The organism is Pseudomonas sp. zbq_18 (genome assembly GCF_043102245.1).
Classification (GTDB): Bacteria; Pseudomonadota; Gammaproteobacteria; order Pseudomonadales; family Pseudomonadaceae; genus Aquipseudomonas.
In genome coordinates this window covers 167975-222847 of the sequence record NZ_JBICIT010000022.1, presented here as the reverse complement: position 1 = coordinate 222847, position 54873 = coordinate 167975, and the positions used below count along the sequence as shown (strand labels likewise).

The window sequence follows — 54873 nt, the reverse complement described above, 5'->3', positions numbered from 1 at the left end:
GTTCGCCGGGGCCTGGAACCACTTCCCGGCGGCCATGTGGGACGCCGTGCCGCAATCGACTGTGCCGGCGCGCAGCCTCAACACGGCGACCGCGCAGACGGTGGCCTGGGCGGTGGAAAACACCCCGCTGCCGCAGTCCGACCCGCATGCCGCGCATCATGGCCACGCCATGTCCAGCGCGCCGGTGGCGCCCGAGCGCATCGGCCTGCAGCAGGTGGTCGACACGGCCAGCCGTCTTGGCGTGCAGCCGGGCTACAGCATCAGCTTTCCCGGCGACGAGAAAGGCGTGTTCACCGTCGCCCTGTTCGCCGACGACCCGCGTAACGACGCCACCCTGCACCTGGACCAGTACAGCGGTCAGGTGCTGGCGGACGTACGTTGGGCCGACTACGGCCTGGTGGCGCGCACGGTGGAAACCGGTGTGATGCTGCACGAGGGCAAGCTGTTCGGCCTGGCCAACCAGCTGATCATGCTGCTGGTGTGTCTGCTGATCCTGCTGGGTTCGGTCAGTGGCCTGGTGATGTGGTGGAAGCGCCGTCCGGCGGGCCGTTTCGGTGTGCCGCCGCTGCGCCACGATATGCCGCTGTGGAAGGGCGGGGTGGCGATCATGTTCGGCCTTGGCCTGCTGTTCCCGCTGGTCGGCGCGTCGCTGCTGTTGATGCTGGCGCTGGACTGGCTCGGCCAGCGCCTGACCCGGCGTAGGGCCGAGCCAGTCGCGGGCTGAGCCTTAGATCTCGGCGTCGAGGGACTGGTAGCGGCGCACCAGTTCCTCGCGGATTTCCCGACGGCGCTGGGCCTGGCGGAAGCGTCGCTGCTCGTCCGGCGTCTGCGGTTGCAACGGTGGCACCGGGATCGGCTGGCGCTGGTCGTCCATCGCCACCATGGTGAAGAAGCAGCTGTTGGTGTGGCGTACCGAGCGTTCACGGATGTTCTCGGTGACCACCTTGATGCCGATCTCCATCGAGGTGCGCCCGGTGTAGTTGACCGAGGCGAGGAAGGTGACCAGCTCGCCGACATGCACCGGCTCGCGGAAGATCACCTGGTCCACCGACAGGGTGACCACGTAGCAGCCGGCGTAGCGCGCCGCGCAGGCATAGGCCACCTCGTCGAGGTACTTGAGCAGCGTGCCGCCGTGCACATTGCCAGCGAAGTTGGCCATGTCCGGGGTCATCAGGACGGTCATCGACAGGGTGTTGTTGGCAAATTCCATGGTTGTCTCATAGGCAGTTTTCAGGGCGCTGGCGTTGCAGTTCCTGCGGGGTCTGCTTGTTGTTATAGGTGCTGCCTGTTTACTTCGCGTTGCCAGCGGCAAACACCATGCAAATTCGCGACCGGGCGAACAGCCGGTGCTCGGGAGGGTATTGACCTTGCCTGCGCCCTGTTTCGGCACGTATTGCAGGCGTGTGCGTCAGGACGAAGCAGGGAAGGCTGCGTGGCGAGGGATGAGCGCAGGGCGGCTCAGAATGGCAGCCGGAAGGATGCAGCGGGGCAGGATGGGCAAGGGCGTGGCCTTACCCACCTTTGCTGCGGATCAGGCGTGGGTCAGGTACCAGCGCCAGTCCTGCTCGCCGACTTCGCCGACGAACTGGCGGAATTCTTCCCACTTGATGGCCAGGAAGATCTTCAGGAAATCCTCGCCCAGCGCTTCCTTGGCCCAGCTCGACTGCTCCAGGTTGCGTAGCGCGGTCAGCCAGTCGGTCGGCAGGGTTTCGCGCGCCTGCTCGTAACCGTTGCCGATGATTTCCTCGCCCGGGTCGATCTGCTCGCGAATGCCCTTGTGGATACCGGCGAGGATCGCGGCGGCGGCCAGGTAGGGGTTGGCGTCGGCGCCGCAGATGCGGTGCTCGACGTGGCGGCTCTTGGCCGGGCCACCGGGCACGCGGAACGACACGGTGCGGTTGTTCACGCCCCAGCTCTTGGCCAGCGGCGCGTAGCTGTTGGCCTGGAAGCGGCGGTAGGAGTTGGCGTTGGGGCAGAAGATCGCCAGCGCGTCGTTGAGCGTGGCCATCATGCCGCCGATGGCGTGCTTGAGCAGCGGGGTGCCGTGCGGGTCTTCGCTGGCCATCAGGTTGTTGCCTTCGGCGTCCGCCAGGCTGACGTGCATGTGCAGGCCGCTGCCGGCCAGGTCACCAAACGGCTTGGCCATGAAGCAGGCGATCAGCCCGTGCTTGTTGGCCACGCCCTTGACCAGGCGCTTGTAGCGGATGCCTTCGTCGACCGCCTGCAGGGCGTCGAAGCGGTGCTCCAGGGTCAGCTCCAGCTGGCCGGGGGCGTACTCGGAGATGGCGGTGCGCACCGGCAGTCCCTGGGCCTCGCAGGCGCTGTACAGGTCGTCGAGGAAGGCCTGCTGCTGTTCCAGCTCCAGCACGCCGTACACCTGCGGCGCCTGTGGGCGCACGCCGTTGGCCTGCACGGCCGGCTGCGGACGACCGTTGGCGTCGCGGTGTTTATCCAGCAGGTAGAACTCCAGTTCCACCGCCATCACCGGGTGGTAGCCGTCGGCCTTGAGGCGGTCGATGGCGCGCGCCAGCACATGGCGCGGGTCACCGGCGGCGGCCGGTGCGCCCTGGGTCGGGTGCATGCTCACCTGCACCTGGCCGGTGGGGGTGGCGCGCCAGGGCTGCAGGGTCAGGCTGCCGGGCAGCGGGTAGGTCCAGCAGTCGGCATCGGCGACTTCCCAGACCAGGCCGCTTTCTTCGACGTCCTCGCCCTGGATGGTCAGCGAGAGGATCGAGCTGGGCAGCGGGCGGCCGTTCTCGAAGATCGGCAGCAGCTCGTCGCGGTGCAGCAGCTTGCCGCGCGGGATGCCGTTGGCGTCGATCAGCATCAGCTCGATCAGGCGCACCTCGGGGTGCTGGGCGAGGAAGTCGCGGGCTTCCTGGGGATTGGCGAATTGCATGGTGGTGTCCTTTGCTGTTCTCCCCTCTCCCACTGGTGGGAGAGGGGCCGGGGGAGAGGGAAGGGGCCGTTGCCCTCTCCCCAGCTCTCTCCCGCTCTTTATTTGTGAAGCCGAGGGAGAGGGAGTTAAAGGCGCGCGCCGGGGATGGCCAGCAGTTCGCCGATGGCCTGGTCGAGCATGGCGATCAGCTTGTCCACATCGGCCTCGGTGGTGCTCGGGCAGCACAGGGTCATGTTGTGGAAAGGGGTGATCAGGATGCCGCGGTTGATCAGGTACAAGTGGATGGCCATCTGCAGTTCGTCGTGGAAGGCCGCCTCGGCCTCGGCACCGGTCTTCGGCGACACCGGGCAGAACTGGAACTCGCTGCGCGCGCCCAGTTCGGTCACCGACCACTTCAGGTCGTGCTTGCTGATCAGGCGGCGGAAACCATCGGCCAGGCGCTTGGCCAGCGGCAGCATGTGGTCGTAGGCGGCCGGGGTCATCACCTGTTCCAGGTTGGCGCGCATGCAGTGCATGGCCAGGGCGTTGGCCGACAGGGTGGTGCCCATGCCGCTATGGCCGTGGCCATGGCTGTTCTCGCTGGCGCGTTTACGCGCCGCGCTCATGGCCTCGGCCATCGCCGCGCTGCAGCCGAAGATGCCGCAGGGCACGCCGCCGGCGATCGGCTTGCCGACCACGAAGAAGTCCGGGTCGAGGTTCCACAGTTTGGTGCAGCCGCCGATGTCGGTGGAGATGGTGTGGGTCTCGTCGATGATCAGCAACGAACCATATTTACGTGTGAGTTCCCGGCACTTCTGCATAAAGCCCGGCTCGGGCAGGACCATGCCGATGTTGGTCATCGCCGGCTCGCACAGCAGGGCGCAGACGTCGCCCTGGGCCAGCGCCGCTTCCAACGCTTCAACATCGTTGAACGGGATCGAGCGGCTGTACTGGGTCAGGTCGTAGGCCTGGCCGACCAGGCCGGAGCGCGGCACGGTCTCGCCGTCGCGGTAGCGCACCATCACGTCGTCGACGGTGCCGTGGTAGCAGCCGTCGAACACCAGCAGGGTCTTGCGCTGGGTGATCTCGCGCGCCCAGCGCAGCACGTAGCGGTTCGAATCCGTGGCGGTGGCGGTGACCTGCCAGAACGGCAGGCCGAAGCGTGCGGCCAGCAGCTCGCCGCAGACCACGGCGTCCTCGCCCGGCAGCATGGTGGTCAGGCCGTTGTTACCCTGTTCGGCGATGGCCTTGGCGATCGGGTCCGGCGAGTGGCCGAACATGGTGCCGGTGTCGCCCAGGCAGAAGTCGATGTACTCGTGGCCGTCGACGTCATAGAAGCGTGCACCCTTGGCGCGTTCGACGAACAGCGGCACCGGGGTCGACCAGTCGGCCATCCAGTGCATCGGCACGCCGCCGTACAGGGAGTTGCGCGCGCGCTCGGCGAGCGCCACGGACTTCGGATTACGGGCCAGGAACAGTTCGCGCTCGCGGGCGAAGAAGGTTTCCACGGCGGATGGGCTGATACCACTGGCTGTCATGTTGCACACCTCGTTCGAATTTATGCACATGCTATTTTGTGATCACAAAAATGGCAACATATGCATTAATTGGTGATTGGTATTAAATTTAAATCAATTTTGTGATCACAAGGATCGGCCGGATGCAGTTCAACGAACAGGTGGCACTGATCAGCGGCGCGGGCAGCGAGAGCGGCATCGGCATGGCCATCGCCCGGCGCCTGGGCCAGGCCGGTGCTCGCGTGCTGGTCACGGCCAGCAGTGCGCGTATCGAACAGCGGGTCGCCGAACTCTGCGCTGCAGGTATTGAAGCACGGGGTTACGCCGCCGACCTGACCGATGAGCACCAGGTCGCCGCGCTGGTGGCCTGGGCCCAGGCCCAGTGGGGGCGCATCGACATTCTGGTGAACAACGCCGGCATGGCCATGCAGGGCAGCCCGGAGCCGTTCGCCGAGCTGGCGGACATGGACCTGGCGACCTGGAACCTGTCCATCGCGCGCAACCTGGGCACGGCCTTCCTGCTCACCCGTGGCGTGCTGCCGGGCATGCGTGCGCGGGGCTACGGGCGCATCGTCAATATCAGCTCCACCACCGGCACGCGTGGCAGCAATCCGGGCGAGGCGGCCTACAGCGCGGCCAAGGCCGGCATGCTCGGCATGAGCATGGGCCTGGCGCTGGAAGTGGCCAGGCAGGGCATCACGGTCAACAGCGTGGCGCCGGGCTGGATCGCCACCGGCTCCTCCACCGAGGAAGAGAAGCATGCCGCCGAGTACACGCCGCTCGGCCGCGCCGGGCGTCCGCAAGAAGTGGCTGCCGCCGCTGCCTTCCTCGCCTCGCCCGAGGCCAGCTATATCACCGGCGAGATCCTCGTCGTGGATGGCGGTAATTGCCTGATAGAGAACAAGACGCCGTGAGTCATTAGAATCCCCCTGCGCCGCTCTGGAGCGGCCTTCTTAAGCCAAAGGAATTCTTCATGCGCAACTGCTCGCTGACCCTCGCTCAACTTCCTGCACCACCGGCGCGTGGGTGACTGACGATGGCCGACAATCTGCAGGAACAGCTCTACCAACGTATTCGTGAAGGCCTGCTGGCCGGGCGTTTCCAGCCTGGCCAGCGGCTGAAGATCCGCGACCTCGCCGCCGAGTGGGGGACCAGCCCGATGCCCGTGCGCGCCGCGCTGCAGCGCCTGGTCGCCGAGGGCGCGCTGGAAGGCGAGCCGCAACGCTCGGTGCGGGTGCCGGCGATGACCCGCGAGCGCTACCAGAACATCTTCCAGGTGCGCCTGGGTCTGGAGGGCCTGGCCGTGGAGCTGGCCACGCCCAACCTGAAAGCCGCCGACCTGGCCGAGTTGCGCGACTGCGTGGCGCGCATGGACGAGGCCATCGAGCAGCGTGACGTGCAGACCTATCTGGACGCCAACAGCCAGTTCCACCTGCAGTTGTATGGCGCCTGCGGCAACCCGGTGCTGCTGCGCAGTATCGAGTCGCTGTGGCTGCAGATCGGCCCGTTCTTCAATCGCCTGTTCACCGGCGCCGACCTGTCGCTCAGGCTCAACGACTTCCACGAGGAAGCCTTCGCCGCCATCGAGGCCGGTGACGCCAAGGCCGCGCGTCAGGCCATGGAGCAGGACCTGCTCTACTTCGCCCGTTTCCTGCTCAACCTGCTGGAGCTGGAAAGCGCGCCGGGGCGGCGGGCGCAGCCGGTGCTCAGTCCGCCGGCCTAGTGGGCTGCCGGTGCGAAGGTTTTTCCTGGCATACACTGAAACGACTTTTCGCATCCGGGGCATTCGATGCAGGATTACAGCCAGCAGCGCTTTCTGGTCGTCGACGACTTCAACGACTTCCTCAGCTCGGTCAAGGCCATGCTGCGCGAGATGGGCGCGCGTGACGTGGACACCGCCAACCGTGGCGAGGAAGCCATCGCCCTGTGCCGGCAGAAGCGCTACGACATCATCCTCCACGACTACAACCTGGGCACCGGCAAGAACGGCCAGCAGGTGCTGGAGGAGTTGCTCACCCTGCGCCTGATCAGCCATCAGTGCATCTTCGTCATGGTCACCGCCGAGAGCAGCCAGGCCATGGTGCTCAGTGCCCTGGAGCATGAACCGGATGCCTACCTGACCAAGCCCTTCAACCGCGCCAGCCTGGCCCAGCGCCTGGACAAGCTGATGGAGCGCAAGAACCTGCTCAGGCCGGTGTTGCAGGCGCTGGACAAGCGCATTCCCGCCGAGGTGCTGAATGCCTGCGAGCGCCTGGCGCAGCAGGACAAGCGCCTGCTGCCACTGTGCCAGCGCTACAAGGCCGGCGCCTTGCGTGAGCTGGGCCGTGACGAAGAGCTGGAGCGCCTGCTCAATGCCGTGCTTGCCGAGCGGGCGATTCCCTGGGCCTACCAGGCGCTCGGTGGCCTGCTGCTGCGCCGCGGCGAGCACGAGCACGCCCGCCAGTTGTACGAGAAGGCGCTGCAGGCCTTTCCCATGCAACCGGGGCTGTATGACGGCCTGGCCGCCGTGCTGGCTGCCCAGGGCGAGGGCAAACGCGCGCAGGGCGTGCTGGAGGATGCGGTACGCCTGTCGCCGTTGGCCATCCGCCGGCAGGCGCAGTTGGGCAAGCTGGCCATGGACAACCAGGACTTCCAGAGCGCCAGCAAGGCCTATCGCAGCGCGGTGGAGCAGGGTCGCAACTCGCGCTTCAAGAGCCCGGACAGCTACCTCGGCCTGAGCCAGGCGCTGCTGTCCGAGTCCGGCGACGAGCCGCTGGACAAGCGCGCCCAGGCCGAGATCAACCAGGCCCTGGCCGAGCTGGACAGCCACTACGCCGAGGATCGCGCGGTGCGGGTGCGCAGCCGTCTGATGCAGGCCAACACGGCGCAGAAGAACGGCGACAACGCACGCGCCGCCGAGCTGGCCGGGCAGGCCGCGGCGGAGCTGGACAGCCTGGGCGAATTCTTTTCCGCCGAAGCCGCGCTGAGCGTGGCCGCGCAGCTGCAGACGCTCGGTCAGCAGGCCGCCAGCCAGCAACTGCTGAAGAGCTGTGTGGAAATCTATGGCGACGATGCCAACGTGCTGCGCGGGGTGGCCCGGCTGACCGACGATCCGGCCATTCTCGGCGGCGCCAAGGAGGCCGTGGAGCTCAATCGCCAGGGCGTGCGTGCCTATCAGCTGGGGCGCGCCGCCGATGCCCTGGAGCTGTTCCGCCGGGCCCTGGCCCTGCAGCCGAAGAACATCAGCATCGCCCTCAATGTCGCTCAGGCCCTGCTGCGCCTGGGCGAGCCGATGGCCGACGACGCCCGTGCCGAGTGCCGCGCCTGCCTCGATGCGGTGCAGATGATTCCCGCCAGCGACCCGCGCTACGAGCGCTACCAGCAACTGCGCCAGCGAGCGTTCGGCGCATGAGCGGGCTGGATATCGCCACCGTCATCGCCTCCACCGTGCACGACATGAAGAACTCCCTGGCCCTGCTCGGCCAGTCCCATGCGCGCTGGCTGGCGCAGCTGCCGGCGGAGCTTCAGGGTGGCGCCGAGCGCGGGGTGATCGAGTACGAGTTCGCCCGCCTCAACGGCATGCTGGTGCAGCTGCTCGGCCTGTACAAGCTGGGGGTCAACCAGCTGCCGCTGCACCCGGACCACCACGAGCTGGACGACTTCATCGGCGCCCAACTGGCACGCCACCAGGACGTGCTCGACAGCCGTGGCATCCGTGCCCGCGGCGAGGTGGAGCGCTTCGACCTGATGGGTTTCTTCGACCAGGAGCTGATCGGCTCGGTGCTGGCCAACGTCATCGCCAACTCCATCCGCTACGCCCGCAGCGCCCTGCTGATCAGCGCGCGCGAGGAGGGCGGCGAACTGCTGCTGTGCGTCAACGACGATGGTGCCGGCTACCCGCAGGCGATGATCGAGCAGCAGGGCGACTACGTCCTCGGCCTCAACCAGAGCAGCGGCAGTACCGGCCTGGGGCTGTACTTCGCCGCGCGCATCGCCGAGCTGCATCGCCGCGGCGAGCGCTGCGGGCGCATCGAGCTGGGCAATGGCGGGCCGCTGGGCGGCGGCGAGTTCCGCATCTACCTGCCCTGATCGGCTGGCCTAGAAGTGGCCGCGTGTAACAAGCCCCGCCCTACGCACTGCTCTTTTTGTGGGAGCGGCTTTAGCCGCGAAACAGCCGGGGAGCGCCCCAGGCTGCGGCGTACCCATGCGCGCGACGTGCGCCTACTCGCCCAGCCAGACGTCGCGCACCCAGTGCCAGACCGAGTCCCAGCTCTCGTCGGTCAGCTCGCCCTCGTCGCCGTCCCACAACACCACCTGGCCTTCCACATCCACGGCGTAGTAGTCGCGACCGTCCTGGCACAGCGGCACCAGATCGCGGGGCAGGCCCAGGTCCCAGGCCACCGAGGCGACTTCCGGCAGGTAGGTGTGTGATTGCGGGTCCGTGGCGGTCACCGGCTCCAGGCGGCCGTAGACCACGTCGCTGACCTTGAGCAGGAATTCGCGCAGTTCAAAGGGCAGGTGGATGAGGATCTGCTCCTGGATTTCCACCAGGGTTTCCTCGTCCGGCAGCTCCAGCGGCACCGGTACCGGCTCGTTGAGTTCGCGCAGTTGTTCGATGACTTCTTCCACGGGTGGCTCCTGGCAGGCTGATCACGGCTGAGAGGGTAGCCGAGGGAGGCGCTTTTTACCCTGTCGCGGCGCGTCGCTCAACCGAAGGTGTTGCAACGCTGTACCTTGGCTCGCGTCAGCACCTGGCCGGCGGCGTCGTACAGCCAGCCCTGGGCCTTGTACTGCAGGGGGCGGGCCTCGATGCGGTAACGCTGGCCGGCGGCAAAATCGGCGTAACTGAAGCGCAGGTGACAGGTCATGGTGACCGGTTCGCTGCTGAAATCACTGCCGCCGCCGGCGACCTCGAACTGGAAGCGGACGTCGAGGTCATGGGCGCCGGGGCTGACCTGGAAGTAGCGGCCATCATCCCAGCGCTGGTTGTCCAGGCGATGGGCCATCAGGGTGTAGCCGGCGCGAATCTGCAGGTCGACCCAGGCCTGTTGTGGGTCGGGTTGCGGCAGCGGACTGGCACAGGCACCAAGGGCGAGCGTGGCGATCAGCAGTGGTAGGCGCATGAGGACGTTCCTCCGGGCAGAGTGGCCAGCATAGCGCCGATCAGACATCGCCGCAGCGCCCTTCACGGGCGGTGGCCAGGGTGTAGCCGTGCTGGTCGCGCAGCTTGGCCCAGGGGCGGAAGCCATGGCTGCCGGTCTCCAGGCGGTAGCGCTGGCCGGCGGCGAAACCGGCGTACTGCAGGTTCAGCAGGCAGGTGCGTGGCAGGGGCTGGCCTGGCGTGCCGACATTGTCCGCCGCCACTTCGAAGTGCAGGCGCACCTGCAGTTCGTGGTGTTCGGGCGACAGCTGTACATAGTCGGCATCGCCCAGGTCGTGGCCGTCCACTTGGGCGATGCCCAGTCGCTGGCCCTGGGCCGGGGCGAGGTCGAGCCAGGCCATGCTCGGATCATGACGCAGCCAGAGCTGGGCGCAGCCGGTGAGGGGGAGCAACAGGCAGAGCATAAGAGAGAGACGCATGGCGGGCTTCCTGAGCGTGGGCATCGACAAGTGCGGAGGTACTGCCTAGGCTCGCGAGCATGTCTATTGCCCTACTCGACCTCTGTCGCTGGCGGCTGGTTCCGTTACTGCTCGGCCTGCTGCTGAACGGTTGCGCCAGCCTCGACTATTACGCCCAGCTCGGCCGTGGTCAGCTGGCCCTGCTGTCTGCCCGCGAGCCGGTGGATAAGCTGCTGGCTGACCCGGCTGTCGACCCCGAACTGCAGCGCCGCCTGGCCCTGGCCCAGCAGGCACGGGACTTCGCCAGCCGTACGCTGCAGCTGCCGGATAACCGCAGCTACCGCCTGTATGCCGACCTCGAACGGCCCTATGTGGTGTGGAATGTGTTCGCCACGCCGGAGCTGTCGCTGGCGCCGCTGACCCACTGTTTCCCCATTGCCGGCTGCGTGGCCTATCGCGGCTTCTACCAGCAGGGCCGCGCCCGTGGTGCGGCTGCCTTGCTCCAGGAGCAGGGCCTGGACACCTACGTCGCCGGCATCGAGGCCTACTCCACCCTGGGCTGGTTCGACGACCCCATCCTCAACACCATGCTGCGCTGGGGCGATGAGCGCTTGGCGGCGGTGATCTTTCACGAGCTGGCCCATCAGCAGCTGTATGTGGCCGACGACACCGCGTTCAACGAGTCCTTTGCCAGCTTCGTCGAGCAGGAAGGGCTGCGTCAGTGGCGTACAGCGCGTGGTCTGGCGCCACTGGCGGCGGACGAGGAACGCCAGCGCCGGCAGTTCACCGAACTGATCCTGGCCAGCCGCGAACGCTTGCAAGCCCTCTATGGCAGCACGGTCAGTGATGAGCAAAAGCGTCAGGGCAAAGCCGCCGAGTTTTCCCGTCTGCGTCAGGACTACGTGGCACTGCGCGACAGCCAGTGGCGGGGCGACACGCGGTACGACGCCTGGATCAACGCGCCGCTGAACAACGCCCGGCTGCTGCCCTTTGGCCTCTATGACCAGTGGGTAGACGCCTTCGCCGTGCTGTTCGCGCAGGCCGACGGCGATTGGTCGCGTTTTTATCAGCGTGCCGCGGAGTTGGCTGAACTGCCGGTCGAAGAGCGCGATAGGGCGCTTCGGGCGCTGGCCGCGAGTCGCTAGAACCGACCCCCGCCAGGGGTGGTCAGATGGCATGTGTTGATCGGGAGGTGAGCGATGAAACGGTGGATGACCCTGTTGGCGGTCTGTCTGTTCAGCAGTGCGGCCCTGGCGGCGCCCAAGCCTTGCGAGGAGCTGAAAGAGGAAATCGAGGTGAAGATCCAGGCCGCCGGCGTAGCCAGCTACACCCTGGAAATCGTACCGAACGCCGAGGTCGAAGACCCCGGCATGGTGGTCGGCAGCTGCGAGGGCGGCAGCAAGAAGATCATTTACCAGCGCAACGACTAGGCGAAGGCCCGGGCCAGTTCCGCCAGGCTGGCGAAGTAGTAGGCCGGGGCCTCGCCCAGCAGCTCCTCGCGGCTGCCGAAGCCATAGCCGACGCCGGCTGCGTGCAGGCCGTTGCGGTGGGCACCGATCAGGTCGTGCTTGCGGTCGCCGATCATCAGGCAGTCACTCGGGTTGAGGCCTTCTTCCTGCAGCAGGTGGGCGATCAGCTCGACCTTGTCGGTGCGCGTGCCGTCCAGCTCACTGCCGTAGATCACCTTGAAATGCCGGTCGAAGCCGAAGTGGCGGGCGATCTCGCGGGCGAACACGGTCGGCTTGCTGGTGGCGATATACAGGGTGCGGCCCTGGTCGACCAGGCGGGTGAGCAGGGCGTCGATGCCGTCGAACGCACGATTCTCGTACAGGCCGGTGACCTTGAAGCGCTCGCGATAGTGGTTCACCGCCTGCCAGCCTTGTTCCTCGCTGAGCTGGTAGGTGCTCATGAAGCACTGCAGCAGCGGCGGGCCGATGAAGTGTTCCAGCGCCGCCAGGTCGGGTTCGTGGATGTCCAGCTGGGCCAGCGCATGCTGCACCGAGCGGGTGATGCCCTCGCGCGGGTCGGTCAGGGTGCCGTCGAGGTCGAACAGAATCGTGCGGTAGTGCATGTCGCTCACTTGTCGCTGGCGCCGTAGCCTTCGGCCAGGTGCAGGTCTTTCAGTTTCACGTAGTTGGCTGCGCTGTAGCTGAAGAAGGCGCGTTCCTTGTCGGTCAGGGCGCGGGCCTGCTTCACCGGGCTGCCGACGTACAGGTAGCCGCTCTGCAGCACCTTGCCCGGCGGCACCAGGGAGCCGGCGCCGATCACCACCTCGTCTTCCACCACGGCGCCGTCCATGACGATGCTGCCCATGCCGACCAAGATGCGGTTGCCCAGGGTGCAGCCGTGCAGGGTGACGTTGTGGCCGATGGTCACTTCGTCACCGATCAGCAGCGGGTAGCCGTCCGGGTTGAAGGGCCCGGCGTGGGTGATGTGCAGCACGCTGCCGTCCTGCACGCTGCTGCGCGCGCCGATGCGGATGCGGTGCATGTCGCCGCGCACCACGGCCATCGGCCACACCGAGGCGTCCTCGCCCAGCACCACATCGCCGATCACCACGGCGCTGGCATCGACAAAGGCGCGTGCGCCCAGTTGCGGGGTGATCTGTTGATAGGTGCGAATGCTCACCGCGGCTCTCCTCGATTGACTAGGCTCGCAATTGTAACCGCCACCGTTCGCCGCCCGGTGATGGCACAGCGCCATTTCGGCTGGCAGAATCCGCGACAGTTCCCCCGCCGTTTGCGGGAACCATAATGACAACCGCCAGCCAGGCGGGAGGTTTGCTGATGTTCTGCCTGTTGAAGCCGCGTCTGGGGTGGCTGTTGTGCCTGTGCCTGCTGGCGGGTCTGGCCCGTGCCGAGCCACTGGCGTTGCAAGGGGCGATTCTCGATGGCGGTAACCTGTCACCGCACCTGCAGTTACTGGAAGACCCCCAGGGCACGCTGACCCTGGAACAGGTGCAGTCGCTGGCGTTTCAGGACAACACGGCCGAGTCGGCCAATTTCGGTTTCAGCTCCTCGGCCTGGTGGGTGCGTCTGCGCCTGAGCAACCCGCACGATCGGCATCAGGAAGTGCTGCTGCGCCAGGACTACCCGCTGATCGACTGGCTGGAGTTCTGGTCACAGGATGGCCAGGGCAACTGGCAGGTGCGCCGTACCGGCGACCGCACGCCCTTCGCCAGCCGCGAAGTGCAGCACCGTGACTTCCTTTTCGTGCTCGACCTGCCGGCCAACAGCCAGCGCACCTACTACCTGCGCTACGCCTCCGGTGGCCCGGTCAACATCGCCCTCAGCCTGTATTCGCCGCAGGCGCTGGTCGAGCACATCAGCCTGGAACAGCTGGCCTACGGCTGCTACTACGGCGGCTTCCTGGCGCTGGTGCTGTACAACCTGTTCATGTTCCTGGCGGTGCGTGACCGCGCCTTCCTCTTCTACCTGTTCTATGTCTGCTGCTATGGCCTGTACATGGCGGTACACAACGGCCTGACCTACCAGTTCTTCTGGCCGGGCAGCCCGCAGCTGGCCAACGACAGCCTGCTGGTGCTGCTCGGTCTGTCGCTGTTCGGCAGCCTGAAGTTCACCCGCACCATCCTCGCCACGCGCAGCCGTGCGCCGCGCCTGGATCTGATCGGCCGAGGCCTGCAGGGCGTCTGTCTGCTGCTGTTGCTGGCCATCCCGCTGTTCACATATGCCCAGCTGATCCAGCCGTTCTCCTACGTCACCCTGGTGGTCACCCTGCACCTGCTGTTGCTGGGCATCGCCTCGTTCGTCTCCGGCAGCCGCCCGGCGCGCTATTACCTGATGGCCTGGAGTGCGCTGCTGACGGGCGTGACGGTGTACATGTTGAAGACCTTCGGCCTGCTGCCGCACAACTGGCTGACCCAGAACGCCTTCCAGATCGGTTCGCTGATCGAGATGCTGCTGCTGTCGCTGGCCTTGGGCGCGCGGGTGCGCGACCTGCACCACGACAGCTACCGCGATGCCCTCACCGGGCTGGCCAACCGCCGCCAGTTCGACGAGCGCATGCGCGAGCACTTCCAGCAGTACCGCGAATACGACCAGCCGCTGAGCCTGCTGCTGCTGGATATCGACCACTTCAAGCGTTTCAACGATGACTTCGGCCACCAGGCTGGCGACCGCGTGCTGCAGGAGGTGGCGCGGCTGCTGCAGATCGAGGTGCGCCGGCCCTATACCGCCTGCCGTTACGGGGGTGAGGAGTTCGCCGTGATCATGCCGGGCACCAAGGCCGAGGCCGCCGAGGTGCTCGCCGAGCGCCTGCGCCGCGAATTGCGCCAGGCCAGCCGCAGTGATGCGCCGCTGACCCTGAGCATCGGCATCGCCAGCCTGGGCGAAGGCCCGTTCGACTCGCCCGAGCAACTGTTTGCCGCTTCCGACAGTGCGCTGTATGCGGCCAAGAGCAGTGGACGTGACCGGGTGATGCACTGGGCGCCGGATTTATCATCACCATAGAGCGCTTTGCTGCGGCAGGCTGCGACGCTTGTATTACTATGGCCGGCATTCCGTGACGCCAAGGTGCCGCCCGTGACCGCGAACAATCCCCTGCTGCAAGACTTCGACCTGCCACCGTACTCCCAGATCAAGCCCGAGCACGTCGAACCCGCCGTCGACCAGATCCTCGCCGACAGCCGTGCGACCATCGCCGAGCTGCTGCAAAGCCAGCAGAGCAACCCGAGCTGGGATGGCCTGGTACTGGCGCTGGACGAACTGAACGCCCGCCTGGGCCGCGCCTGGAGCCCGGTCAGCCACCTCAACTCGGTGTGCAACAACGCCGAGCTGCGCGCCGCCTACGAGGCCTGCCTGCCCAAGCTGTCCGAGTTCTGGACCGAAATGGGCCAGAACAAGCCGCTGTTCCAGGCCTACCAGGCGCTGGCCGCCAGCCCCGAGGCCGCCGGCTTCGACGTGGCGCAGAAGACCATTCTCGAACACGCCCTGCGCGACTTCCGCCTGTCCGGCATCGACCTGCCGGCCGAGCAGCAGAAGCGCTACGGCGAGATCCAGATGAAGCTGTCCGAGCTGACCAGCAAGTTCTCCAACCAGCTGCTCGACGCCACCCAGGCCTGGACCAAGCACGTCAGCGACGAAGCGGCGCTGGCCGGCCTGACCGACTCGGCCAAGGCGCAGATGGCCCAGGCCGCCGAGGCCCGTGGCCTGGACGGCTGGCTGATCACCCTGGAGTTCCCCAGTTACTTCGCGGTGATGACCTACGCCGACGACCGCGCCCTGCGCGAAGAGGTGTACGCCGCCTACTGCACCCGCGCTTCCGACCAGGGGCCGAACGCCGGGCAGAACGACAACACCCCGGTGATGGCCGAGATCCTCGACCTGCGTCAGGAGCTGGCCAGGCTGCTCGGTTTCGCCCACTACAGCGAGCTGTCGCTGGCCAGCAAGATGGCCGAGTCCACCGAGCAGGTGCTGCACTTCCTGCGTGACCTGGCCGTGCGCAGCAAGCCCTTTGCTGAACAGGACCTGGCCGAGCTCAAGGCCTTCGCCGCCGAGCAGGGCCTGGACGACCTGCAGAGCTGGGACGTCGGCTACTACAGCGAGAAGCTGCGCGAGCAGCGCTACAGCATCTCCCAGGAGCAGGTGCGCGCCTGGTTCCCGATCGACAAGGTACTCAGCGGTCTGTTCGCCATCGTCGAAAAGCTCTACGGCATCCAGATCCAGGAGCTGTCCGGTTTCGACAGCTGGCATCCGGACGTGCGCCTGTTCGAGATCCGCGAGAACGGTCAGCACGTTGGCCGCTTCTTCTTCGACCTCTACGCCCGCGCCAACAAGCGCGGCGGCGCCTGGATGGACGGTGCCCGCGACAAGCGCCGCGATGCGGCAGGCCAGCTGATCAGCCCGGTGGCCAACCTGGTGTGCAACTTCACGCCTGCCGTCGGCGGCAAGCCGGCGCTGCTGACCCACGACGAAGTCACCACCCTGTTCCACGAATTCGGCCACGGTCTGCACCACCTGCTGACCCGCGTCGAGCATGCCGGTGCCTCCGGCATCAACGGCGTGGCCTGGGACGCGGTGGAGCTGCCCAGCCAGTTCATGGAGAACTGGTGCTGGGAGCCCGAGGGTCTGGCGCTGATCTCCGGCCACTACGAAACCGGCGAGGCGCTGCCGCAGGCCATGCTGGACAAGATGCTGGCGGCGAAGAACTTCCAGTCCGGCCTGATGATGGTGCGCCAGCTGGAGTTCTCCCTGTTCGACTTCGAGCTGCACGCCAGCCACGGCGACGGCCGCAGCGTGCTGGACGTGCTCGAAGGCGTGCGCGACGAGGTTTCGGTGCTGCGTCCGCCGGCCTACAACCGTTTCGCCAACGGCTTCGCCCACATCTTCGCTGGCGGCTACGCGGCCGGTTATTACAGCTACAAGTGGGCCGAAGTGCTGAGCGCCGACGCCTTCTCCAAGTTCGAGGAAGAGGGCGTGTTCAACCCCGACACCGGTCGCGCCTTCCGCGAGGCAGTGCTGGCGCGCGGCGGCTCGCAGGAGCCGATGGTGCTGTTCGTCGACTTCCGTGGCCGCGAGCCGAGCATCGACGCGCTGCTGCGCCACCTCGGCCTGAGCGCGGAGGCGGCATGAGCGAGGTGACGCCCAAGCGCTTCATCGCCGGCGCCGTGTGCCCGGCGTGCAGCGGCCAGGACACCATCAAGATGTGGAACGTCGACGGCGTGCCGCATCGCGAATGCGTGGCCTGCGGCTATGCCGACACCCTCAACGCCCAGGGCCAGTCGGTACCCCGGGAGCTGGGCACGCGGGTCAACCAGGCCGAGGCCAAGCCGGCGGCGAGCAAGGGTCAGACCGTGCAGTTCTTCCCCAACCCCAAGCTGAAAAAGCCCGGCGAGTGACAACCTGGCCCGGATGCAATCCGGGCAATGTTCGATACATCGCCCCCGGATTGCATCCGGGCTACGGTCTGAGCGGGCGGAAGAACTCTCCGGGCGTGCTGCCGAACTGCAGGCGAAACGCGGCGATAAAGGCCGACAGCGAGTCGTAGCCGCAGGCCAGCGCCACATCGGTGACCCGCTCGCCCTGTTCCAGCGGCGTCAGCGCATCGAGCAGGCGCTGGCGTTGGCGCCAGGCGCGGAAGGTCAGCCCGGTTTCACGCAGGAACAGGCGGCTCAGGGTGCGCTCGGAAACCCCCAGCCGCGTGCTCCATTCGCCCAGGCTCAGGTGCTGTTGCTTGGCTTCGCCGAGACCGGCGCAGATCAGGCGCAGGCGCTCGTCACGCGGCAACGGCAGGGACAGTGGCATCACCTCGGCCGCCTGCAGTTGATCGAGCAGCACGGCGCTCAACCTGCCTGCGGCACCCTGTTCGTCGTACTCGGCGGGAAAGCGGCTGAAGCCATTAATCAGCTCGCGCAGCAGCGGGCTGACCGCCAGCACCTGGCACTGCTCCGCGCCCCAGGGCACGACCCGACAGTCGATATACAGGCTGCGCATCTCGGTGCGCGGCGAGCTGAATACGCGGTGTTCGACACCCGCCGGTACCCACACCGCCCGTTGCGGCGGGGCGACGTAGCGGGCGCCGACGGTCTGCACCTCCAGCACGCCGGCGATGGCGTAGGACAGCTGTACCCAGGGGTGGCTGTGGACGAAGGTCAGTGCCCGATTGGGCAGCGACTCGACGCGGCCGTACAGCGGCCTGGGCAGCTGCGTCAGTTCGGGAACCGTGCGTTGCACGGTGTCGATTTGTCTGTTAGTCGACATTGGCTGGCTTGTTGGCGTTAGTCGGAAGTCGGCATCCACGATAAGTTGCCCACTCCCGCCACCGCAAGCCGAGTCCCATCATGCTGCGTCGTTTCCTCCCCGATGGTTTTACCCAGGCGCTGATCGCCATGGTCCTTTTGGCCAGCCTGTTGCCGGTCAGCGGCCAGGTGGCCGTGGCGTTTGGCTGGCTGACCAACCTGGCCATCGGCCTGCTGTTTTTCCTGCATGGCGCCAAGCTGTCGCGCGAGCAGATCATCGCCGGGGCCAGCCATTGGCGCCTGCACCTGCTGGTGTTCAGCTGCACCTTCGTCGTCTTTCCGCTGCTCGGCATGGCGCTCAAGCCGCTGCTGGCGCCGCTGACCGGCGACGCGCTGTACCTCGGCATGCTCTACCTCTGTGCACTGCCGGCCACGGTGCAGTCGGCCATTGCCTTCACGTCGCTGGCGCGTGGCAATGTCGCGGCGGCGATCTGCAGCGCCGCCGCTTCCAGCCTGTTCGGGATCTTCCTCACCCCTTTGCTGGTGGCACTGCTGCTGGACGTACATGGCGACGGCGGCTCGACCCTGGACGCCATCGGCAAGATCACTGTGCAATTGCTGCTGCCGTTTATCGCCGGGCAGATTGCGCGGCGCTGGATCGGTGACTGGGTCGGGCGCAACAAGCACTGGCTGCGCTATGTCGATCAGAGCTCGATCCTGCTGGTGGTCTACGGCGCCTTCAGCGCGGCGGTGGTCGAAGGGCTTTGGCACCAGGTGCCGCTGCCGGCCCTGGCCGGGCTGCTGCTGGCCTGCTGCGTATTGCTGGCCCTGGCGCTGGCTATCTCTTATGGCGCCGCGCGGTTGTGTGGTTTCAACCTGGAGGACCGCATCACCATTCTGTTCTGCGGCTCGAAGAAGAGCCTGGCCACCGGCGTGCCCATGGCCCAGGTGCTGTTCGCCGGCAGCAGCATTGGCCTACTGATCCTGCCGCTGATGCTGTTCCATCAGATCCAGTTGATGGTCTGCGCGGTACTGGCGCAGCGCTTTGCCAACCGTCCGGAATCAGTCAGCGAACTGATGGGTCGCGTCGATCCCTAGCCTTTGGGGCGACGAATACCGCTGGCGTTTTCGGGTCAAGTCAAATACTGTTTATATATACAGTATCTGGAGCGCCCGCCATGTCGTTCAACTCGCCGCCCCGTGGTCGCGGCACCGCCAGCAATCCGCACAACCGCTTTGCCCCGACCCGCAGCCAGGCCGAAGACGACGGCTGGTTTCAGGACGAGACGCCGCCCTGTCGCGCCACCGAGGTGCGCGTCGAGCGGGCGAAGACGGTGATCAGCCGCAACCAGTCGCCGGATGTCGGTTTCGACCTGTCGGTGAACCCCTACCGTGGCTGCGAGCACGGCTGTATCTACTGCTTTGCCCGGCCCAGCCATGCCTACTGGGACCTGTCGCCGGGCATCGACTTCGAGACCCGGCTGATCGCCAAGATCAACCTGGCCGAGCGCCTGGAAGAGGAGCTGAGCAAGCCGGGCTATGTGCCCAAGCCCATCGCCCTGGGCATCAACACCGATGCCTACCAGCCGATCGAGCGCGAGCAGCGCCTGACCCGCCAGGCCCTGGAGATCCTCCTGCGCTTTCGCCACCCCGTGCACCTGATCACCAAGAGTTCGCTGGTGTTGCGCGACCTTGACCTGCTGCAGGCGCTGGCCGCGCACAATCTGGTGAAGGTGGCGCTGAGTATCACCACCCTGGACGACGAGCTGAAACGCATCATGGAGCCGCGCGCCGCCTCGCCGGGGGCTCGCCTGCGCACCCTGCGCGAGCTGGACAAGGCCGGCGTGCCGGTGGCGGTGATGGTCGCGCCGCTGATCCCGATGATCAACGACATGGAGCTGGAGCGCATTCTCCAAGCCGCCAGTGAGGCGGGCGCGCGTTCGGCCGGTTATGTGCTGCTGCGCCTGCCGCTGGAGATCGCCGAGTTGTTCGAGGAATGGCTGGCCACGCATTTTCCCGAGCGCGCCGAGCATGTGATGAGCCTGATCCGCCAGTCGCGTGGCGGCAAGAACTACGACAGCCGCTTCGGCAGCCGCATGCGCGGGGAGGGCGCCTTTGCCGACCTCCTGGCGCAGCGTTTTGCCCTGGCGCGCAAGCGGTTTGGCCTGGATCGGCGGCGTTTCGAGCTGGATTGCCGCCAGTTCACTGCACCGGGCCAGCAACTGTCCTTACTCTAATTTGTGACTCTCCGAGGCTGGCGGCTGTCCGCATGGCAGGTCGATAATCTCCGTCTTCGCAGCCGCGCGACAGTATCAGCACGAGGTAGAAACAATGCCCTACAAGCACAACGCCATTCCCCTGCAGGCGCGCACCGCGCCGGAGAGCGCCGATGAGGCGTTGAGCGCCATCGTCGGCGGCTTCAAACGTTTCCGTCACGAAGTCTTCCCGCAGCAGGAAGAGCTGTTCAAGGCGCTGGCCACCGCGCAGAACCCGCGGGCCATGTTCATCACCTGTGCCGACTCGCGCATCGTGCCCGAGCTGATCACCCAGAGCGCCCCGGGCGACCTGTTCGTCAGCCGCAACGTCGGCAACGTGGTGCCGGCCTACGGGCAGATGATGGGTGGCGTCTCCACCGCCATCGAATACGCGGTGCTGGCCCTGGGCGTGCAGCACATCATCGTCTGCGGCCACTCCGACTGCGGCGCGATGAAGGCAGTGCTGGCTCCCGAGAGCCTGGAGAGCATGCCGACGGTGAAAGCCTGGCTGCGCCACAGCGAAGTGGCGCTCAAGGTGGTCGAAGCCAATTGCGGCTGCGAAGGCCACGACCGGCTGGGCATCCTCACCGAGGAAAACGTGGTGGCCCAGCTCAACCACCTGTGCACCCACCCGTCGGTGGCGGCGCGCGTGGCCAGCGGCCAGCTGTTCATCCATGGCTGGGTCTACGACATCGAGACCAGTGCCATTCGCGCCTACGACGCCGAGCGCGGTACCTTCCTGCCGCTGGACGGGGATGTGGTGCCGATGGCCACGCCCAAGGCGCGCTACACCACGCGCTGACGCCCCGCGCCCGGCCGCTGAAACGCAAAACGCCCCGACCGTCAGGTTCGGGGCGTTTTGCGTTGTGCTGCGCTGCTTTTGTGCAAAGGCTGGCGCCGCGCCTGCAGGGGGCAGCGCGGCGCCAGGCCGCCGGGGGCGTGCGGTCTGATCATTGCAAGGTAAGGGCTGCGCGTGCCTGCAACGAATTTGCAGGACAAGCGTGCCTCAATAGAGCGGCCTGCCACATGCCGCAGCGCGAACAGTCCTCTCTCCAGCAAGGAATGCTCATGACCTGTTCATTGCCCAGTCTCGAACGCGCCCTGATGGCCGCTGTGCTGGTTCTGCTGCTCTGGATACCGCTGCCCCAGGGCAGCAATCGCGACTGGTCCGTTGCCCTGCTGGTGCTGCTCTGTGCCCTGCTCGGTCTGGGCTGGGCGATCAATCGCTACCGCCGCAACCGCGCCGTCGGGCCGACCCTCAAGGCGGGCCTGCCGATGCTGGGGCTGCTGCTGCTCAGCCAGGTGTGGGTGCTGATCCAGTGCCTGAGCGGCCGCACGGCCGATCTGGCGGCGAGTTTCGAGGCGCTGATGCTCGGCCTGGCCTATGGCCTGCTGTTCCTGCTGGTGGTCGACCTGTTCCGCACCCGCAAGCGCTTGACCCTGCTGCTCGGCTGCCTGGTGGTCAGCGGCACGCTGCAGGCTTTCTACGGTGCGGCGATGACCCTGTCTGGCGTGGAGTGGGGCTTTCTGCAGAGCAAGACGGCCTATATCGGCCATGCGACCGGCACCTTCATCAACCGCAATCACCTGGCCGGCTATCTGGAGCTGACCATGGCTGCCGGCATCGGTCTGCTCCTGGCGCTGCGTGACGAGCGCCCGTTCAGCTGGGTCAACCTGCTGGAAATGCTGCTCGGCCCCAAGGCACGCCTGCGCCTGGCGCTGGTGGTGATGGTCATCGCCCTGGTCATGAGTCATTCGCGGATGGGCAATACGGCGTTCTTTACCAGCCTGCTGCTGGTCGGCGGCCTGTTCCTGCTGCTCAATCGTCAGCATCGCCTGCGCAACGGCCTGATTCTGGCCAGCCTGATCCTTGTCGACCTGCTGATCATCAGCCAGTACTTCGGCCTGGAGAAGCTGGCGGATCGTCTGAGCAGGACGCAGCTGCAGGCCGACCTGAGCAGCCAGGGCGTGGTGCTGGAAGCCAACGACCTGCGTGCGCAGGTGTACGAGGACGCCATCCAGTTGCTGCACGAGCGCTGGTGGGACGGTCACGGGGCGGGGAGCTTCGAGGTGGTGTTTCCGCGGGTGGCCAGCGCGCAGATCGACGCGGCGTTCGACCACGCGCACAACGATTACCTGCAGTTCCTGATCGAGTACGGCGTGCTGGGCAGCCTGCCGCTGGCGGCCTTCGTCCTGCTGGCCCTGTTCCATGCGGTGCGGGCCATGTGGATGCGCGAGTCGACCTACCGCAGTGGCGTCGGTGCGGGCGTGCTGCTGGCGCTGATCGCCTTGCTGCTGCACGCGTTCGTCGACTTCAACCTGCAGATTCCGGCCAACGCCGCGACCTTCGTGGTGTTCTGCGCGCTGGCGGTGCTGGCCAGCGAGCACTTTCGCGAGCGTCGGGCGCAGCCACGCTGAGGTTCAGCGCAGCATCTGCAGCGCTGCCGGGCGCTGCAGGCGCCGGATCAGGCTGGCGGTCAGCAGCCCCAGGCAGACGCCGGCGACATTGGCCAGCATGTCATCAAACGCGGGTGTGCGCCGCGGCAGCAGGCCCTGGGCCAGTTCGATACCCAGTGATAGCAGGAGGCAGTAGAGCCCGACCCAGCACAGGTGGCTGCGCACGAAAGCCAGGCGTGCGCTGCAGGCCAGCGCGGCGAAGGCGGCGAGGTGATGCAGCCAGTCCTGATGCTCGAACAGCTGTGGTACGGGATCGCTGCGTAGCCCCAGTATCAGGGTGACGCCGAGCACGCAAAGGAAGCAGAGCAAAGCGAGATAGCGGCTCATCCAGAATTCCTGGCAGGGTGACGACAGATCAGAGTATGGCCCTCACATGGCCGTTGGCTGTGAGGTGTGCGCTGTGCTGGCTTGCCCGGCATCGGCCAGCAATGCCAGGCTCAGCTCGGCGTGCTGCCGGGCGAAGGACTCGGCGCTCAGGCCCGGGCAGCCGATTTTGCTCTGCGCCGAGCGCGCCATGGCCAGCGCCCCTTCCGTGTCGCGGGCCAGCGTTTCGATGGCCTGGCGCAATGCCAGCGGATCGTGAGGGGGCACGTAGCGGACATCGTCGTCAGCGAAGTAGGCGCGCAGGCCGCCGGTGTCACTGACAATCACCGGGCAGCCCTTGATCACGGCCTCTTCCACCACGGTGATGCCGGAGGCGTGCAGGTTGTCCACCAGCGGTACGATCACCAGATCGGCTTGGGCGAACAGCGCTTCCAGCTCATCGTTGTGCCGGGCTTTGACCACTTGGCAGTTCTCCATGTGGGCCACCAGTCGTTGATCGATCGTGGCGGAGACGATGGTCAGCTGCAGCTGTGGCTGATCGCGCACCGCCGCCACCAGGGTGGGCCAGTCGCGGTGACGGTCATTGCCGAGGGAGAGCAGGTGCAGTCTGCTGCCGCTGGCCGGTGCCTTGGGCGCGCGCATGCCTCGGGTGGCGATGCCGAAGTGCACCAGCTCGCAGCGCTTGCCCGGAAAGAGCTCCTGCGCCCTGGCCTGATTGAGTGGCGACAGAAAGGTCAGGATGTCGGCCCGCTGCAGCAGCGTCCGGTAGCACCAGCGGCGCAGCTTGCCGAAGCTGTCCCAGCGGTCGCACAGCCACACCGATTGCAGGATCAGGCGTGGCGCCTGCCGGCGCGGGTACAGGCGACAGAGCAGGGTGGCGGCGAGGCTCTGGCTTTCCGTATGGGTCCAGACCACATCGGCGGCGAAGAAGGCGCGGCGATTGCGCCAGGCCTGCACCAGGTCGAATCCCAGCAGCGCGCCCACGCCGAGGCGGATCAGCTTGCCGAACGGCCCTTCGTCGGCATCCTCCGAGTAGGTGACGGCGACACCGTATTTCTCCGCATGGTGGTAGCCGTAAGCGTATTCCTCGTTCAGGCCAATGATCTTGCCGGCCTTGTACAGCCGGTTCCACCGGGCGGCGCCGAAGCCATGCGCCAGCAGAACAAAAACCGCGGGGCGGGGGGTCATCGTTTCACCTCGATCGGGAACTGGACACGGGGTTGCTGGAGCAGCAGCTTGCGCAGGGCATCCTGGGCGGGCCGCTCGAAATAGCGATAGGTCGGCAGGCACAGGGCGAGCAGCAGGGCGAAGAACAGCAGCAGTACCCACGGCTCGTAGAAGAGGTCGGGGGCGATGCCCAGCTGCCGCACGGCGATGAACAGCGCCAGCTGCAGCGGGAAGTGCAGCAGGTAGATGGCGTAGGTCAGGTCGCCGAGGCTGGCCAGGCGCCGGCCGAGATGGCCACGCAGGGTTTCGCCGAGCACCAGCGCCAGAATGGTCAGCGGAAACAGCAGGCCCACCACCAGCAGCCGACTCAGCTTGAGCAGGGCGCCCGGCAGCTGCTGGGCCAGCGACGGCGGCAGGTAGCTGCCCAGCTGGGCTTGCAGCCATGGCAGCAGCCAGGGCCTGTGTACTTCGCTGAGGGTGGCCAGCCAGAGCAGCGCGGCGGCGCCGATGACGAACGGCGCGACCGCCCGCACCCACTGGCGTCGGTGCAGTTCGCGGTAGAGCTGGAACAGCAGGCCGCCCAGGAAGAACGAGAACAGCCCCCTGCCGAGGATGGGGTGCACGGTCATCAGCACCAGGCCGGCCAGCACCAGGGCGATGTTCAACCCCAGGCGCAGGCCGAACACGCGACAGGTGATGAAGAACAGCAGGTACATCAGCACTTCGACCGACACCGACCAGATCGGCCCGTTGAACGACGGCCCCTGCTCCAGCCCCCAGCCGGAGATCATCAGCAGGTTGAGCAGCGCGTGATAGGCGTCGTTGTAGGGGGTCACGAAGTAGTCGCCGCTGCTCGCCAGCAGCCAGTGCTGCATGACCAGCACCAGCAGGAAGCTCACCAGGTGCAACGGGTACAGCCGGGAAAAGCGCAGCACGAAAAACTGCCAGGCGCCGACGCGGCGGTCCGCCACGGCGTCGGCGTAGAGCCAGAAGAACACGAAGCCGGACAGCGAGAAGAACAGATCCACCGCCAGCCAGCCGGCCTGGTAGGCGAAGAAGAACAGCGCGTAGAACGGCTGTGCCTGCATGTCGTAGGGCACGAAGGTGCTGCCGTCGAAGAAGAAGTGCTGCCAGTGCCAGAACACCACCACGAGGGCGGCCAGCCCGCGCAGCAGGTCGAGGGAGTAGAAGCGGTGCGGCATCATCGCTGCTTACCCGGTTGATAGTGCGCGTGCAGTTCGCCCGCAGCCCTTTGTGGCGCGGGCGCCGAGGTGGTTTCGAACATGTCGCGAAACAGCGGAACCAGCAGCTCGCCGCCATGGGCATTGAGGTGGTCGTCATCGGTGTAGAGCGGCAGCCCGTCGCGATCGCCGGCGCAGCTGTCGCCGGGGCACAGGTATGGCAGCGGGTCGAGAATCCGCACCCCGCAACGCTCGGCGGCCAGGTTCTGGGTCTGCCAGGCGAACTGGTTGCGCTGGTGGTACTCGGCAAGGCTGATGCTCACCTGCACCGTCTCCCCGCGCAGCAGCGCGCGGCCCATGGTGCGCGGCACGTCCAGGCGCAGCTCGGGCGTGGGGCGCAGCATGTAGACCGGGCGCTGGCGGGCGAAGCGGCAGGCGGTTTCGATGATGCCGTCACGCATGGCCTGCAGATAGGCCGGGCTGCGGCTGGCGAACGGCGTGGTGAAGTACAGGTAGGGCACGGCTATCTCACGGGTGCGGTCCGGCTCGTTGGGCCCGAACAGGTAGTAGGACGTACGGTTGATGATCAGCAGCGGTGCCGTGCCCAGTGCGGGATCGTCGGTCGCCGCCTTGCCCTCGACGAATTTGCCGCAGCGGTAGGTGAGCTGGTCGAGCGCGTGTATCCCGGCAATGGTCGGGCAGTTGCTCATGGTCCAGTCCAGCACATGCAGGCTGGAGGTAGGTAGCGCCTGCTCCACCGCGCGCACCAGGGCGCCGGCATGGCTGTCGCCGATGACGATCACGCCGAGCCGCTCGCCGCCGTAGGTGCATTCCGGCACCTGGCTGAATTCGTTGCGCAGGCATTCATCGCGGCGCGGGTTGGCCTCCCGGGTCGCCGCGAAGACCGCCTCCACCTGTGCCGGGACACGTCCGGGCACGCCCTGGCGCAGCTGAATCAGCAGGCCCGGCAGGACCACCAGCAGCGCCACCGCCACCAGGGCGGACGTCGCCGGCAGCGGCGGCAGGCGCTGCAGCATCACCCGGGACGGCTGCTCGACCAGGCGATAGGACGCCCACCCCAGGGCCAGGCTGAGCGCCAGGCAGATCAGTATCGCCGCCGCTTGCCCGGACAGCTCCAGGTAACCCAGTGCTACCGCCAGCGGCCAGTGCCACAGGTAGACCGAGTAGGAGCAGCGGCCGAGCCATTGCGCCAGACGGTTGCCGGTCCAGCGCGAATGCGGGCGCGCGGCGATCAGCACCAGCAGGGTGCCGCTGACCGGCACCAGCGCCGCCCAGCCCGGCCACAGGGTGTCGGCGGAAAAGCCCAGGGTGGCGGCCAGGATCAGCCCCAGGCCAAGCGCTTCCAGGCCTGCTCGCCACGCTGCGGACAGCTGCAGCGGGGTCGCCAGCAGGTAGACCAGCCCGCCGGCCAGCAACTCCCACACGCGGGTGGGCAGCAGGTAGAACGCCGCACTGGTCTTGACCGGCGTCGCCAGCCCGCAGAGCAGCAGCGACAGCAGGCCGCCGAGGGCGAGAACCGCCACCAGCGCCTGCCGGCGCGGCAGCACGCGCCAGGTGATCCAGAGCAGCACCGGCAGTATCAGGTAGCACTGCCATTCCACCGACAGCGACCAGGTGTGCAGCAGCCAGTTGTCGTGGGCGTCACCGGTGAAATAGCCCGCATCCCGCCAGAACAGGATGTTGGAGAAGAATCCCAGCGCGGCGACGGCCTGCTGGCCCAGCGCGGCGTATTCCGTGGCCGGCAGCCAGGGCCAGCCGAGCAGCAGCAGGGTGGCGCAGAGCACCGCCAGCGCCGGCAGGATGCGCCGGGCACGGGCCAGGTAGAAGGCCAGCAGGGAGAAGGGCCGCTCGTGCTGGTGCAGGCCGCGCACGATGATCCCGGTCATCAGAAATCCCGAGATCACGAAGAACACGTCGACACCGACGAAGCCCCCGGAGAACCCGGGGACGTCGAAATGGAACAGCACGACCACCGCCACTGCCCAGGCCCGCAGGCCGTTGATATCCGCGCGAAAGCGCATCGGTGAGGGGTTCATGATGTGGTGTCGAGGCGGACAAAGGGGCGAAGGCGGGTACTCACGGCCTATTTGCCGTGGAAGGCCTCGAAGCAGAAATTGGTCGCTTCGACGAAGCCTTCGGCGGTGCCGCAGTCGAAGCGCCGGCCCTTGAACCGATAGGCCAGGACGCAGCCGTTCTGCGCCTGCTTGAGCAGCGCGTCGGTGATCTGGATCTCGCCATTCTTGCCCGGCTCGGTATCGGCGATCAGGCCGAAGATGTCCGGCGTGAGGATGTAGCGGCCGATGATCGCCAGGTTGCTCGGCGCTTCGTCCGGCTTGGGCTTCTCCACCATGCTGTGCACGCGATACAGGTCGTCGCGGATCATCTCGCCGGCGATGACGCCGTACTTGTGGGTCTGATCGGCCGGGACCTCCTGAATGGCCACGATCGAGCAGCGGAACTGGTTGAACAGCTTGACCATCTGCGCCAGCACGCCGTCACCGCCGGTGTTCAGACACAGGTCATCGGCCAGCACCACGGCGAAGGGCTCGTCGCCGATCAGTGGCGCACCGCAGAGAATGGCGTGGCCCAGTCCCTTCATGGCCACCTGGCGGGTGTAGGAGAAGGTGCAGTGCTCGATCAGCTGGCGCGTGCTCTCGAGAAAGTGCTCCTTGTCGGTCCCGCGGATCTGGTGCTCCAGCTCGTAGCTGATGTCGAAGTGGTCCTCGAGCGCGCGCTTGCCGCGCCCGGTGACGATGGCCATCTGTTGCATGCCGGCGTCGCGGGCTTCCTCGACGCCGTACTGGATCAGCGGTTTGTTGACGATGGGCAGCATTTCCTTGGGCATCGCCTTGGTGGCGGGCAGGAAACGAGTGCCATAGCCGGCGGCGGGAAACAGGCATTTGCGGATCATGGTGAGCACCTCGGGTTGCAGAGGGGAGACAGGTGAGTCAGGAGCCGATCAGGAGGCGGCTGTGCTGTTTGGCGACGCGTTTGACGCAATAGGTGATGCCGATGCAGATGGCGATGGTGACCAGCGTCAGCAGCAGGCGCAGGAGCAGGTACACGGCGAAGTCGGGCGGTTGCAGGTAATCGCTGAACATCCGGTACAGCCCGGCGAAATAGCCGTGCAGGAAGTACAGGGTGAAGCTGTATATGCCGACCAGCGACAGGCTGCCCGCCAGCCAGGGGTATCGGCCGATCCGCTCCTGCTGGTGCAGCAGCACCAGGTACAGCAGGGCGAACAGGCAGAACTTCTGCAGGCCGTAGTAGCTCTTGTCGTAGGCACTGATTAGCGACAGCACCACGAGCAGCAGGGCGAAGCAGCCGCTGGCGAGCCGTAGTCGGCTCTGCAGTGCCGTGCGGTACTGGCAGAACAGCATGCCCAGCAGGTAGATGGGAACGAAGTGAATCGCCGCCAGCAACGGATTGGCATTGTGCTCGGGGCGGTCGGTGGCGATGAACAGGACGATGCCCAGCAGGGCGGCCAGGGCAAACCAGCGCTGCCGGGACAGACCGTAGAGCAGGGGAGCACTCAGGTAGATCAGCGCCAGCGCCGGGATGAACCAGAGTGGCCCCAGGTGTGCGCCCGTGGCCAGCATGAACAGAATCTGGAACACCAGTGGCCAGGTGTAGAAGGCATCCAGGTCCAGCCAGACGTGTTCGGTCTTCAGTTTCAGCAGGTAGATGGCAATCGCCGGCAGCGAGATCAGCACGTAAGGGATGATCACGTTGTTGAGTTTCTTCGCCAGGTAGCTGCGGTAGCGGTACTTGCCGCTGTTCAGCTGGAAGAAGAACCCGGAAATGGCCACGAAGATGCAGGTCGAGCCCTTCACCAGGGTCTCGATCAGCAGGGTCTGCGCATCGTTCAGCGGGTATTCCAGCCCGTCGGCCATGTGGATGAAGACGATCATGGTGGCAGCGATGCCCCTGATCCAGTTGAGGTTGTCTAGCATGTGCGCGCAGTCATCCGGGGCCCTCGCCGCACGACGCAGGCCGCGCGGCGACAGGCTGATGGGCGGAGAGCGTCAGGAGGCGTAGCCCTCGGGGTTGCTGGTTTGCCAGCGCCAGGTGTCGGCCATCATCTGGGTCAGGTCGCGCTTGGCCTGCCACTGCAGCTCCTGCGCGGCCTTGGACGGATCGGCCCAGCACTCGGCGATGTCGCCCGAGCGCCGCTCGACCACCTGATAGGGCACGGCCTTGCCGCTGGCCTGCTCGAAGGCCCGGATGATCTGCAGCACGCTGTAGCCGGTACCGGTACCGAGATTCCAGATATGGATGCCCGGCTTGTCGCCCAGCGCCTCCAGGGCCTTGATGTGGCCCTCGGCCAGGTCGACCACATGGATGTAGTCGCGCACGCCGGTGCCGTCCGGGGTCGGGTAGTCGGCGCCGAACACCGACAGGGTCTGCAGTTTGCCGATGGCCACCTGGCTGAGGTAGGGCAGCAGGTTGTTGGGGATGCCGTTCGGCGCTTCGCCAAGCAGGCCACTGGCATGGGCGCCGATGGGGTTGAAGTAGCGCAGCAGGGCGATGCTCCAGCGCGGGTCGGCGGTCGCGAGATCGCGCAGCAGGTTCTCCACCATCAGCTTGGAGCGACCATAGGGGTTGGTCGGCTGGCCGGTGGGAAAGTCCTCGCGGATCGGCATCTGCTCAGGCTCGCCGTAGACCGTGGCCGATGAACTGAACACCAGGCGGAACACGCCGGCGTGGGCCATGGCCTGGAACAGGGTCAGGCTGCCGGCGACATTGTTCTGGTAGTACTCCAGCGGCATGCGCACGCTTTCGCCGACCGCCTTGAGGCCGGCGAAATGCAGCACCGCGCCGATCCGGTGCTCGACGAACAGGGCATCGAGCCGCTCACGATCGCGGATGTCGCCCTCGATGAAGGTGATGCGCTTGCCGCTGATCTGCTCGACCCGGCGCAGCGACTCGGCGCAGCTGTTGCTCAGGTTGTCGTAGGCCAGTACCTCGTAGCCTGCCTCGAGCAGGGCGAGGGCGGTGTGCGAGCCGATATAGCCGGCCGCACCCGTCACGAGAATCTGCATGCTCATGATCGAAGTCCGTGGTGGTGGAGGGAGCGGACGGCGCCTCAGCGCCATTCTTCAGGGCAGCTGTTTTTCCAGTCGGCCAGGGCGGAGGACAGGCTGTACTGGTAGGGGTAGCCCTGCGCCACGAGAAAGCCCGGGAGGATGTTGTTGGAGCGCACCAGCTTGCGGATGCGCACCGGGCTGAAGGGGTGCTTGATGCCCAGGGGCTTGGCCACCAGGTCGATGCTGTAGGCCACCGTCAAAAGCAGCGGGTAGGGAATCGCCGGCACCGAGCGCTGTACCCCGGCCACCGCGCAGACGGCCTCGACGTACTCTTCGATGGAGGGTCCGGGATTCATGGTCATGTTGAACAGCGACAGGTGCCGACCCTGCGCCTTCTGCTGCTGCAGGACCCAGGACATGGCGGCACACAGCTCCTTCACATAGGTACCGGCCTTGCGGGTGTCGCGGTTGCCCATGTAGAAGAAGTAGCGGCGCAGCACGGCCCGCACCAGGCGCGACACGTTGCCGCCTTCGCCGGCGCCGAACACCACGCCGGGGCGCACGATCACCAGATGGCGGCGTTCCCGGTCGGCGGCCAGCCAGGCCTGGTGGATCTTCTCGGCAGCCAGCTTGGAGCCGCCGTAGGCGGTGGCGGGAACCGGCAGGGTGGTTTCGTCCTTTTCCTGTTCGCTCGGGCCGTAGGGCGAGATCGAGCTGGTGAAGATCAGGTCCTCGCAGCCGATGCGTTCGGCCCAGGCGCAGACGTGTTCGGCGCCCAGCAGGTTGGTTTCGTAGTACTCGAAATCCTCATGCCCCGGTTCGCGGTGTACCGCGGCGAAGTTGGCGATCAGCGCGACCGTCTCGTCCGGTTGCCAGTCGATGGGCTGGCGCACGTCGCCGCGCACCTCGACGATGCGCGGCTCCTCCTGCACCAGCCGGCGGCGGTAGGGAAACGGCTTGTCGGCCACCTGCTCGCGGTCGTACAGGTAGATCGTGTCGAAGCGGCCCTCGCTCAGCAGCTGGCGGGCGAAGAACACGCCGATGAAGCCCGAACCTCCAAAGATCACGGCACAGCTCATGATTCCATTCCTCCAGTGAACCCAGGATCCGCTCAGGCCTTGATGGTTTCGACCGGAGCGGGGTTCGCGGCGACCCGGCCATAGCGGTCTTCGAAGCGCACGATGTCGTCCTCGCCCAGGTAGCTGCCGGACTGCACTTCGATCAGCTCGAGGGGAATCACCCCCGGGTTCTCCAGGGCGTGCACCTGGCCCACCGGGATGTAGGTCGACTGGTTCTCGGTGAGCAGGATGGTGCTCTCGCCGTTGGTGACCTTGGCCGTGCCGCTGACCACGATCCAGTGTTCGGCGCGATGGTGGTGCATCTGCACGGACAGCTTGGCCCCCGGCTTCACGGTGATGTGCTTGACCTGGTAGCGGGTGCCGTTGTCGATCGAGTCGTACAGGCCCCAGGGGCGGTATACCTCGCGGTGGTTGATCGGCTCGTTGCGGCCGTCCTGGCGCAGGCGATCGACGATCTTCTTCACCTCCTGCACCTTGTCGCGGTGCGCCACCAGCAGGGCGTCCTTGGTTTCGACGATCACCAGGTCGTCGACGCCCAGGGTGGTGACCAGGCGACTGTCGGCATGCACGTAGGTGTTGTGGCTGTCGTGGGCCAGCACATCACCCTTGAGCAGGTTGCCGTCGGCGTCCTTGGCGCCGACTTCCCACAACGCCGACCAGGAACCGACATCGCTCCAGCCGGCGTCCAGCGGCACCATGGCGGCCTCGGCGGTGCGCTCCATCACGGCGTAGTCGATGGAGTCATCCGGGCAGGTGGCAAAGGCGACGCTGTCGATACGGATGAAGTCGAGATCGCGCTGGCTGCCGCTCAGCGCCTTGCGGCAGGCGTGCAGGATTTCCGGCTGGAAGCGCTCCAGCTCCTGCAGGTAGCGGCTGGCGCGGAACAGGAACATGCCGCTGTTCCAGTAGTACTCGCCGCTTTCCAGGTAGCCGTTGGCGGTGGCGGCATCCGGCTTCTCGACGAAGCGGCTGACGCTGAAGCCGCTGCCCAGCGCGGCGCCCCGCTTGATGTAGCCGTAACCGGTTTCCGCGTGGCTGGGGACGATGCCGAAGGTGACCAGCTTGCCTTCCATGGCCAGCGGCACCGCCTGCTCGATGCTGGCGCGGAAGGCGTCGGTGTCCTGGATCAGATGATCGGCGGCCAGTACCAGCAGCAGCGGATCGTCCACCGCCTCGACCGCCTGCAGGGCAGCCAGGGCCAGGGCCGGCGCGGTGTTGCGCCCCACCGGTTCGAGCAGAATGGTGAAGTTGTCCAGGCCCAGCTGGCGCAGCTGTTCGGCGGCGAGGAAGCGATGCTGCTCGTTGCAGATCAGCATCGGCTGGGCGGTCTCCAGCCCGTCGAGACGCTGGAGCGTGGCCTGCAACATGGACAGCTGGCCGTCGGCCAGAGCCAGGAATTGCTTGGGGTTGAGTTGGCGCGACAGGGGCCACAGGCGCGAGCCGGACCCTCCCGCCATGACGATGGGAAGCAACATGGTTGAACCTCCAGGTTTCGGTTAGTCGGCAGTACGCGCGCTGGCGAGAAGGTGGTGCGGGCGGTGGGTCGGGGCGGTAGTACTGCTCAGAGCCTCGTCGATGAAGGTCTTGATCCGCTGTTTGAAAAGGGGTTTGGCGAAGGTGGCGGCGTGTTCGTGGAGCACCTGCGGGCTGAAATGGAAGACGCCGGCTTCCAGCTGGCGCACGGCCTGGATCAGCGCCTCGCGGCTCTGTTCGTTGAAGAGAATGCCGGTGCGGCCGTGGATCACCGTTTCCAGGGCGCCGCCCTTGGCATAGGCGATCACCGGTGCGCCGGCGGCCATGGCTTCGACCGGGACGATGCCGAAGTCCTCCATGCCGGGAAAGATCAGGCCCTTGCAGCGCTGCAGCAGGTCCTGGATCACTGCAAAGGGCTGGCGTCCCATCAGGGTCACGTTGCTCTTGGCGGTTTTCTGCAGGCGCTCGAACAGCTCGCCCTCGCCGACCACGATCAGTGGCAGCCCCAGTTCGTTGAAGGCCTCCACCGCCAGATCGGCACGCTTGTAGGCCACCAGCTGGCCGAGGCACAGGTAGAATTCGCCGCGGTCTTCCTCTGGGCTGAACTCGCCGGTGTTCACCGGCGGGAAGATCACCTCGGCCTCGCGGCGGTAGAACTTGTGGATGCGCGAGGCGACGAAGCTGGAGTTGGCGATGAAGTGATCGACCCGGTCCGCCGACTGACGGTCCCACACCCGCAGCCAGTGGGCGACCAGCGGGAACAGGGTGCGCACCAGGCGTCCGGCCGTGGCCAGGTACTCGTGGTACATGTCCCAGACGTAGCGCATGGGCGAGTGGCAGTAGCAGATGTGGGTGGCATCCGGGCGGGTGATCACGCCCTTGGCCGGGCCGGATTCGCTGCTCAGGATCAGGTCGTAGGCGCTGAGGTCGAGCTGCTCCAGGGCCAGCGGCATGAACGGCAGGTACTTCTGGTAATGCTTGCGGGCACCGGGCAGGCGCGCGATGAAGGTCGTGCGAATGCTGCCGCGAAAGTTGTCCGGCAGGGCCTGGCGCACCACCTCCTCGTTGCACACGTGCAGATACAGATCGGCGTCGGGAAACAGCTCGGCGAGCGCCGCGCACACGGCTTCGCCGCCGCGGTTGCTGAGCCACCAGTAGTGAATGATCGCGACTTTCATTGGAGCTCCCGTATGACCTGAAGCAGGCGAGTGGCGGATTTTTCCCAGCTGTAGCGCGTGATGTTGGCGTGGCCTTTCTCGCGCAGGGACTGGGCGAGGTCGGGGTTGGAGATGAGGCGGTCAATCTGCCGGGCGATGTCGTCGGTATCGGCCGGCGAGCAGTACAGCGCCGAATCGCCGCACACTTCCGGCAGGCTGGCGGCATCGGCCACCAGCACCGGGCAGCCGCAGGCCTGGGCCTCCAGCGGCGGCAGGCCGAAGCCCTCGTAGAACGATGGATAGGCGAAGGCGCTGGCATTGCTGTAGAGGGTGATCAGCTCCTCGTCGGTGACCCGGCCGAGTAGCTTGATACGGCGGTCGGCCTCGATCTTGTGCAGCAGCTCGGGGTCGGCGAAGTTGCGGTTCAGCGAGCCGACGATGTAGAGCTTGTGGCTGGTGCGCTCCATGCGACTGAAGGCGTCGACCAGGCCGTGGAAGTTCTTCTGCCGGTTGATCGATGACACTGCCAGCACGTAGGGCTCGGTGGCTGCGCTCTGCCGCGGGCGAAACGCCGCCGAGACCGCGTTGGGCACCACCACCACCTTGCCCGGCGCGGTGCCGTAGAGGTCGCAGATCTCCTTCTTGGAGAACTCGCTGACGGTGAGCACCTTCAGCGAGTGGCGCACGGTCAGGGGCGTGGCCAGCTGATAGGCGAGGCGGAACTTCCAGGAGAAGTTCTCGGGAAAGCGCTCGAAAGCGATGTCGTGCAGCGTGGTGATCTTGTTGCGGTACAGCAGTGGCGCGGTGTTGGCCAGGTTGACCAGCAGTGGCGAGCCCTGCCGGCGCAGAAACCGCGGCAGGTCGATCTGCTCCCAGGCATGGCCGGTGCGCGTGCCGATGCACTCCACGCCAAGCGCCGCGGCCATCTCGTGCTGGACGATGTTGTGCGGGGCGACGAAGCGGATCGCCGGCACCAGCTCGCGCAGCGCCAGGCTGATCTCCAGCGAATAGCGCTGCACGCCGGTGAGGGCTTGGGTCAGGAAACGGGCGTTGACGTAGACCACAGGCAAACATCCTGTCAGCTGAGGTGGGCGAAGTTGAGCGAGGCGAGGCGATGAATCTCGGCGCTGTTGTCCAGCAGCTGCTGCCGGCAGAGGTCGAGGTTGTCGAGGAAGCGATCCAGCTTGAAGCTGAAGGCCTCAGGCACGTCCATGATCTCGGCGGCGTTGGAGAGGTGGGCCACGTCGAGCTGGAAGTGCTTCATCAGGCCGCCCATCTTGCCCTTGTACTCGATGCCGAAGACCGGCGTGCCGGCGCCGCAGGAGGCGATCATCAGGTGCATGCGGCCGCTGACAATGCCGTCCAGGTAGCTGGCCACGGCCTTCAGCTCGGCCGCGCTCAGGCGGTCCGGCGAGCGAAACACGCGCTCCGGCAGCTCCTCGCGCAGCTCCAGTTCGACCTGGTCGAGGCAGTGGTAGTCGGCGGAGTCGCCGCGGAAGTCATGGTCGAGCAGCACGACGCTGACGTCGTGGCGGTGAATCATGCCTTTGGCGACCTGAATGAAGTTCGCCACCACCCGGTGAATGTTGTGGCGCTCCTTGAGGTCGAGCAGCAGCGGGTGCAGGTTGAGGCCGATGACCTTGCGCCCGGCGGCATGCTGGCCGTTGCACCAGAGTCGCGCCGCGCGCGCCGCTTCGCTGTCATGCTGCGGCTGCAGGAGGAAGGCGACGTCGGCCACCAGGCTGGCCCTGGCGCCGGTGAGCATTTTGAAGCGGCTGAAGGACACCGGGTCGCGCAGGTTGAACACCACGTTGTCGCTGAATTCGTCGAGCAGGAACCTGAGCTTGGGATAGGGGCGCTCACTGACGCTGAAACCGGTGACGATGGTCTCCACCCCGCGCCGCGCGAGCATGCCGGTGAGCATCAGCAACTTGCCGGAAAAGGCCTGGCTGTAGCTGCCGTCCAGCACGTCCGCGCCGATGGTGACGCAGGCACGCAGGTTGCGCTCCTGCAGCAGCGCGAGGGACTGGCGCAGGCTCAGCGGCTCGTCCAGCACGCGCACCGGTTCGGTATCCAGGCGGCGGGCGTTGGCATCGGCTTCGTCGCCGGCGGTGGCAACCAGGAAGCGCACGTTCGGCCATTGGTTGCGGAAATGCGCCAGCGTCACGCTGATCATCGCCTCGTCACCCTTGGAGGCAATCAGCAGCGCCGGGTCCGGCGGAATGATCAGCACCACCGGATCGCCATCGGGGCGTGGCCAGGCGGGAGCGGTCTTGTCGAGGTGCCACTCCTTCAACAGGGCCTGGTACTTCACGTCCAGGTATTTGTCGCGAATGCCGAAGTTGCGCCAAACGTACTTGAGTGCGGGCTTGAGCATGGGAATGTCCGGAAGGCGAGTGTGGAGGGTCGACAGATCAGGCGTTCAGGCCGTGACCAACAGGTGGGACATGAGAATCGCCGAGCTGCGCCAGCTCTGGATCTCGCCCCGCACGGCAGGCATTGGCCCGTGCGGTGGCAACAGGTGCTTGAGCAAGGCGTTTTCGATTTCCGCCGCGCTGGTCGCCAGGGCACGGGCCTGACCGCCCGCCGCCTCCCTGAGTTCGGGAATGTCGGAAACGATGACCGGGGTGCCCACGGCGCGGGCTTCCAGCACCGGCATGCCGAACCCTTCGTAGAGCGATGGCATGACCAGCACGTCGGCGAGGGAGAACACGCCGGGCATCATGTCGTCCGGCACATAGCCCGGCAGGACGATGCCGAGCGCGGCATTGGCTTCGATGGTTTTGGCCAGGCTCTGGTTCTGCCAGCCGCGCGCCCCCACCAGCACCAGCTTGTGCTGCTCCAGGGCGCCACGTCGGCGCAGGTTGATGAAGGCCTCCACCAGCGCGCCGATGTTCTTGCGCGGCTCCAGTGTCGACACGGCGAGGATGTACGGCGGCACGATGCCCAGCGGCCGAAGGGCATCTTCGGCGCACTGGCGCAGGGTGCTATCCAGCGGGCTGAAGTCACTGCGTACGCCGGGGTAGATCACCTGGTCGGCGGCCCTGCCCACCCAGTGCGACAAGCGATCCGAGGTGCCCTTGGAGTTGGTCATGACGATATCGGCGCTGCGCACGTCGCGGTCGAACCAGGCGAAGTGCGAGTAGCGGGTGGCGCGCTCCATGGTGCCAGGTACCAGGTGATGATTTAGGTCGTGCACGGTGGCGGCGATGCGCAGGGCACTGCCGCGCCCGGGGTGGATGGTGCGGCCCGCCCAGAACACGTCCAGGCGGTCCTGGCGTGCCAGCCTGGCGCCACGGGTCTTCAGCCAGATGAACGATGGCAGCTTGCGCAGCAGGGCAACATTTTCCCGGCGCACCGTCCAACGCTCCGACGGCAGCGCGATCTGCTCCGGTGCCAGGCGCGTATAGACGAAGAAGTGCGCTCTGGGCAGCAACTCGTCGAGCTCTCGGCAGAGATTGAACACGTACTGGCCAACGCCGGAAAGCGGTTTACGCAAGGCATCGCCATCGATACCAATGTTGCTGGTGCAGTCCATTGGTGACGCTGTGCCTCTCGCCATACCTGTCTCCTTGGGATGAGCGGTGCGGGCATCCCCGGAGGTCGGGGACACAGGCGACCGTTGGGTGTGGGGTGGGTCAGATGTCATGGGCGCGCAGCGGGTGGAGGTTGCCGCTGAGCAGGTCGCGGCTGGCAATCAGGTTGCCGCGCAGGCGCCCGGGGAAGTCCTTGATCTGCACCCGCAGCAGGGTCTTGACCAGATTGGCCAGCACGTTGCGGGTCATCAGGCGCAGCGCCGATTGCCAGCTCATGGTGCCCTTGCGCAGCAGGAAGATCGGGTTGGCGATCTGCGAATAGCCGAAGCGCACGCCGCTGGTGCGGCCGGTACTCACGCCCAGATGGACGCCCTTGCAGGTGGGCAGCAGGATCAGGTGGCCGAACTGGCGGGCGCGGCTGGAATAGTCGAAGTCCTCCTGCCAGCCGTACATGGGCAGGTTCTCGTCGAAGCGCAGGGCGCTGGCGACCGTGCCGCGATAGGCCATGTTGCAGCCGTACAGGCCGGTCTGCGGCTTGATGCTGGTGGCGCTGGACCAGTGCGGCTCGGGCGGCTTGCTGCCCGCCAGGTAGGCGAGGGCGTCGGCTTCCGAGACGCCGAACTCGCTGCCCACGCCGTCGGCCAGCACGTTGCCGGTGATGCCCACCAGCTGCCGATCCGCCTGCATGGCCACGGCCGCGCTGGCCAGCCAGTCGTCGGCCGGGCGGAAATCGTCGTCGTAGAAGGTGACGAACCAGTCCTCGGCGGCCAGGCCCGCGGTGTGCTCGCGCAGCGCCTCGAGGCCGGCATTGCGCTGAAGGGTCAGGCCGGCGCGGGCGAGCAGGATGCTGGTGTCGCCCGTAGCGACGCTGGGATGCTCGCTCAGCCCTTCGACGTCGCGTTCTTCGCTGCCTACTACCACGACGTGGACGGGGCTTGCCGTCTGCCGCTGCAGGTAGTCGAGCAATACGTAGGTCTCTTTGGCACGCCCTTTGGTTGCGATGACGATGAATGCCTTCATGGAGAGTCCGTCAGTGTCTGAGGTTGAACAGGCGGGCGAGGATGCCCAGTTTCCAGCAGCAGCCGAGCAGGCCGAGGAACACGATCGAGTCGCCCACCACCCGTGCCACCACCATGCCCATCCCGGCGTACTGGCTGCCGAGCGGGAAGGCCAGCAGCAGGCTGATGCCGGCGCCGAGCAGCACGACCTTGGCCAGCAGACCGTCCTTGCGCAGCGGGATGAGGATGTAGCTGCTCAGCAGCAGGTTGGCCGCGCCCAGCGGGAACAGCAGTGCCAGGTAATGCAGCATGCGTACGCTGTTCTCGAAGCCGGGGCCGAAAATCAGCGGAATCACCCAGTGCCCCAGCAGCAGGCTGCCGGCGAGGCCGGCAAAACCGATGCCGAGCAGCAGCAGGCTGGCCTTGCGGATGAGGCGGTAGGCGGCGTCGACGTCGTCGGCCAGCAATGCGGTGATACGCGGCAGGAAGATCTGCCCGGCCGGCCCCATCACGCTCAGGCCGACCGCCACCAGGCGCTCGGCGGCGCCGAAGGTACCCACCTCGGCCGGCGTGGAAAGAATGCTCAGCAGGTAGGTCGACGAGGACACCAGCAATGCCGAGGTGCCGGTGAACAGGAAGACGGCGCCGGAAGAGCGGATCAGCTCGAAACCCTTGCTCACCGACAACCGGGCGCCGCGCACCTCTTTGTGCACCCAGCCATGGGCTATTGCCAGGCACACCACCCCGGAGCACAGCAGCGCGAGTATCGCCAGGTCGGCGTCACCTTCGTCCTGTACCAGGCTAAACACCAGCGTCAGGCTGATGACGAAGCCCAGCACCTCGGGCTTGACGCCCATGCGCGGACGACCGGTGCCGACGAAGTACCAGCCCAGGTTGTAGGCGCAGACCACTCCCAGGGCCACGCTGGCGATGCCGGCCACCGGGTGTGCCGCCAGCGTCGGCGACAGCAGGATGGCCGCGCCGCCGCCCAGCACCGCCAGCAGCGAGAGCAGCCCGCGTGCGCTGAGGTGCTGACCGTAGAGCTGGGCGTAGCGTTCCGGCCCGGCGGTGGCCAGTTCGCGAATGCCGACCTGGGAAAAGCCCCACTCGACGAAGCGCCAGCAGATGGTCATCAGCGACATGGCGGCCAGCACCACACCGTAGCCTTCGACGCCCAGCACACGGCCGTAGAAGGGAATCAGCAGCAGCAGATAGACATAGCGCAGCACGTAGGCGGCATAGACGAAGATGAAGTCCATGCGCGAGCCGGTGCTGGGGCGCAGTTTGGGCTGGCTGGTCATGGGGCGACCCCCAGGGCGTGCGTGCGCGGGCGAGTGATGTGCGCCAGATGCTCGGCGATGCGCAGGCGATGAAGCCGACCGCAGTGAATCGTCACCGCGAGCGCCATGCCGAAGAGAAAGGCATTGGTGCTGCCGAAATCGGCCGAGGTGCCGGCCAGCAGGGCGACGATGAAGGCCGGCAGGAAGCAGCAGCGCACGCCCACCATGAGCGAGCGACTGAGGCGGTCGGCATCACTTGGCAGGGGCCGTAGCAAGACCTGGGCGACGAAGGTGAAGAACAGCACGCCGCCCAGTACCCCGGTATTGCTGAACACCGCTGCGACGAAGCTGGACGTGCGCGACGAGCCGACGCCGACGCCCAGCCCGTAAGTATCGGCCAGTGCCTTCCAGCCGACTGCAGTCCACATGCTGCGCTCCTCGTACGAGGAGGTCTGGGTCTTGTTGAACACCATTTCATTGAGCTTGTGGATGGCGGGGTCGAGCAGCCCCGGCTGCAATGCCAGCACCATGCCGAGCACGAACAGTGCCGCCAGCGCCGCCCAGAATTCGAAGCCCAGCCCGCGATTGCCCAAGGCCTGGGCATGGCTTTTGCGCCAGGCCCACTCGGCCAGCGCCACCAGACCGAACACGCCGAGCCCGACCAGGGCCGAAGACGAGGTCGACAGCCAGATGAACAGCAGCAGCAGTGCCACCAGCGCCGGTGCCGCCTTCTCGCGCAGAAAGCGGTCGGCCATCGTGTGGCGCAGGAAATACATCAGCCCGAGGAAGGTGATGCACAGGCTGCCGTAGGTCGAGGCCTCGGGCATCAGGCCCACCACGCGCTTGCCGCCGAACATCTCCACCTCGGTCATCAGGGTGTAGCTCGCCGTGCGGAAAGGTTCGAGCAGCGGGCTGATAGGGACATACAGGCTGGCGTAGTCGAGCAACCCGGTGAGCACCACCAGTACCGCGCCCAGGCACATGGCCCTGAGTGCGGCCTGCAGGGCATCGGCCCGGAGCAGCAGGCGGGTGAAGGCGAACACGGCGAGAATCGAGAGGCTCAGGTAGATCATCTGGGAGAAATTCTGCGCGCCGGGCTCCAGCGGAATGCCATCGGTGGGCAGCAGCCGGCGCATGGGAATCACGTTGACTTCGCCGTAGAACAGAAACGGCATGAACAGCGTGGTGAACAGCGCCACGATCCAGAACAGGAACAGCAGCAGCGCGCGTCGCGGGCTCAATGCCGACTGCAGGAAGAAGCGCATGCCCACCAGGCTGCCCAGGGTGCGCAGGATGATCAGCACCACCACCATGGGGGTCGGCGTCAGCGTCAGCCCGGAGGTGAGCTGCGGCGGCACCACGGCAAATGCACCAAACGGCATCGAGCCGAAGAACAGGTACAGCAACACCGTGGGTTTGCCGAGCAGACCGTAGAGTGCAAGGGCCCAGAAGGCGACGATGGGCAAGGCATCCATGAGGTGGCGTCCGTGCGCTCAGTAGATGTTTTTCGACAGCAGGCTGAACGGCGTCTTGATCAGGATCTTGATGTCCAGCCACAGCGACCACTGGTTGATGTAGTTGAGGTCCTGGTTGACCCGCTGCTGCATCTTGTCGACGGTCTCGGTCTCGCCGCGGTGGCCGGTGATCTGCGCCAGGCCGGTGATGCCCGGCTTGATCCGGTGGCGGGCCATGTAGGCGCGAATCTTGTCGGTGTAATAGATGTTGTGGGTCACCGCGTGTGGGCGGGGGCCGACCAGGGCCATCTCGCCGAACAGCACGTTGAACAGCTGCGGCAGCTCGTCGATCGAGGTGCGGCGGATGAAGCGACCGACCGGGGTAACACGATCATCGTGGCGAGTGGCCTGCTTGACCTCGCTGTCGTCGTGCACGCGCATCGAGCGGAACTTCCAGACCTTGATGACTTCACCGTTCCAGCCGTGGCGCTCCTGCTTGAACAGGATGGGGCCGGGCGAGGAGCGGCGCACCGCGATGGCGGTGGCGATCATCACCGGGCTGAGCAGGATGATGGCGAGCAGCGCCAGGCTGCGTTCCATGGCCTCCTTGGCGAACAGTGCGGCGGGGTGCGAGCTGAGCGGGCTTTCGTTCAGATAGATCGCCGGCATGTGCTCGATCTCGGCGACCGACTGGTTGAGCAGCAGCATACTGCCGAAGTCGGGAATCCAGACCACGTCCACGCCCATGTCGAGCAGGTCGATGTAGATGCCTTCGATATGGCTGATCTCGTCGAGCGGCAGGGCGATGTAGACCCGGCGGATCTGCTGGCGGGCAATGATCGCGCGCAGGTTGACCAGGCTGCCCAGCACCGGCAGCTCGCTTTCGCCGCGGTCCTGCCCCGACTCGGTGGCGATCAGCCCGACCAGCGGCACGCGATTGGGGTGGGTCAGCTTCTTCGCCAGCTCCTGGGCCAGCCCGCCGGTGCCGACGATCACCGAGCGGCGGTCCTTGCGCAGCCTGCGTGAATGCAGGCGGGTGAGCATGTGCAGCGGCAGGTAGGTACAGGCCTGCACCAGGAAGCCGAGCACGGCCCAGGTGAACATCAGTTCGCGGGAATAGTTGTCGGTGGTCTTGGTCGCATAGCTCATGATCAGCAGGCCGCCGAGCAGCAGCACCCATGCGGCCAGCAGCCGGGCGAGGCCGGACAGCATGCCGTTGCGCTTGTGATAGACATGCAGCAGGCCGTAGCAGGGCACCGAACCCAGGATGGTCAGTACGCTGAGCAGGCGATACTCGCTGGGCAGCTCGGCAAAGCGCCACATCACCAGGGCGCCGAGCACCAGGTTGGTCATGAGCATGGCGGCGAGCCACTGCCCCCAGAAGGTCAGTCCGCGTCGATTGGCCATGAGGATGCTGTGTTGCGACGTCATATGCGTATACCTCGGTATTTGCACAGCGCGGCCGCCGCAGGCGGGGCGCCGTGACAGAGCATGTCCTGCAGGCCCAGGGTCTGGGCCAGGTCGAGTAGCTCTCGAGCTGCATCGGTGCGCCCGTTGAGAACCCGGTGCGCCGATTCGAGGGTGGTGACGCGTTGTGTAGCGCTCAGCTGCGGCCAGTTGCGCAGGCCGATGCTGGCAAGCTCTCCCTGCACGGCCGGGCGGTAGGGGCCCAACCGATTGGCTTGCTCCTGTGCCTGGACGAAGGACGCCGACGTGTCGCCCAGGGCGTAGTGGGTGTGGGCCACGCGGGCCCAGGTGTTGGGCCAGGTCGGCCTTACTGCCAGCGCGCGCTGGTAGGCCTCCAGGGCGGCGCGGCGTGACTCGGCGGCCAGCAGGGCGCCGACGGGTTGTTGCATGTGACGCCAGGCCTGTACCTGGCCGAGGCGGTCCAGGTAGCGGCCGCTGGCCACCGGATAGCGCTCCACGGCCCGTTGGGCGGCGCTGAAGGCCGCCTGCCAGGCCTGCGCCGCGGGCTCGCGAGCCTGCCGCTGCCAGTGCTGCAGGTACTGCTCGCTGCGGCTTGCGGCGAGCGCCGCGTCGAGCATGCGCAGCGCCAGTGCCAGCATCGCCAGCGCCACCGCGGCCACCGCCACCAGCACCAGGCGCTGCAGGGGCGAGGCGGGAGTGGGCGGCCTGACGTGGCGGACGTAGCTCGGCGTGGTGCCTAGGCGGCGCTTTGGCTGAAATGCGTCTCGGTGATTCGCCATGGGTTGTCCTCGACCAGGCGCCGGGCGGCCGGCTCGCCCACCAGCTGGATGGCGGCAGTCAGCCCGGGCAGCAGGTTGGGCGGGCGTACCCTGAGGTTGTGGGCATCGCTGGCCAGTACGGTGATCTGGCCTTCCAGCAGCAGGCGTTCGGCCAGCGCCTGGGCTCTTTCACCGAAGCGGCCGGCCAGCGAGCCGGCGGTGACCTGCAGCGGACAGCCCAGTTGCAGCAGCGGTCGCAGCAGCTCCGGCCGGCTCATCAGGCCCTTGTTGCGCTCGGGGTGGGCGATCATCGGCTGCAGGCCATGGTCCATCAGCCAGCGCGCCAGCTGGATGGTGCCGGCCGGCACATGGCTGTGCGGCAGTTCCAGCAGGAGCAGTTGGCGACCCTGCCAGTACCCCAGGCAAGGCAGCTTGCCGGCCAGGGCGAGGGGCATCAGTTCGCTGTCGAAACGGACCTCGGCTGCGGCGCTGACCTGCAGGGCGATGCCGGCGTCGGCCAGGGCGCCGCTAAAGCTCGCCAGCGCCGCGGCGATGCCGGCGGCGCAGTTGTCGTAGCGGCCCAGATGCAGGTGCGGCGTGCACATCAGGTGGGTGGTGCCGCAGGCCGCGGCGAAGCGGGCCATTTCCAGCGCGCTGGCAAGATCCGGCGCGCCATCGTCGAGCCCGGGCAGCAGGTGCGTGTGCAGGTCGATCATCAGTTGCTCGGTGCGCTGGTGGCGTAGGCGCTGTAGTGCTTGGCGTAGTCGTAGTTGTACTTGCCGGCGGATTTCAGATTGACCTGGTTGAGCACCATGCCGGTCACCGGGGCGTTGTTCTGCAGCAGCTGACCGACGCCTTTCTGCACCAGCGGAATCGGCGTGCTGTGCGCGCGAATGACATAGATCAGCGCGCTGGAGTGGGTGGCCAGCAGCAGGGTGTCGCTGACCGCCTGGGTCGGTGGTGAGTCGATGATGATGCGCTGGTAACGCCCCTTGAGGGTTTCCAGCAGCTGCGCCAGGCGTGGCGAGGACAGCAGCTCCAGCGGGTTGGGCGGCACCATGCCGGCGGGCAGGACGTCGATGTTGCCGATGCGCTTGAGGCATTCGTCCAGGGTTGCCGTGCCGGCGATCAGGTTGGCCAGGCCGGGGGTGCCGACCGGCAGGTCGAAGTTGCGCGCCAGGGTTGGGCGGCGCAGGTCGGCGTCGACCAGCAGCACGCTTTCCAGGTGCGCCATGGAACTGGCCAGGTTGGTGGCCACGGTGCTCTTGCCCTCGTCGGGCAGGCTGGAGGTCACCAGCACGATGGGCCGTGGCGTATCCATGGCCGACAGCACCAGGCTGGTGCGCAGGGTGCGGATCGACTCGCAGAAGTACTTGTCGGCGTCCTGCTCGAACAGGTGCATCACCTTGTGGCGCTGCTTGCGCGGCACCAGCGGCACGATGCCGAGTACCGGTGCATTGAGTTTGGTTTCGACGTCCTCCGGCGACTTGAAGGTGTTGTTCAGGGCTTCGAGCAGCAGGGTCAGGCCGACGCCGACGATGCTGGCGAGAACGATGGCGATCGCCACGATCAGGCTCTTGCGCGGCTTGGCCGGGCGCAGTGGCGGCATGGCGTGGTCGATGATGCGCGCATTGGCCGAGTCGATGTCCGAGGTGGCCGCGGTTTCCTTGAGGCGGGTGAGGAAGGTTTCATAGAGGGTGCGGTTGCTGTCGACGTCGCGCTGCAGCTCGCGCAGCTTGAATTCCTTGCGGGAGATTTCCTGGATCTGCACCTTGTTGCGGTCATAGGACTGGCGCAGGGAATTCTCGTTGGCCACCGCCAGCTGGTAGTTGCGTTCAATACCGGCCACCACCTGCTTGACCTGCTCGCGCAGGCTGGAGGTGGCGGCGGCCAGCTCCGAACGCGCGGCGAGCATGGTCGGGTGCTTCTCGCCGTAGCGTCGCGACAGTTCCTCGACCTTGGCCTGCGCCCGCGCCTGATCGGCCTTGAACTGCTGGATCAGCGGGTTGCCCAGCACGGCGGGCTCGCTGGCCGCTCGGTCGAGGTCGCCGCGCGCCAGGGACTGCACCTGGCGGTATTGGCTTTCCGCCTCGGCCCGCTGGCGCCGGGCATCGATCATGCGATTGCTGGTCAGGGCCAGTTCGTTGGCGCTGATGGTGGACACGCCGTCGACGTCCACCAGGCCTTCCTGCTCGCGATAGGCCTGCAGTGCGTTCTCCGCGTTCTGCAGTTTTTCCCGCAGCTCTTCCAGGCGGTTGTTCATCCAGCCGGCCGTGGCCAGCGCTGTATTCATGCTGGCCTCCAGCTGGCTTTCGATGAAGCTTTCGGCCAGGGCGTTGGCGACCTGGGCCGCCAGTTGCGCGTCCGGCAGTTCGACACCCACCGAGATCAGCTGGCTTTTGCCGACGGCGTTGACGTTGATCCGTTGCCTCAGCGCGTAAGTGGCGGCAGTGAAGGCCATTTCGTCGCTGATGGTCGGTTCCGGCTCCAGCTCTTGCGGCGTGGCGCCAGGGAGCAGCTGGGACAGCTGCGCGCTCTTGAGCCAGGCGCGTGGGTCGAATGCCGGTTGCGGCTGCTGCCGCGGATCGAACAGCGGGTGCTGGTCCAGGTTCAGCTTGTCGACCACGCGTTCGGCCAGGGCCCGTGATTGCAGCAGGCCGAGCTGGGTCAGCAGGTATTCGCTGCCGCCGCTGGCAGCGGAGTCGTACATCTGCTGGAACGACAGCACCTTGGGGTTGCGCTCTTCGATCAGCAGGGTGGCGCCGGCCTGGTACTGCGGCGTCATGTTGAGCACCAGCAGCACGGCGAGCATGGTGACGGTGACGACAAAGGCGCCAATGTTCCACTTCGCCCGCCAGACGGTACGCCACAACCTGAGCAGGTCGATGCTGTCGTCGTCCTCGGGCGTGGCGCGGTTCGCCAGTGTGCGATCGATGATGAGGCTGCGGCTATGGTCCATGAGTCAGAAGAAACCCTGGTCGATGGTGATGGTGTCGCCCGGCAGGATGGCGGTATCGAGGTTGGCCTTTTCGATCTGGCGCGATTCGCCGCTGCTGCGCGTGATGGTTACGCGGTTGGTCGAGGCGCGCTCGGTCATGCCGCCGGCCAGGGCAATGGCGCGGTCCAGCGTCAGGCCCGGTTGATAGGGGTAGCCGCCGGGCTTCTGCACTTCACCGCTGATGTAGAACTCGCGGTAGGTGATGACGCTGAGCGTGACCTTGGGATCGACCAGATAGCCGTCGCGCAGCTGTTCGGTGATCAGGCGTTCGACTTCGCTAGCGGTTTTGCCGCGTGCCTGCACCTGACCGATGAAGGGGTAGGAGAAGGTGCCGGTGTCGTTGAGGCGGATTTCGGCAAAGCTCAGGTCGGGCTCGCCGAACACGTTGATGCGGATCACATCGCCGGAGGCCAGGTGGTAGCGGCTCGCGTTATCGGCCAGCAGCGGCTGGGCCAGCAGCAGGCCGAGCAGAAGAAACAGGCGTGGAAGTGACATGTCGTTCTCGCGGGCTATCGGCACTAGAAGCTGCCGGTGAGACTGAGCAGGTAGATGTTGCGCTCGTAGCTTTCCAGCTCGACCGAGGAATCGTTCTTGCGGTAGCGGTAGCCGAGGCTGATGTCGAGCCAGCGGCGCACGGCATAGGTCAGGCTGAGGCTGGCGCTGCTGATGTCGTCGTCGCGCTCCTGGCCCTCGTAGACCTGGCGGCTGAGGCCGAAGCTGAGGTTGCTGCTCAGGCGGCTGGTCCATTCGTGCCGCCAGAGCAGCTCGGTGCTGGTGGTTTTCACCGCATCGGAGCCGTCGTCGCCTTCGTCGAAGGCCCGACGGGCGTTGAGGGTGAACACGGAGTAGGTGCGCGGCGCCCAGTCCAGACCGACTTCCCACATGGGGCTGTCGAGGTCGTCGACCCGCGGATCATCGAAGTCCTTCTGCTCGTAGCCGATGCGGACCTTGCCGGTGGTGCGCGCCGTGGCTTCCCAGATGGCGCCGGCCAGCAGTGCCTGGTTGGTGCTGTTGCGCCGACTGTCGGCCAGGGTGTAGTCGAAATCGCTGTGGCGCAGCTCCAGCAGGGCCCGGGTGCTGCCGCCAAGGGCGTGCGTCCAGGTGCCGGTCAGGGCGAGGGTGTCGCGATCCTTGTCGGCATTGATCTCGCCGCTGTTGTCGTAGCGCAGGCGCTCCTGGCTGACGGCCAGGCTGAGCTGGTTGATCGCGGTCCGGGCACCGTAGTCGTAGCGCCCGGAAAACCGGCTGCTGTGGTACTTGTCGTTCTCACGGTTGACCGCGGTGGAGGCGGTGTCTTCCTGGCGCTTGTAACCGGCTTCCAGGTGCAGGCGCTGGCGCGCGTCGAAGGCGAGGATGCTTTCCAGCTTGGCATCGTGATCGGTGTTACTGGCATCCGCAGCGCTATGGTAGTGCTCGCTGACGGCCTGGTAGCTCAACCGGTAGGCACTGTTGCGGTCTTCGGCGGTGAGGCTGAAGGCCGGTTTCAGGGTGGTGATCCAGGAAGACTCGACATCCTCGCTGAGCGCGCGGAAGTTGTCGTCGTAGCTCTCCTGCACCTCCAGGGTGGGGACGAAGTCCAGGCCGTGGACATCGAAGTTCTTCGGGGTGATCGCCCAGGCGGGCGTGGTACTGCCGATGGCGCAGGCCGTGAGTAGACCGCAGAGACGCATGGCGAATCCTTAGCTGGCGTCTGACAGGAAAGATCAGTTGGGGCTGGCGGCCAGGCGCGCGTCGCCGCTGCTGCCACCGGTGCCGGATTCGGCGCCCGAGGGCATCCCTGCCAGTGCGGCAAAGGTGGGCGCCTCGTCACCGGCGGCTGTGGGCGCCAGTTCGGAGAGGGTCTCGGCAATCAGTGCGGACTGCTCGGGAGCGGCCAGCAGCGCGGCAATGAAGATGGCATTGCGCTGCGCGGGGGCCGCCAAAGCCAGGGTGCGAGTGATCGCGGCGGCCTGCTCGGGCTGACGGGTGATGAGCACTTCGGCGACCAGGGCGGCCTTGCCCGGTGCGGCCGCCACTAGCTCGGCGATGACCTGCAGCAGCTGCTCGGGCGGCGCCTCGTCAACTGCCCGGGCGTGCTCGGGAGTCATGACCACGCCCGCGGCGATCAGGGCCTGGGTGGTCTGCGGGTCGGCAGCCAGAGGTGGCGTGACTGCCGCGAGAGAGAGGGAGAGGATCAGTGTGCGCATGGGATACAGCTCCTTCAGGCGTCTGGCCCGTTGGCTTTCAGGCACGCTACCGCCCCAAGGTTGATCGTCAGTCCCCTGAGAACGAAGCTGGCAAGTGAAAGCGGTTAATGTGCTACTGCGTCGCCCCTGCTACGGGGGCTCACTGCTAGCCTTCGGGAACTACGACTGCTGACATCCACAGGCTTTGGGTGAAGCGATCAGGCGCTTCTTATGTGGTCAATCGGCAACTGCACCGGTTGTTTGCGATTCAGCAACTGCAACAGAATCAGTACGCGCTGCTGTCCGTTCATGGACAGGAAGATGCCTTCCAGCATCTGCAGCGGGCCCTGGGTGATGAGCACCCGGTCGCCCGCTGCGTGAGGTTTGCGAACGAACGGCTGCCGGCAACGCTCCTCGATACCGGCGATCATTTCGTCCGTCACCCTGGCCGGGATGTTGTTGAAGCTCACCACCCGGCTGACGCCTCGTGTCGAGCGCAATGGCGCCCAGTTGTCCTGCTCGGCCAGGCGAATGAACAGATAGCCTGGGAACAGCGGCTCGGTGGCTTCCGGCCGGCGCGTCGTACCTGGCGACTCGCGACGAATCTGCGGGTTAAAGACTTGATAACCCTGGTTCTGCAAGTTGAGGACAGCCCGTCCATCCTGGCGTGGCTTGCATTGCAGCAGATACCAAAAGGTACTGCGTGAGCTTCCCGTCTCCATCCTGTTGCTCCTTTGCACCCTCGCGGTTGCAGGCTTGCTGTTGGTCGCAATCCGGTTGTCCGTCTCATCCGTTGAGCGGGCATAAGGGGTTCAGCACAGAGCGTACCAACTCGCAAAAATCCGCTTTGACCTGAGCTGCTGTACGCGAGGCTGCCAGAGAAATGTGAAGGCTTGGCGACAGTTACCGATCAAAATCAGCAACATAGCTGGGCGGCGCGGCGAAACCGCGTAGGCGAGAGGAGGGGGCGCTGCGCTTGGCGTGCCGCACCACTCAGGTGCGGGATGCCTCGGGGTTGGGCAGAAGACGCAGGCGGGAATTCAGGCCGGAAGACCCAGTTCCACGCCCAGTTGCCGCGACAGGCAGGGCCAGTTCTGCCAGGCTGCCAGGGTTTTCGGGCTGCTCAGGCGAGCACGGTATTCCTGGACGGAGTCCTGCCGGAATACCTCTTCATCCAGCATTCCTTCCAGAGCATGGTGCACGGCCTGGTCCAGCTGGTTGGCGAAGGGCTCGCCGATCAGCTGGTGGGCGATTACGTTGGCCACGGTGGTGTCCAGCGGAATCAGCGGCTGGCCGAGGTGGGCGATGTAGCGGTCGTTGACCTCCTCCACCAGGCGATGGGCCAGGTAGGCCTCGTCGAGCAGGGCATCCAGACCATGATGGCCCTCCATCAGGGGCGGCGGGCTGAGGAAAAACTGCTCGGCCAGTTTCAGCACCGGTTTCACCTGCGCCTCGATCCCCGCATCACGGGCGACGCTATTGGCGGCATCGAGCACATCAGGAACCTGCTCGACGTAAGCCCTGACGAAGCGTTGCAGCACGCCATGGGCGTCGCTGGCGGGCAGCTGGATACTGGGGTGCAGGCCGCTCAGCTGCTGCTCCAGCTGACGAGCAAGCTGCCCCGTGGCGGCTTCTTGCTCCAGGGCAAGACGGATCTGTTGGCGCAGCGCGGGTGTGTTCATGACGGCTCCTGAACAAGGACATGAGGCAAGCGAGACTTCACCTTAGTCGGCCATGGTCTACGACTAAGATCGGATTGTCATATTTAGTTAATGTTTATGAGCAAGCGCTATATGAAATAACCTTTGATTCGGCCCAGGCCGCGTCAATCAAGGGCTGCAGGCGGTAGCGGAAATCGGGCGTTATTTTTCTGACTTCGTTGTGCACTCTCTTCCCCTGTCTATACTCGAACTCGCAAGGCGTTACCTGATGGAACCGGACGGGCTACGGCACGGAGAGGTTTCGACAGTGGTGGCCAGCAGTATCGGCAAGGTCGATCCCTAAGCCGCAGGCTTGACCGGCGGGATAACAAGAACAATGAGGGGAACCCGTGATGATGCGACATCCACGCGTTTGGATGGGCTTCATGCTGTGGCTGGTATTCGGCTCGGCGCACGCCGCCTGGACGGTGAACATGGCGCCCGGAGTCACCGAGGTCAGCCGTACCGTCTTCGATCTGCACATGATCATCTTCTGGATCTGTGTGGTGATCGGTGTGGTGGTATTCGGCGTGATGTTCTGGTCGATGCTGATCCACCGCCGCTCCACCGGCCAGGAACCGGCCCATTTCCATGAGAGCACCACGGTCGAGATTCTCTGGACCGTCGTACCCTTCGTCATCCTGGTGGTCATGGCCATCCCGGCCACCAAGACCCTGATCGATATCTACGACACCTCCGAGTCCGAGCTGGATATCCAGATCACCGGCTACCAGTGGAAGTGGCACTACAAGTATCTGGGGCAGGATGTCGAATACTTCAGCAACCTGGCCACGCCCAGCGAGCAGATCCACAACAAGGCGGAGAAGGACGAGCACTACCTGCTGGAGGTGGATGAGCCGCTGGTGGTGCCGGTCGGTACCAAGGTGCGCTTCCTGATTACCGCAGCCGACGTGATTCACTCCTGGTGGGTGCCGGCGCTGGCGGTGAAGAAGGACGCCATTCCCGGCTTCGTCAACGAATCCTGGACGCGCATCGACGAGCCCGGCATCTACCGTGGCCAGTGCACCGAACTGTGTGGCAAGGACCATGGCTTCATGCCGGTGGTGGTCGATGCCAAGAGCAAGGAAGACTTCGCCGAGTGGCTGGCTTTACGCAAGGAAGAGGCCGCCAAACTCAAGGAGCTGACCAGCAAGGAGTGGACGCTGGAAGAGTTGGTCGAGCGTGGCGAGAAAGTCTACAAAACCAGCTGCGCCGCCTGCCACCAGGCCGAGGGTCAGGGTATGCCGCCGATGTTCCCGGCACTCAAGGGTTCGCCGATTGCCATCGGGCCAAAAGAGGGGCACCTGGATATCGTCTTCCACGGCAAGCCGGGCACCTCCATGGCGGCCTTCGGCAAGCAACTGTCGGAAGTGGATATCGCCGCCGTCATCACCTACGAGCGCAATGCCTGGGGTAACGCCATGAACGACATGGTGACGCCGAAAGAAGTGCTTGAGCTCAAGCAGGCCGAGGAGAAATGACATGAGTGCAGTGATCGACTCGCACAAAGAGCATGGTCATGCCGGCCATGACCATCATCACGGCCCGGCCAAGGGTCTGATGCGCTGGGTGCTGACCACCAACCACAAGGACATCGGCTCGATGTACCTGTGGTTCAGCTTTGCCATGTTCCTGCTCGGCGGCTCGATGGCCATGGTCATCCGCGCCGAGCTGTTCCAGCCGGGCCTGCAGCTCGTGCAGCCGGAGTTTTTCAACCAGATGACCACCATGCATGGCCTGATCATGGTGTTCGGCGCAGTGATGCCGGCCTTCGTCGGCCTGGCCAACTGGATGATTCCGCTGATGGTCGGTGCGCCGGACATGGCCCTGCCGCGAATGAACAACTTCAGCTTCTGGCTGCTGCCGGCAGCCTTCGGCCTGCTCGTCAGCACGCTGTTCATGGAAGGTGGCGGACCGAACTTTGGTTGGACCTTCTACGCACCGCTGTCGACCACCTACGCGCCGGAGTCGGTGACCTTCTTCATCTTCGCCATCCACCTGATGGGTATCAGCTCGATCATGGGGGCGATCAACGTGATCGCCACCATTCTCAACCTGCGCGCCCCAGGCATGACCCTGATGAAGATGCCGCTGTTCGTCTGGACCTGGCTGATCACTGCCTTCCTGCTGATCGCGGTGATGCCGGTGCTGGCCGGTTGCGTGACCATGATGCTGATGGACATCCACTTCGGCACCAGCTTCTTCAACGCGGCTGGCGGCGGTGATCCGGTACTGTTCCAGCACGTATTCTGGTTCTTCGGCCACCCCGAGGTGTACATCATGATCCTGCCGGCCTTCGGCGCCGTCAGCTCGATTATCCCGGCCTTCGCGCGCAAGCCGCTGTTCGGCTACACCTCGATGGTCTACGCCACCGCCTCGATCGCCTTCCTGTCGTTCATCGTCTGGGCGCACCACATGTTCACCGTGGGCATTCCGCTGACCGGTGAACTGTTCTTCATGTACGCCACCATGCTGATCGCCGTGCCCACCGGGGTGAAGGTGTTCAACTGGGTGAGCACCATGTGGCAGGGCTCGATGACGTTCGAGGCGCCGATGTTGTTCGCCGTGGCCTTCGTGATTCTGTTCACCATCGGCGGCTTCTCTGGCCTGATGCTGGCCATCGCCCCGGCGGACTTCCAGTACCACGACACCTACTTCGTGGTGGCGCATTTCCACTATGTGCTGGTGCCCGGTGCGATCTTCGGCATCTTCGCCTCGGCTTACTACTGGCTGCCCAAGTGGACCGGGCACATGTACGACGAGACCTTGGCCAAACTGCACTTCTGGATGAGTTTCATCGGCATGAACCTGGCGTTCTTCCCCATGCACTTTGTGGGGCTGGCCGGCATGCCGCGGCGGATTCCCGACTACAACCTGCAGTTCGCCGACTTCAACATGATCTCCTCGGTAGGTGCCTTCACCTTCGGAGTCACCCAGTTCCTCTTCCTGTTCATCGTCATCAAGTGCATTCGCGGCGGCAAGCCCGCGGGCGACAAACCGTGGGACGGTGCCGACGGTCTGGAGTGGACGGTGCCGTCACCGGCGCCGTATCACACCTTCAGCACGCCACCGGAAGTGAAGTAGGAGCCCGCTCATGAGCGAAAGCCTGAGCACCAAGCGTCTGGTCACCCGCCTGCTGCTGGTGGTGGCCTGCATGTTCGCCTTCGGTTTTGCCCTGGTGCCGATCTACGACGTGATGTGCCAGGCCTTCGGCATCAACGGCAAGACCGCCGGGGCCTACCAGGGCGAGCAGGCGGTGGACGAGGCCCGCCAGGTGCGCGTGCAGTTCCTCGCCACCAACGCGGCCGACATGGTCTGGGAGTTCGGCCCACAAGCCGACGAGTTGACGGTGCAGGCCGGCGCCAGCAACGAGATGCTGTTCATCGCCTACAACCCGACCGACAAGCCGATGACCGCCCAGGCCATCCCCAGCGTGGCACCGTCCAAGGCTGCAGCGTTCTTCCACAAGACCGAGTGCTTCTGCTTCACCCAGCAGGTGCTGCAACCCGGCGAGCGCATCGAGATGCCCGTGCGCTTCATCGTCGACCGTGACCTACCCAAGGAAGTGAAGCACCTGACCCTGGCCTACACCCTGTTCGATATCACTGCGCGCAAGCCACCCGTGGCGCAGGTGACCCAGGCTCCATAAGGAGAACAACAAATGTCGAGTCACGAGAACTACTACGTCCCTGCCCAGAGCAAATGGCCGATCATCGCCACCCTCGGCATGCTGGTGTCGGTGTACGGGGTCGCCACCTGGTTCAACGACATGAAGGCCGAGCGTGCCGACTCCAACGGCCCGCTGATCTTCTTCGTCGGCGGCCTGATCCTCGCCTACATGCTGTTCGGCTGGTTCGGCAATGTGATCAAGGAAAGCCGCGCCGGCCTCTACAGCCCGCAAATGGACCGTTCGTTCCGCTGGGGCATGAGCTGGTTCATCTTCTCCGAGGTGATGTTCTTCGCAGCCTTCTTCGGTGCGCTGTTCTACATCCGCATGTGGGCCGGCCCCTGGCTCGGTGGCGAAGGCGACAAAGGCGTGACCAACATGCTGTGGGAGGGCTTCGAGTACAGCTGGCCGCTGCTCAATAACCCGGACTCAAAACTGTTCCCGCCCCCGACGGCGGTGATCGATCCCTGGCACCTGCCGCTGATCAATACCATCCTGCTGGTGACCTCCAGTTTCACCGTGACCTTCGCCCACCATGCGCTGAAGAAGGACAAGCGCGGGCCGCTCAAGCTGTGGCTGGCCCTGACCATCCTCCTTGGCGTGGCGTTCCTGGTGCTGCAGGTCGAGGAATACATCGAGGCCTACACCGAGCTCGGGCTGACCTTGGGCTCGGGCATCTACGGCGCCACCTTCTTCATGCTCACCGGCTTTCATGGTGCCCACGTGACCATGGGCGCGCTGATCCTGACGGTGATGCTGGTGCGTATCCACAAGGGCCACTTCGATTCCGAGAAGCACTTTGGCTTCGAGGCGGCCAGCTGGTACTGGCACTTCGTCGACGTGGTCTGGCTGGGGCTGTTTATCTTCGTCTACGTGCTCTGAGGTGGTTTACCAGGTCACGTGACTGACCAGCTGGCCGCTGTAGAAGCCCCAGGCGATCAACGCCACGGTGATGGCGGTCAGCGTGACCCGTACGCTCAGCGAATTGACCACTCGCGAGCCGTGGCCCTCGTCCTTGACCAGGAAGAACAGGCCACTGAACAGGCTGACCATTGTGGCCAGCAGCAGGAGGATGATCGCGGCCTTGAGCATGCGTGACTCCGGGGGATGGGGGAATCG

53 protein-coding genes (1 of these 53 running past the window's edge) are annotated in these 54873 nt (G+C 65.9%); 18 read left to right on the top strand and 35 right to left on the bottom strand.

Annotated elements, in window-relative coordinates:
* Positions 1-724, top strand: the 3' portion of a protein-coding gene (locus tag ACF8C6_RS17635; RefSeq protein WP_392500470.1) for a PepSY-associated TM helix domain-containing protein. It extends 653 nt beyond the left edge of the window; only the last 724 of its 1377 coding nucleotides appear in the window; its start codon lies beyond the left edge, outside the window; its stop codon occupies positions 722-724.
* A gap of 3 nt (positions 725-727) precedes the next feature.
* On the opposite strand, the gene ACF8C6_RS17630 is transcribed toward ACF8C6_RS17635, so the two are convergent.
* The 3 genes from ACF8C6_RS17630 to ACF8C6_RS17620 form a co-directional block, all read right to left on the bottom strand.
* Complete coding sequence (locus tag ACF8C6_RS17630) at positions 728-1210, bottom strand: acyl-CoA thioesterase (RefSeq protein WP_392500469.1); 483 nt, start codon at positions 1208-1210, stop codon at positions 728-730.
* A gap of 321 nt (positions 1211-1531) precedes the next feature.
* Positions 1532-2899, bottom strand: coding sequence for a glutamine synthetase family protein (locus ACF8C6_RS17625; RefSeq protein ID WP_392500468.1), 1368 nt, complete (start codon positions 2897-2899; stop codon positions 1532-1534).
* Between the two features lie 125 nt (positions 2900-3024).
* Positions 3025-4416 (bottom strand): aspartate aminotransferase family protein, encoded by a 1392-nt coding sequence (locus ACF8C6_RS17620; RefSeq protein WP_392500467.1) that lies wholly within the window; start codon positions 4414-4416, stop codon positions 3025-3027.
* 122 nt (positions 4417-4538) lie between these two features.
* On the opposite strand from ACF8C6_RS17620, the gene ACF8C6_RS17615 reads away from it, so the two are divergent.
* The 4 genes from ACF8C6_RS17615 to ACF8C6_RS17600 all read left to right on the top strand — a co-directional run bounded on the left by ACF8C6_RS17615 (position 4539) and on the right by ACF8C6_RS17600 (position 8463).
* Positions 4539-5309 (top strand): SDR family NAD(P)-dependent oxidoreductase, encoded by a 771-nt coding sequence (locus ACF8C6_RS17615; protein ID WP_392500466.1) that lies wholly within the window; start codon positions 4539-4541, stop codon positions 5307-5309.
* Positions 5310-5431: 122 nt separating this feature from the next.
* Positions 5432-6118: a GntR family transcriptional regulator gene (locus ACF8C6_RS17610; RefSeq protein ID WP_277687870.1), complete on the top strand. Its 687-nt coding sequence runs from the start codon at positions 5432-5434 to the stop codon at positions 6116-6118.
* Between the two features lie 66 nt (positions 6119-6184).
* The gene (locus tag ACF8C6_RS17605; protein ID WP_392500465.1) at positions 6185-7786 is read left to right on the top strand and encodes a response regulator; all 1602 of its coding nucleotides are present in this window, start codon (positions 6185-6187) and stop codon (positions 7784-7786) included.
* Entirely contained in the window at positions 7783-8463 is a 681-nt protein-coding gene (locus tag ACF8C6_RS17600) for a sensor histidine kinase (RefSeq protein WP_392500464.1), read from the top strand. The genes ACF8C6_RS17605 and ACF8C6_RS17600 overlap by 4 nt, the downstream gene beginning before the upstream one ends.
* 132 nt (positions 8464-8595) lie before the next feature.
* On the opposite strand, the gene ACF8C6_RS17595 is transcribed toward ACF8C6_RS17600, so the two are convergent.
* The 3 genes from ACF8C6_RS17595 to ACF8C6_RS17585 form a co-directional block, all read right to left on the bottom strand.
* Positions 8596-9003 carry an SMI1/KNR4 family protein gene (locus tag ACF8C6_RS17595; RefSeq protein WP_277687873.1) on the bottom strand — a complete coding sequence of 136 codons (408 nt, stop codon included), beginning with the start codon at positions 9001-9003 and terminating at the stop codon, positions 8596-8598.
* Between the two features lie 77 nt (positions 9004-9080).
* The gene (locus tag ACF8C6_RS17590) at positions 9081-9497 is read right to left on the bottom strand and encodes a hypothetical protein (protein ID WP_392500463.1); all 417 of its coding nucleotides are present in this window, start codon (positions 9495-9497) and stop codon (positions 9081-9083) included.
* Positions 9498-9537: 40 nt separating this feature from the next.
* Positions 9538-9954 (bottom strand): hypothetical protein, encoded by a 417-nt coding sequence (locus ACF8C6_RS17585; RefSeq protein ID WP_392500462.1) that lies wholly within the window; start codon positions 9952-9954, stop codon positions 9538-9540.
* Positions 9955-10013: 59 nt separating this feature from the next.
* Here ACF8C6_RS17585 and ACF8C6_RS17580 point away from each other — a divergent pair, with 59 nt between their 5' ends.
* Complete coding sequence (locus tag ACF8C6_RS17580) at positions 10014-11078, top strand: aminopeptidase (RefSeq protein WP_392500461.1); 1065 nt, start codon at positions 10014-10016, stop codon at positions 11076-11078.
* A 54-nt stretch (positions 11079-11132) separates the two neighbouring features.
* Positions 11133-11363: a DUF1161 domain-containing protein gene (locus ACF8C6_RS17575; protein WP_392500460.1), complete on the top strand. Its 231-nt coding sequence runs from the start codon at positions 11133-11135 to the stop codon at positions 11361-11363.
* On the opposite strand, the gene ACF8C6_RS17570 is transcribed toward ACF8C6_RS17575, so the two are convergent.
* Both ACF8C6_RS17570 and ACF8C6_RS17565 read right to left on the bottom strand, forming a co-directional pair.
* Positions 11360-12004 carry an HAD family hydrolase gene (locus ACF8C6_RS17570; protein WP_392500459.1) on the bottom strand — a complete coding sequence of 215 codons (645 nt, stop codon included), beginning with the start codon at positions 12002-12004 and terminating at the stop codon, positions 11360-11362. The genes ACF8C6_RS17575 and ACF8C6_RS17570 overlap by 4 nt on opposite strands.
* Positions 12005-12009: 5 nt before the next feature.
* Entirely contained in the window at positions 12010-12561 is a 552-nt protein-coding gene (locus ACF8C6_RS17565) for a gamma carbonic anhydrase family protein (RefSeq protein WP_392500458.1), read from the bottom strand.
* A 125-nt stretch (positions 12562-12686) separates the two neighbouring features.
* Between ACF8C6_RS17565 and ACF8C6_RS17560 the strand changes: the two genes are divergently transcribed.
* From ACF8C6_RS17560 to ACF8C6_RS17550, 3 genes are all read left to right on the top strand, one after another.
* A complete protein-coding gene (locus tag ACF8C6_RS17560; RefSeq protein WP_392500457.1) occupies positions 12687-14402 on the top strand; it encodes a diguanylate cyclase in 1716 nt (571 codons plus the stop codon).
* 72 nt (positions 14403-14474) lie between these two features.
* Complete coding sequence (gene prlC / locus ACF8C6_RS17555) at positions 14475-16523, top strand: oligopeptidase A (RefSeq protein ID WP_392500456.1); 2049 nt, start codon at positions 14475-14477, stop codon at positions 16521-16523.
* Positions 16520-16789, top strand: a complete 270-nt coding sequence (locus ACF8C6_RS17550) for a YheV family putative zinc ribbon protein (protein WP_392500455.1) — start codon at positions 16520-16522, stop codon at positions 16787-16789. The genes prlC and ACF8C6_RS17550 overlap by 4 nt, the downstream gene beginning before the upstream one ends.
* 61 nt (positions 16790-16850) lie before the next feature.
* On the opposite strand, the gene ACF8C6_RS17545 is transcribed toward ACF8C6_RS17550, so the two are convergent.
* Positions 16851-17651 (bottom strand): AraC family transcriptional regulator, encoded by an 801-nt coding sequence (locus ACF8C6_RS17545; protein ID WP_392500454.1) that lies wholly within the window; start codon positions 17649-17651, stop codon positions 16851-16853.
* 80 nt (positions 17652-17731) lie between these two features.
* On the opposite strand from ACF8C6_RS17545, the gene ACF8C6_RS17540 reads away from it, so the two are divergent.
* The 4 genes from ACF8C6_RS17540 (at position 17732) to ACF8C6_RS17525 (ending at position 22302) form a co-directional block, all read left to right on the top strand.
* Complete coding sequence (locus ACF8C6_RS17540; protein WP_392500453.1) at positions 17732-18727, top strand: bile acid:sodium symporter family protein; 996 nt, start codon at positions 17732-17734, stop codon at positions 18725-18727.
* Positions 18728-18807: 80 nt separating this feature from the next.
* On the top strand, positions 18808-19866 hold the full coding sequence (locus ACF8C6_RS17535; protein ID WP_392500452.1) for a PA0069 family radical SAM protein: 1059 nt from the start codon (positions 18808-18810) through the stop codon (positions 19864-19866).
* Positions 19867-19960: 94 nt separating this feature from the next.
* Complete coding sequence (locus tag ACF8C6_RS17530; RefSeq protein WP_277687885.1) at positions 19961-20686, top strand: carbonic anhydrase; 726 nt, start codon at positions 19961-19963, stop codon at positions 20684-20686.
* 266 nt (positions 20687-20952) lie between these two features.
* A complete protein-coding gene (locus ACF8C6_RS17525) occupies positions 20953-22302 on the top strand; it encodes an O-antigen ligase family protein (protein WP_392500451.1) in 1350 nt (449 codons plus the stop codon).
* A gap of 3 nt (positions 22303-22305) precedes the next feature.
* Here ACF8C6_RS17525 and ACF8C6_RS17520 read toward each other — a convergent pair whose 3' ends face one another.
* From ACF8C6_RS17520 to ACF8C6_RS17400, 25 genes are all read right to left on the bottom strand, one after another.
* A complete protein-coding gene (locus ACF8C6_RS17520) occupies positions 22306-22668 on the bottom strand; it encodes a VanZ family protein (protein WP_392500450.1) in 363 nt (120 codons plus the stop codon).
* 42 nt (positions 22669-22710) lie between these two features.
* Positions 22711-23853 (bottom strand): glycosyltransferase family 4 protein, encoded by a 1143-nt coding sequence (locus ACF8C6_RS17515; RefSeq protein ID WP_392500449.1) that lies wholly within the window; start codon positions 23851-23853, stop codon positions 22711-22713.
* Positions 23850-25037 (bottom strand): acyltransferase family protein, encoded by a 1188-nt coding sequence (locus tag ACF8C6_RS17510; protein ID WP_392500448.1) that lies wholly within the window; start codon positions 25035-25037, stop codon positions 23850-23852. The genes ACF8C6_RS17515 and ACF8C6_RS17510 overlap by 4 nt, the downstream gene beginning before the upstream one ends.
* Positions 25034-27070: an acyltransferase family protein gene (locus ACF8C6_RS17505; protein WP_392500447.1), complete on the bottom strand. Its 2037-nt coding sequence runs from the start codon at positions 27068-27070 to the stop codon at positions 25034-25036. Before ACF8C6_RS17505 ends, ACF8C6_RS17510 begins: the two co-directional genes overlap by 4 nt.
* Before the next feature lie 47 nt (positions 27071-27117).
* On the bottom strand, positions 27118-27945 hold the full coding sequence (gene galU, locus ACF8C6_RS17500; protein ID WP_392500446.1) for a UTP--glucose-1-phosphate uridylyltransferase GalU: 828 nt from the start codon (positions 27943-27945) through the stop codon (positions 27118-27120).
* 37 nt (positions 27946-27982) lie between these two features.
* A complete protein-coding gene (locus ACF8C6_RS17495) occupies positions 27983-28987 on the bottom strand; it encodes an acyltransferase family protein (protein ID WP_392500445.1) in 1005 nt (334 codons plus the stop codon).
* Between the two features lie 72 nt (positions 28988-29059).
* Positions 29060-30076, bottom strand: coding sequence for a UDP-glucose 4-epimerase GalE (gene galE, locus ACF8C6_RS17490; protein ID WP_392500611.1), 1017 nt, complete (start codon positions 30074-30076; stop codon positions 29060-29062).
* Between the two features lie 44 nt (positions 30077-30120).
* Positions 30121-31140 carry an NAD-dependent epimerase/dehydratase family protein gene (locus ACF8C6_RS17485; RefSeq protein ID WP_392500444.1) on the bottom strand — a complete coding sequence of 340 codons (1020 nt, stop codon included), beginning with the start codon at positions 31138-31140 and terminating at the stop codon, positions 30121-30123.
* A gap of 32 nt (positions 31141-31172) precedes the next feature.
* Complete coding sequence (locus ACF8C6_RS17480) at positions 31173-32615, bottom strand: mannose-1-phosphate guanylyltransferase/mannose-6-phosphate isomerase (protein WP_392500443.1); 1443 nt, start codon at positions 32613-32615, stop codon at positions 31173-31175.
* 21 nt (positions 32616-32636) lie between these two features.
* Positions 32637-33791 (bottom strand): glycosyltransferase, encoded by a 1155-nt coding sequence (locus tag ACF8C6_RS17475; protein ID WP_392500442.1) that lies wholly within the window; start codon positions 33789-33791, stop codon positions 32637-32639.
* Positions 33788-34834, bottom strand: coding sequence for a glycosyltransferase family 4 protein (locus ACF8C6_RS17470; protein WP_392500441.1), 1047 nt, complete (start codon positions 34832-34834; stop codon positions 33788-33790). Before ACF8C6_RS17470 ends, ACF8C6_RS17475 begins: the two co-directional genes overlap by 4 nt.
* 14 nt (positions 34835-34848) lie before the next feature.
* Positions 34849-36147, bottom strand: a complete 1299-nt coding sequence (locus tag ACF8C6_RS17465) for a polysaccharide pyruvyl transferase family protein (protein WP_392500440.1) — start codon at positions 36145-36147, stop codon at positions 34849-34851.
* Positions 36148-36192: 45 nt separating this feature from the next.
* On the bottom strand, positions 36193-37332 hold the full coding sequence (locus ACF8C6_RS17460; RefSeq protein ID WP_392500439.1) for a glycosyltransferase family 4 protein: 1140 nt from the start codon (positions 37330-37332) through the stop codon (positions 36193-36195).
* Between the two features lie 76 nt (positions 37333-37408).
* Positions 37409-38326: a glycosyltransferase family 2 protein gene (locus tag ACF8C6_RS17455; RefSeq protein ID WP_392500438.1), complete on the bottom strand. Its 918-nt coding sequence runs from the start codon at positions 38324-38326 to the stop codon at positions 37409-37411.
* Positions 38327-38336: 10 nt separating this feature from the next.
* A complete protein-coding gene (locus ACF8C6_RS17450; RefSeq protein WP_392500437.1) occupies positions 38337-39605 on the bottom strand; it encodes an oligosaccharide flippase family protein in 1269 nt (422 codons plus the stop codon).
* Positions 39602-41059: a hypothetical protein gene (locus ACF8C6_RS17445; RefSeq protein WP_392500436.1), complete on the bottom strand. Its 1458-nt coding sequence runs from the start codon at positions 41057-41059 to the stop codon at positions 39602-39604. The genes ACF8C6_RS17450 and ACF8C6_RS17445 overlap by 4 nt, the downstream gene beginning before the upstream one ends.
* A gap of 18 nt (positions 41060-41077) precedes the next feature.
* On the bottom strand, positions 41078-42469 hold the full coding sequence (locus tag ACF8C6_RS17440; protein ID WP_392500435.1) for an undecaprenyl-phosphate glucose phosphotransferase: 1392 nt from the start codon (positions 42467-42469) through the stop codon (positions 41078-41080).
* Positions 42466-43245 carry a hypothetical protein gene (locus tag ACF8C6_RS17435; protein ID WP_392500434.1) on the bottom strand — a complete coding sequence of 260 codons (780 nt, stop codon included), beginning with the start codon at positions 43243-43245 and terminating at the stop codon, positions 42466-42468. Before ACF8C6_RS17435 ends, ACF8C6_RS17440 begins: the two co-directional genes overlap by 4 nt.
* The gene (locus ACF8C6_RS17430; protein WP_392500433.1) at positions 43203-43940 is read right to left on the bottom strand and encodes a tyrosine-protein phosphatase; all 738 of its coding nucleotides are present in this window, start codon (positions 43938-43940) and stop codon (positions 43203-43205) included. The genes ACF8C6_RS17435 and ACF8C6_RS17430 overlap by 43 nt, the downstream gene beginning before the upstream one ends.
* A complete protein-coding gene (locus ACF8C6_RS17425) occupies positions 43940-46183 on the bottom strand; it encodes a GumC family protein (RefSeq protein WP_392500432.1) in 2244 nt (747 codons plus the stop codon). Before ACF8C6_RS17425 ends, ACF8C6_RS17430 begins: the two co-directional genes overlap by 1 nt.
* Before the next feature lie 3 nt (positions 46184-46186).
* Positions 46187-46717, bottom strand: a complete 531-nt coding sequence (locus ACF8C6_RS17420) for a polysaccharide biosynthesis/export family protein (RefSeq protein WP_392500431.1) — start codon at positions 46715-46717, stop codon at positions 46187-46189.
* Positions 46718-46740: 23 nt separating this feature from the next.
* A complete protein-coding gene (locus ACF8C6_RS17415; protein ID WP_392500430.1) occupies positions 46741-47892 on the bottom strand; it encodes an outer membrane beta-barrel protein in 1152 nt (383 codons plus the stop codon).
* A gap of 33 nt (positions 47893-47925) precedes the next feature.
* Positions 47926-48408, bottom strand: a complete 483-nt coding sequence (locus ACF8C6_RS17410) for a hypothetical protein (protein WP_392500429.1) — start codon at positions 48406-48408, stop codon at positions 47926-47928.
* A 197-nt stretch (positions 48409-48605) separates the two neighbouring features.
* The gene (gene rfaH, locus ACF8C6_RS17405) at positions 48606-49109 is read right to left on the bottom strand and encodes a transcription/translation regulatory transformer protein RfaH (protein ID WP_392500428.1); all 504 of its coding nucleotides are present in this window, start codon (positions 49107-49109) and stop codon (positions 48606-48608) included.
* 318 nt (positions 49110-49427) lie between these two features.
* Positions 49428-50069 carry a hypothetical protein gene (locus ACF8C6_RS17400; RefSeq protein ID WP_392500427.1) on the bottom strand — a complete coding sequence of 214 codons (642 nt, stop codon included), beginning with the start codon at positions 50067-50069 and terminating at the stop codon, positions 49428-49430.
* A 371-nt stretch (positions 50070-50440) separates the two neighbouring features.
* Here ACF8C6_RS17400 and coxB point away from each other — a divergent pair, with 371 nt between their 5' ends.
* Genes coxB through ACF8C6_RS17380 form a run of 4 tightly spaced genes read left to right on the top strand, consistent with a single transcriptional unit; the run spans position 50441 to position 54636 of the window.
* The gene (coxB, locus tag ACF8C6_RS17395; protein ID WP_392500426.1) at positions 50441-51568 is read left to right on the top strand and encodes a cytochrome c oxidase subunit II; all 1128 of its coding nucleotides are present in this window, start codon (positions 50441-50443) and stop codon (positions 51566-51568) included.
* Between the two features lies 1 nt (position 51569).
* A complete protein-coding gene (gene ctaD / locus ACF8C6_RS17390) occupies positions 51570-53171 on the top strand; it encodes a cytochrome c oxidase subunit I (RefSeq protein WP_392500425.1) in 1602 nt (533 codons plus the stop codon).
* Between the two features lie 10 nt (positions 53172-53181).
* The gene (locus tag ACF8C6_RS17385) at positions 53182-53736 is read left to right on the top strand and encodes a cytochrome c oxidase assembly protein (protein ID WP_392500424.1); all 555 of its coding nucleotides are present in this window, start codon (positions 53182-53184) and stop codon (positions 53734-53736) included.
* A 12-nt stretch (positions 53737-53748) separates the two neighbouring features.
* On the top strand, positions 53749-54636 hold the full coding sequence (locus ACF8C6_RS17380; protein WP_277687914.1) for a cytochrome c oxidase subunit 3: 888 nt from the start codon (positions 53749-53751) through the stop codon (positions 54634-54636).
* Positions 54637-54642: 6 nt separating this feature from the next.
* Here the strand turns inward: ACF8C6_RS17380 and ACF8C6_RS17375 are convergent, their stop codons facing one another.
* A complete protein-coding gene (locus tag ACF8C6_RS17375) occupies positions 54643-54846 on the bottom strand; it encodes a twin transmembrane helix small protein (RefSeq protein ID WP_277687915.1) in 204 nt (67 codons plus the stop codon).
* Positions 54847-54873 lie beyond the last annotated feature (27 nt).

What these genes read in the sequence shown, in the direction of transcription:
- coxB (WP_392500426.1), top strand. Translation starts at nt 50,441, where the DNA reads ATGATGCGACATCCACGCGTTTGGATGGGCTTCATGCTGTGGCTGGTA.
- ACF8C6_RS17515 (WP_392500449.1), bottom strand. Translation starts at nt 23,853, where the DNA reads ATGACCCCCCGCCCCGCGGTTTTTGTTCTGCTGGCGCATGGCTTCGGC.
- ACF8C6_RS17520 (WP_392500450.1), bottom strand. Translation starts at nt 22,668, where the DNA reads ATGAGCCGCTATCTCGCTTTGCTCTGCTTCCTTTGCGTGCTCGGCGTC.
- ACF8C6_RS17375 (WP_277687915.1), bottom strand. Translation starts at nt 54,846, where the DNA reads ATGCTCAAGGCCGCGATCATCCTCCTGCTGCTGGCCACAATGGTCAGC.
- ACF8C6_RS17580 (WP_392500461.1), top strand. Translation starts at nt 10,014, where the DNA reads ATGTCTATTGCCCTACTCGACCTCTGTCGCTGGCGGCTGGTTCCGTTA.
- ACF8C6_RS17380 (WP_277687914.1), top strand. Translation starts at nt 53,749, where the DNA reads ATGTCGAGTCACGAGAACTACTACGTCCCTGCCCAGAGCAAATGGCCG.
- ACF8C6_RS17610 (WP_277687870.1), top strand. Translation starts at nt 5,432, where the DNA reads ATGGCCGACAATCTGCAGGAACAGCTCTACCAACGTATTCGTGAAGGC.
- ACF8C6_RS17385 (WP_392500424.1), top strand. Translation starts at nt 53,182, where the DNA reads ATGAGCGAAAGCCTGAGCACCAAGCGTCTGGTCACCCGCCTGCTGCTG.
- ACF8C6_RS17420 (WP_392500431.1), bottom strand. Translation starts at nt 46,717, where the DNA reads ATGTCACTTCCACGCCTGTTTCTTCTGCTCGGCCTGCTGCTGGCCCAG.
- ACF8C6_RS17510 (WP_392500448.1), bottom strand. Translation starts at nt 25,037, where the DNA reads ATGATGCCGCACCGCTTCTACTCCCTCGACCTGCTGCGCGGGCTGGCC.
- ACF8C6_RS17485 (WP_392500444.1), bottom strand. Translation starts at nt 31,140, where the DNA reads ATGAGCTGTGCCGTGATCTTTGGAGGTTCGGGCTTCATCGGCGTGTTC.
- galU (WP_392500446.1), bottom strand. Translation starts at nt 27,945, where the DNA reads ATGATCCGCAAATGCCTGTTTCCCGCCGCCGGCTATGGCACTCGTTTC.
- ACF8C6_RS17410 (WP_392500429.1), bottom strand. Translation starts at nt 48,408, where the DNA reads ATGCGCACACTGATCCTCTCCCTCTCTCTCGCGGCAGTCACGCCACCT.
- ACF8C6_RS17600 (WP_392500464.1), top strand. Translation starts at nt 7,783, where the DNA reads ATGAGCGGGCTGGATATCGCCACCGTCATCGCCTCCACCGTGCACGAC.
- ACF8C6_RS17495 (WP_392500445.1), bottom strand. Translation starts at nt 28,987, where the DNA reads ATGCTAGACAACCTCAACTGGATCAGGGGCATCGCTGCCACCATGATC.
- ACF8C6_RS17570 (WP_392500459.1), bottom strand. Translation starts at nt 12,004, where the DNA reads ATGCACTACCGCACGATTCTGTTCGACCTCGACGGCACCCTGACCGAC.
- ACF8C6_RS17620 (WP_392500467.1), bottom strand. Translation starts at nt 4,416, where the DNA reads ATGACAGCCAGTGGTATCAGCCCATCCGCCGTGGAAACCTTCTTCGCC.
- ACF8C6_RS17480 (WP_392500443.1), bottom strand. Translation starts at nt 32,615, where the DNA reads ATGTTGCTTCCCATCGTCATGGCGGGAGGGTCCGGCTCGCGCCTGTGG.
- ACF8C6_RS17545 (WP_392500454.1), bottom strand. Translation starts at nt 17,651, where the DNA reads ATGTCGACTAACAGACAAATCGACACCGTGCAACGCACGGTTCCCGAA.
- ACF8C6_RS17450 (WP_392500437.1), bottom strand. Translation starts at nt 39,605, where the DNA reads ATGACCAGCCAGCCCAAACTGCGCCCCAGCACCGGCTCGCGCATGGAC.
- ACF8C6_RS17585 (WP_392500462.1), bottom strand. Translation starts at nt 9,954, where the DNA reads ATGCGTCTCTCTCTTATGCTCTGCCTGTTGCTCCCCCTCACCGGCTGC.
- ACF8C6_RS17460 (WP_392500439.1), bottom strand. Translation starts at nt 37,332, where the DNA reads ATGGCGAGAGGCACAGCGTCACCAATGGACTGCACCAGCAACATTGGT.
- ACF8C6_RS17475 (WP_392500442.1), bottom strand. Translation starts at nt 33,791, where the DNA reads ATGAAAGTCGCGATCATTCACTACTGGTGGCTCAGCAACCGCGGCGGC.
- ACF8C6_RS17440 (WP_392500435.1), bottom strand. Translation starts at nt 42,469, where the DNA reads ATGACGTCGCAACACAGCATCCTCATGGCCAATCGACGCGGACTGACC.
- ACF8C6_RS17505 (WP_392500447.1), bottom strand. Translation starts at nt 27,070, where the DNA reads ATGAACCCCTCACCGATGCGCTTTCGCGCGGATATCAACGGCCTGCGG.
- ACF8C6_RS17575 (WP_392500460.1), top strand. Translation starts at nt 11,133, where the DNA reads ATGAAACGGTGGATGACCCTGTTGGCGGTCTGTCTGTTCAGCAGTGCG.
- ACF8C6_RS17540 (WP_392500453.1), top strand. Translation starts at nt 17,732, where the DNA reads ATGCTGCGTCGTTTCCTCCCCGATGGTTTTACCCAGGCGCTGATCGCC.
- ACF8C6_RS17615 (WP_392500466.1), top strand. Translation starts at nt 4,539, where the DNA reads ATGCAGTTCAACGAACAGGTGGCACTGATCAGCGGCGCGGGCAGCGAG.
- ACF8C6_RS17445 (WP_392500436.1), bottom strand. Translation starts at nt 41,059, where the DNA reads ATGGATGCCTTGCCCATCGTCGCCTTCTGGGCCCTTGCACTCTACGGT.
- ctaD (WP_392500425.1), top strand. Translation starts at nt 51,570, where the DNA reads ATGAGTGCAGTGATCGACTCGCACAAAGAGCATGGTCATGCCGGCCAT.
- ACF8C6_RS17465 (WP_392500440.1), bottom strand. Translation starts at nt 36,147, where the DNA reads ATGCTCAAGCCCGCACTCAAGTACGTTTGGCGCAACTTCGGCATTCGC.
- ACF8C6_RS17630 (WP_392500469.1), bottom strand. Translation starts at nt 1,210, where the DNA reads ATGGAATTTGCCAACAACACCCTGTCGATGACCGTCCTGATGACCCCG.
- rfaH (WP_392500428.1), bottom strand. Translation starts at nt 49,109, where the DNA reads ATGGAGACGGGAAGCTCACGCAGTACCTTTTGGTATCTGCTGCAATGC.
- ACF8C6_RS17535 (WP_392500452.1), top strand. Translation starts at nt 18,808, where the DNA reads ATGTCGTTCAACTCGCCGCCCCGTGGTCGCGGCACCGCCAGCAATCCG.
- ACF8C6_RS17425 (WP_392500432.1), bottom strand. Translation starts at nt 46,183, where the DNA reads ATGGACCATAGCCGCAGCCTCATCATCGATCGCACACTGGCGAACCGC.
- ACF8C6_RS17415 (WP_392500430.1), bottom strand. Translation starts at nt 47,892, where the DNA reads ATGCGTCTCTGCGGTCTACTCACGGCCTGCGCCATCGGCAGTACCACG.
- ACF8C6_RS17400 (WP_392500427.1), bottom strand. Translation starts at nt 50,069, where the DNA reads ATGAACACACCCGCGCTGCGCCAACAGATCCGTCTTGCCCTGGAGCAA.
- ACF8C6_RS17550 (WP_392500455.1), top strand. Translation starts at nt 16,520, where the DNA reads ATGAGCGAGGTGACGCCCAAGCGCTTCATCGCCGGCGCCGTGTGCCCG.
- ACF8C6_RS17525 (WP_392500451.1), top strand. Translation starts at nt 20,953, where the DNA reads ATGACCTGTTCATTGCCCAGTCTCGAACGCGCCCTGATGGCCGCTGTG.
- ACF8C6_RS17430 (WP_392500433.1), bottom strand. Translation starts at nt 43,940, where the DNA reads ATGATCGACCTGCACACGCACCTGCTGCCCGGGCTCGACGATGGCGCG.
- ACF8C6_RS17455 (WP_392500438.1), bottom strand. Translation starts at nt 38,326, where the DNA reads ATGAAGGCATTCATCGTCATCGCAACCAAAGGGCGTGCCAAAGAGACC.
- ACF8C6_RS17590 (WP_392500463.1), bottom strand. Translation starts at nt 9,497, where the DNA reads ATGCGCCTACCACTGCTGATCGCCACGCTCGCCCTTGGTGCCTGTGCC.
- galE (WP_392500611.1), bottom strand. Translation starts at nt 30,076, where the DNA reads ATGCAGATTCTCGTGACGGGTGCGGCCGGCTATATCGGCTCGCACACC.
- ACF8C6_RS17560 (WP_392500457.1), top strand. Translation starts at nt 12,687, where the DNA reads ATGACAACCGCCAGCCAGGCGGGAGGTTTGCTGATGTTCTGCCTGTTG.
- ACF8C6_RS17435 (WP_392500434.1), bottom strand. Translation starts at nt 43,245, where the DNA reads ATGGCGAATCACCGAGACGCATTTCAGCCAAAGCGCCGCCTAGGCACC.
- ACF8C6_RS17530 (WP_277687885.1), top strand. Translation starts at nt 19,961, where the DNA reads ATGCCCTACAAGCACAACGCCATTCCCCTGCAGGCGCGCACCGCGCCG.
- ACF8C6_RS17625 (WP_392500468.1), bottom strand. Translation starts at nt 2,899, where the DNA reads ATGCAATTCGCCAATCCCCAGGAAGCCCGCGACTTCCTCGCCCAGCAC.
- ACF8C6_RS17605 (WP_392500465.1), top strand. Translation starts at nt 6,185, where the DNA reads ATGCAGGATTACAGCCAGCAGCGCTTTCTGGTCGTCGACGACTTCAAC.